Source organism: Pseudomonas sp. TR47 (assembly GCF_044143025.1).
Lineage (GTDB): Bacteria > Pseudomonadota > Gammaproteobacteria > Pseudomonadales > Pseudomonadaceae > Aquipseudomonas > Aquipseudomonas putida_E.
On the sequence record NZ_JBHFCS010000008.1, the window covers coordinates 115344 to 173014 of the forward strand.

At 63.4% G+C, this 57671-nt stretch carries 45 protein-coding genes and 4 tRNA genes (2 of these 49 cut by a window edge); 14 read left to right on the plus strand and 35 right to left on the minus strand.

Features of this window, described 5'->3' with window-relative positions; all coding sequences use genetic code 11:
- The 3 genes in view from ACEWE8_RS11295 to ACEWE8_RS11305 are tightly spaced (each overlapping or abutting the next) and all read left to right on the plus strand, a layout consistent with a single transcriptional unit that may run on beyond the window.
- Positions 1 to 752 carry the 3' portion of an exonuclease SbcCD subunit D C-terminal domain-containing protein gene (locus ACEWE8_RS11295; RefSeq protein WP_046786696.1) on the plus strand. It extends 487 nt beyond the left edge of the window, so 752 of the gene's 1239 nt are visible here — the last part of the coding sequence; the start codon falls outside the window, past its left edge; it ends in the stop codon at positions 750 to 752.
- Positions 749 to 4393 carry an AAA family ATPase gene (locus tag ACEWE8_RS11300; RefSeq protein WP_046786508.1) on the plus strand — a complete coding sequence of 1215 codons (3645 nt, stop codon included), beginning with the start codon at positions 749 to 751 and terminating at the stop codon, positions 4391 to 4393. The genes ACEWE8_RS11295 and ACEWE8_RS11300 overlap by 4 nt, the downstream gene beginning before the upstream one ends.
- The gene (locus ACEWE8_RS11305; RefSeq protein ID WP_046786697.1) at positions 4390 to 4986 is read left to right on the plus strand and encodes a glutathione S-transferase; all 597 of its coding nucleotides are present in this window, start codon (positions 4390 to 4392) and stop codon (positions 4984 to 4986) included. Before ACEWE8_RS11300 ends, ACEWE8_RS11305 begins: the two co-directional genes overlap by 4 nt.
- Before the next feature lie 8 nt (positions 4987 to 4994).
- Here the strand turns inward: ACEWE8_RS11305 and ACEWE8_RS11310 are convergent, their stop codons facing one another.
- The 10 genes from ACEWE8_RS11310 to ACEWE8_RS11355 form a co-directional block, all read right to left on the minus strand.
- Positions 4995 to 6125: a lactonase family protein gene (locus ACEWE8_RS11310; protein ID WP_189339962.1), complete on the minus strand. Its 1131-nt coding sequence runs from the start codon at positions 6123 to 6125 to the stop codon at positions 4995 to 4997.
- Entirely contained in the window at positions 6091 to 6381 is a 291-nt protein-coding gene (locus ACEWE8_RS11315; protein WP_080952127.1) for a DUF5629 family protein, read from the minus strand. The genes ACEWE8_RS11310 and ACEWE8_RS11315 overlap by 35 nt, the downstream gene beginning before the upstream one ends.
- Before the next feature lie 118 nt (positions 6382 to 6499).
- Positions 6500 to 8896, minus strand: coding sequence for an RND family transporter (locus ACEWE8_RS11320; RefSeq protein ID WP_196997728.1), 2397 nt, complete (start codon positions 8894 to 8896; stop codon positions 6500 to 6502).
- The gene (locus tag ACEWE8_RS11325; protein WP_046786510.1) at positions 8893 to 9933 is read right to left on the minus strand and encodes a YCF48-related protein; all 1041 of its coding nucleotides are present in this window, start codon (positions 9931 to 9933) and stop codon (positions 8893 to 8895) included. Before ACEWE8_RS11325 ends, ACEWE8_RS11320 begins: the two co-directional genes overlap by 4 nt.
- Positions 9934 to 10182: 249 nt before the next feature.
- Positions 10183 to 12840 (minus strand): aminopeptidase N, encoded by a 2658-nt coding sequence (gene pepN / locus ACEWE8_RS11330; RefSeq protein WP_046786511.1) that lies wholly within the window; start codon positions 12838 to 12840, stop codon positions 10183 to 10185.
- Between the two features lie 13 nt (positions 12841 to 12853).
- Positions 12854 to 13684 carry a DUF2797 domain-containing protein gene (locus ACEWE8_RS11335; RefSeq protein ID WP_046786512.1) on the minus strand — a complete coding sequence of 277 codons (831 nt, stop codon included), beginning with the start codon at positions 13682 to 13684 and terminating at the stop codon, positions 12854 to 12856.
- On the minus strand, positions 13681 to 13941 hold the full coding sequence (locus ACEWE8_RS11340; protein WP_046786513.1) for a YeaC family protein: 261 nt from the start codon (positions 13939 to 13941) through the stop codon (positions 13681 to 13683). The genes ACEWE8_RS11335 and ACEWE8_RS11340 overlap by 4 nt, the downstream gene beginning before the upstream one ends.
- A gap of 13 nt (positions 13942 to 13954) precedes the next feature.
- Entirely contained in the window at positions 13955 to 14833 is an 879-nt protein-coding gene (locus tag ACEWE8_RS11345) for a rhomboid family intramembrane serine protease (protein ID WP_046786514.1), read from the minus strand.
- On the minus strand, positions 14830 to 15801 hold the full coding sequence (locus ACEWE8_RS11350) for a metallophosphoesterase (RefSeq protein ID WP_046786515.1): 972 nt from the start codon (positions 15799 to 15801) through the stop codon (positions 14830 to 14832). The genes ACEWE8_RS11345 and ACEWE8_RS11350 overlap by 4 nt, the downstream gene beginning before the upstream one ends.
- Entirely contained in the window at positions 15801 to 16691 is an 891-nt protein-coding gene (locus ACEWE8_RS11355) for an NAD(+) kinase (RefSeq protein WP_012313480.1), read from the minus strand. The genes ACEWE8_RS11350 and ACEWE8_RS11355 overlap by 1 nt, the downstream gene beginning before the upstream one ends.
- Between ACEWE8_RS11355 and ACEWE8_RS11360 the strand changes: the two genes are divergently transcribed.
- Together ACEWE8_RS11360 and ACEWE8_RS11365 are read left to right on the plus strand one after the other, a co-directional pair.
- On the plus strand, positions 16690 to 17718 hold the full coding sequence (locus tag ACEWE8_RS11360) for a DUF1853 family protein (RefSeq protein ID WP_046786516.1): 1029 nt from the start codon (positions 16690 to 16692) through the stop codon (positions 17716 to 17718). The two genes, ACEWE8_RS11355 and ACEWE8_RS11360, sit on opposite strands and share 2 nt — an antisense overlap.
- A 138-nt stretch (positions 17719 to 17856) precedes the next feature.
- Positions 17857 to 18402, plus strand: coding sequence for a cytochrome b (locus ACEWE8_RS11365; protein WP_046786517.1), 546 nt, complete (start codon positions 17857 to 17859; stop codon positions 18400 to 18402).
- Here the strand turns inward: ACEWE8_RS11365 and ACEWE8_RS11370 are convergent.
- Positions 18393 to 19292, minus strand: coding sequence for a 1-aminocyclopropane-1-carboxylate deaminase/D-cysteine desulfhydrase (locus ACEWE8_RS11370; protein ID WP_046786518.1), 900 nt, complete (start codon positions 19290 to 19292; stop codon positions 18393 to 18395). The two genes, ACEWE8_RS11365 and ACEWE8_RS11370, sit on opposite strands and share 10 nt — an antisense overlap.
- Before the next feature lie 71 nt (positions 19293 to 19363).
- Positions 19364 to 21400 carry an NADPH-dependent 2,4-dienoyl-CoA reductase gene (locus tag ACEWE8_RS11375; protein ID WP_046786519.1) on the minus strand — a complete coding sequence of 679 codons (2037 nt, stop codon included), beginning with the start codon at positions 21398 to 21400 and terminating at the stop codon, positions 19364 to 19366.
- Between the two features lie 248 nt (positions 21401 to 21648).
- Here ACEWE8_RS11375 and ACEWE8_RS11380 point away from each other — a divergent pair, with 248 nt between their 5' ends.
- The 4 genes from ACEWE8_RS11380 to ACEWE8_RS11395 all read left to right on the plus strand — a co-directional run bounded on the left by ACEWE8_RS11380 (position 21649) and on the right by ACEWE8_RS11395 (position 26630).
- The gene (locus ACEWE8_RS11380; protein WP_046786520.1) at positions 21649 to 23103 is read left to right on the plus strand and encodes a TrkH family potassium uptake protein; all 1455 of its coding nucleotides are present in this window, start codon (positions 21649 to 21651) and stop codon (positions 23101 to 23103) included.
- Between the two features lie 105 nt (positions 23104 to 23208).
- Positions 23209 to 24159 (plus strand): TAXI family TRAP transporter solute-binding subunit, encoded by a 951-nt coding sequence (locus tag ACEWE8_RS11385; protein ID WP_046786521.1) that lies wholly within the window; start codon positions 23209 to 23211, stop codon positions 24157 to 24159.
- 30 nt (positions 24160 to 24189) lie between these two features.
- Complete coding sequence (locus ACEWE8_RS11390) at positions 24190 to 26217, plus strand: TRAP transporter permease (protein ID WP_177010566.1); 2028 nt, start codon at positions 24190 to 24192, stop codon at positions 26215 to 26217.
- Positions 26214 to 26630: a DUF1850 domain-containing protein gene (locus tag ACEWE8_RS11395; RefSeq protein WP_046786522.1), complete on the plus strand. Its 417-nt coding sequence runs from the start codon at positions 26214 to 26216 to the stop codon at positions 26628 to 26630. The genes ACEWE8_RS11390 and ACEWE8_RS11395 overlap by 4 nt, the downstream gene beginning before the upstream one ends.
- A 29-nt stretch (positions 26631 to 26659) precedes the next feature.
- Here ACEWE8_RS11395 and ACEWE8_RS11400 read toward each other — a convergent pair whose 3' ends face one another.
- Entirely contained in the window at positions 26660 to 28633 is a 1974-nt protein-coding gene (locus tag ACEWE8_RS11400) for a choline BCCT transporter BetT (RefSeq protein ID WP_115275644.1), read from the minus strand.
- Positions 28634 to 28932: 299 nt separating this feature from the next.
- Here ACEWE8_RS11400 and ACEWE8_RS11405 point away from each other — a divergent pair, with 299 nt between their 5' ends.
- The 3 genes from ACEWE8_RS11405 to ACEWE8_RS11415 all read left to right on the plus strand — a co-directional run bounded on the left by ACEWE8_RS11405 (position 28933) and on the right by ACEWE8_RS11415 (position 32561).
- The gene (locus tag ACEWE8_RS11405) at positions 28933 to 30249 is read left to right on the plus strand and encodes a chloride channel protein (RefSeq protein WP_046786524.1); all 1317 of its coding nucleotides are present in this window, start codon (positions 28933 to 28935) and stop codon (positions 30247 to 30249) included.
- Between the two features lie 103 nt (positions 30250 to 30352).
- Positions 30353 to 31471: a nitrilase-related carbon-nitrogen hydrolase gene (locus ACEWE8_RS11410; RefSeq protein ID WP_046786699.1), complete on the plus strand. Its 1119-nt coding sequence runs from the start codon at positions 30353 to 30355 to the stop codon at positions 31469 to 31471.
- Between the two features lie 4 nt (positions 31472 to 31475).
- Entirely contained in the window at positions 31476 to 32561 is a 1086-nt protein-coding gene (locus ACEWE8_RS11415; protein ID WP_046786525.1) for an AraC family transcriptional regulator, read from the plus strand.
- Between the two features lie 220 nt (positions 32562 to 32781).
- On the opposite strand, the gene ACEWE8_RS11420 is transcribed toward ACEWE8_RS11415, so the two are convergent.
- The 21 genes from ACEWE8_RS11420 to leuC form a co-directional block, all read right to left on the minus strand.
- On the minus strand, positions 32782 to 33639 hold the full coding sequence (locus tag ACEWE8_RS11420; RefSeq protein ID WP_046786526.1) for a DUF2242 domain-containing protein: 858 nt from the start codon (positions 33637 to 33639) through the stop codon (positions 32782 to 32784).
- Between the two features lie 188 nt (positions 33640 to 33827).
- Positions 33828 to 33904 (minus strand) — tRNA-Asp (locus tag ACEWE8_RS11425).
- A gap of 139 nt (positions 33905 to 34043) precedes the next feature.
- Positions 34044 to 34120 (minus strand) — tRNA-Asp (locus tag ACEWE8_RS11430).
- A 101-nt stretch (positions 34121 to 34221) separates the two neighbouring features.
- Positions 34222 to 34298: transfer RNA gene (locus ACEWE8_RS11435), tRNA-Asp, on the minus strand.
- 80 nt (positions 34299 to 34378) lie between these two features.
- Positions 34379 to 34454 (minus strand) — tRNA-Val (locus ACEWE8_RS11440).
- Between the two features lie 220 nt (positions 34455 to 34674).
- Positions 34675 to 35448: an SDR family oxidoreductase gene (locus tag ACEWE8_RS11445; RefSeq protein WP_046786527.1), complete on the minus strand. Its 774-nt coding sequence runs from the start codon at positions 35446 to 35448 to the stop codon at positions 34675 to 34677.
- Positions 35445 to 36656: an O-succinylhomoserine sulfhydrylase gene (locus tag ACEWE8_RS11450; RefSeq protein ID WP_039603172.1), complete on the minus strand. Its 1212-nt coding sequence runs from the start codon at positions 36654 to 36656 to the stop codon at positions 35445 to 35447. Before ACEWE8_RS11450 ends, ACEWE8_RS11445 begins: the two co-directional genes overlap by 4 nt.
- Before the next feature lie 16 nt (positions 36657 to 36672).
- Positions 36673 to 38178, minus strand: coding sequence for an amidophosphoribosyltransferase (purF, locus tag ACEWE8_RS11455; protein ID WP_046786528.1), 1506 nt, complete (start codon positions 38176 to 38178; stop codon positions 36673 to 36675).
- 42 nt (positions 38179 to 38220) lie between these two features.
- On the minus strand, positions 38221 to 38778 hold the full coding sequence (locus ACEWE8_RS11460; protein ID WP_012313468.1) for a CvpA family protein: 558 nt from the start codon (positions 38776 to 38778) through the stop codon (positions 38221 to 38223).
- A 117-nt stretch (positions 38779 to 38895) separates the two neighbouring features.
- Positions 38896 to 39555, minus strand: a complete 660-nt coding sequence (locus ACEWE8_RS11465) for an SPOR domain-containing protein (RefSeq protein ID WP_046786529.1) — start codon at positions 39553 to 39555, stop codon at positions 38896 to 38898.
- Between the two features lie 4 nt (positions 39556 to 39559).
- A complete protein-coding gene (folC, locus tag ACEWE8_RS11470; RefSeq protein WP_046786530.1) occupies positions 39560 to 40846 on the minus strand; it encodes a bifunctional tetrahydrofolate synthase/dihydrofolate synthase in 1287 nt (428 codons plus the stop codon).
- Positions 40846 to 41739 (minus strand): acetyl-CoA carboxylase, carboxyltransferase subunit beta, encoded by an 894-nt coding sequence (gene accD, locus ACEWE8_RS11475; RefSeq protein ID WP_012313465.1) that lies wholly within the window; start codon positions 41737 to 41739, stop codon positions 40846 to 40848. The genes folC and accD overlap by 1 nt, the downstream gene beginning before the upstream one ends.
- A gap of 223 nt (positions 41740 to 41962) precedes the next feature.
- Positions 41963 to 42583, minus strand: coding sequence for a phosphoribosylanthranilate isomerase (locus ACEWE8_RS11480; protein ID WP_012313464.1), 621 nt, complete (start codon positions 42581 to 42583; stop codon positions 41963 to 41965).
- Positions 42584 to 42643: 60 nt separating this feature from the next.
- Positions 42644 to 43498 (minus strand): tRNA pseudouridine(38-40) synthase TruA, encoded by an 855-nt coding sequence (gene truA / locus ACEWE8_RS11485; RefSeq protein ID WP_046786531.1) that lies wholly within the window; start codon positions 43496 to 43498, stop codon positions 42644 to 42646.
- 98 nt (positions 43499 to 43596) lie between these two features.
- Positions 43597 to 46263, minus strand: coding sequence for a FimV/HubP family polar landmark protein (locus ACEWE8_RS11490; protein WP_046786532.1), 2667 nt, complete (start codon positions 46261 to 46263; stop codon positions 43597 to 43599).
- A 70-nt stretch (positions 46264 to 46333) separates the two neighbouring features.
- Positions 46334 to 47338 (minus strand): aspartate-semialdehyde dehydrogenase, encoded by a 1005-nt coding sequence (locus tag ACEWE8_RS11495; RefSeq protein WP_046786533.1) that lies wholly within the window; start codon positions 47336 to 47338, stop codon positions 46334 to 46336.
- Positions 47339 to 47479: 141 nt separating this feature from the next.
- Positions 47480 to 48592, minus strand: coding sequence for an aspartate-semialdehyde dehydrogenase (gene asd / locus ACEWE8_RS11500; protein ID WP_046786534.1), 1113 nt, complete (start codon positions 48590 to 48592; stop codon positions 47480 to 47482).
- 63 nt (positions 48593 to 48655) lie between these two features.
- Complete coding sequence (gene leuB / locus ACEWE8_RS11505; RefSeq protein WP_046786535.1) at positions 48656 to 49738, minus strand: 3-isopropylmalate dehydrogenase; 1083 nt, start codon at positions 49736 to 49738, stop codon at positions 48656 to 48658.
- Between the two features lie 54 nt (positions 49739 to 49792).
- Entirely contained in the window at positions 49793 to 50557 is a 765-nt protein-coding gene (locus tag ACEWE8_RS11510) for a class I SAM-dependent methyltransferase (protein ID WP_046786536.1), read from the minus strand.
- 138 nt (positions 50558 to 50695) lie between these two features.
- Positions 50696 to 51340, minus strand: a complete 645-nt coding sequence (leuD, locus tag ACEWE8_RS11515; RefSeq protein ID WP_046786537.1) for a 3-isopropylmalate dehydratase small subunit — start codon at positions 51338 to 51340, stop codon at positions 50696 to 50698.
- Positions 51337 to 52770: a 3-isopropylmalate dehydratase large subunit gene (leuC, locus tag ACEWE8_RS11520; RefSeq protein WP_046786538.1), complete on the minus strand. Its 1434-nt coding sequence runs from the start codon at positions 52768 to 52770 to the stop codon at positions 51337 to 51339. The genes leuD and leuC overlap by 4 nt, the downstream gene beginning before the upstream one ends.
- 130 nt (positions 52771 to 52900) lie before the next feature.
- Here leuC and ACEWE8_RS11525 point away from each other — a divergent pair, with 130 nt between their 5' ends.
- Both ACEWE8_RS11525 and ACEWE8_RS11530 read left to right on the plus strand, forming a co-directional pair.
- Positions 52901 to 53779, plus strand: a complete 879-nt coding sequence (locus ACEWE8_RS11525; RefSeq protein WP_046786539.1) for a LysR family transcriptional regulator — start codon at positions 52901 to 52903, stop codon at positions 53777 to 53779.
- Positions 53780 to 53839: 60 nt separating this feature from the next.
- Positions 53840 to 57136, plus strand: coding sequence for a PAS domain S-box protein (locus ACEWE8_RS11530; protein ID WP_115275631.1), 3297 nt, complete (start codon positions 53840 to 53842; stop codon positions 57134 to 57136).
- Between the two features lie 119 nt (positions 57137 to 57255).
- Here the strand turns inward: ACEWE8_RS11530 and ACEWE8_RS11535 are convergent, their stop codons facing one another.
- Positions 57256 to 57671 carry the 3' portion of an Hsp20 family protein gene (locus ACEWE8_RS11535; protein WP_012313453.1) on the minus strand. 28 nt of this gene lie beyond the right edge of the window, so 416 of the gene's 444 nt are visible here — the last part of the coding sequence; its start codon lies beyond the right edge, outside the window — the gene reads right to left on this strand; it ends in the stop codon at positions 57256 to 57258.

A 57671-nucleotide genomic window follows, 5' to 3' on the forward strand; every position in this document is an offset into this window, starting at 1 on the left:
ACCAGGTGCACCAGCAACTGATCGCGGCCGCGCAGAAAAAACGCAAGAAGGACCAGGCGCTGGTCGCCATCAGCCACGCGCACATGGCCGGCGGTGCTGTGTCTGAAGACTCCGAGCGCAGCCTGATCATCGGTAACGCCGAGGCCCTTCCGGCCAAACTGTTCGACAAGGCCATCAGCTACGTTGCCCTGGGCCACCTGCACAAGCCGCAGAAGGTCAACCGCGAAACCCGCATCCGCTACAGCGGCTCGCCGATCCCATTGTCGTTCGCTGAAATCAATTACCCGCACCAGGTGCTGGAAGTCGAGCTCGAGGGCACTGAACTGGTCAGCGTCGAAGCGCGCCCGGTGCCGCGCGCCGTGGCCCTGCAGCGCATCGGCCCTGCGCCGTTGGGCGAGCTGCTGGAGCAACTGGCCGAGCTGCCGGTGATCGACCTGCTCGAAGACCCCAACCGCCAGCCCTGGCTCGAAGTGCGTGTGCTCTTGGACGAGCCGCAGCCCGACCTGCGCCAGCAAATCGAAAGCGCATTGGAAGGCAAAGCGGTGCGGCTGATCCGCATCGGCGCCGAATATGCTGGCCGTGGTAACGACGAAGAAAGCGATCTTGAGTTCGTCGAACTGTCGCAGATGACCCCGCAGGACCTGTTCAGCCGCGCCTGGGAACAGGCCTATGGCAACCCCGTCGACGAACAGGCCCTGGCCGACTTCGCCCTGTTGCTGCAGGACGTTCAGCTGGAAGAGGAACAGCCATGAAGATTCTCGCCATCCGCCTGAAGAACCTGGCATCCCTGGCCGGCCCGGTCGACATCGACTTCACCGCCGAACCCCTGGCCAGTGCCGGGCTGTTCGCCATCACCGGGCCGACCGGTGCCGGCAAGAGCACCCTGCTCGACGCCCTGTGCCTGGCCCTGTTCGGCACCGTGCCGCGGCTTAACGCCATCGGCCGCGAAGCCAAGGTGCCGGACGCCGATGGCGACATCCCCACATCCGACCCGCGCAACCTGCTGCGCCGCGGTACCGGCAGCGGCTTTGCCGAGGTCGATTTCATCGGCATCGACGGCCACCGCTACCGCGCACGCTGGGAGGCCAACCGCGCCCGCGACAAAGCCAACGGCAAGCTGCAGCTCAGCCGCCAGAGCCTCTACGACCTTGACAGCGAGCAGGTGCTGGGCAGCGGCAAGAACGAATACAAGCAGCTGATCGAAGCCCGCCTGGGCCTGAACTTCGAGCAGTTCACCCGCGCGGTGATGCTGGCCCAAAGCGAGTTCAGTGCCTTCCTCAAGGCCGACGACAGAGAACGCAGCGAGCTGCTGGAAAAGCTTACCAACACCGCCATCTACACCCGCCTCGGCCAGCGCGCCTTCACCAAGGCGCGGGAAACCGGCGAAGCGCACAACGCACTGAAAGACCGTGCCAGCCACCTGCTACCGATGGTCGCAGAGGCCCGCGCCGAACTCGACGAGCGCCTGGAGCAGGCGCAGCAACAATTCAAGAACCACCAGGCGCGGCAGCGCCAATTGGAGCAACAGCGCAACTGGCTCAACGAACAGCGCCAACTGCAAGCCCAGCACAGCGAAGCCAGCGCGGCCTTGCAGGCTGCCGAGCAAGGCTGGCAAGCCCTGGCCGAGCAACGCCTCGACCTGCAACGCCTGGAGCGTCTGGCACCGCAGCGCCACCAGTTCCACCGCCAGCAAGTACTGACCGCGCAACTGGCGCCCTTGGCTGCGCAGATCGCAGCGCAACACCAGCAGCAAGGCGAGCTGCAGACACGCACCGGCGAACTGCAACAGGCGCTGCTGGCGGCCCGCCAGTCGCTCGCCGACAGCCAGGCCCAGCACAGCGAAAACACCCCGCGCCTGCGCCAGGCGTTCGCCGGCCAGGACAGCCTGGCACGGCTGGACAATGAGCTGACAACGCAACGCACGGCCAGCCAGCAGGCCGACCAGCACGTCGCCGAAGGGCAGCAGCAACTGCAGCAGCTGGAAGAAAACCAGCAGCGCAGCCTGCAACAGCTGGCACAGATCGATGAGGCACTGGCCGGTAGCCAACACCTCGCCGGGTTGGCAAACGCCTGGCAGGCCTACCTGCCCCAACTCAAGCAAGTGATGCTGATCGGCGGGCGACTGAGCAAGGGCCGCGAAGAGCTGCCGGGCCTGCAGGCTCAGGCCAGCCAGGCCAACGTGCAGTTGCAGGCGCAGCGCGACCATTACGAACTGCTGTTCCGCGAAGCCAAGGCCGAACCACAGGCGCTGGCCGAGCAGATCGACCTGCTCGGCGGCATGCTCCAGGACAATCGCAAACAGCAGCGTGCCGTCGAAACACTGTCGCGCCTGCATGGCCGCGAGCTGGAGTTGCGCCAGCAACTTGAGGCCATACGTGAGCGCCAGCAGCAGGCCATGCAACAACGCCAGCAACTGATCGGCGAAGGGACTGCAGCCAAGGCCGAGCTTGAGGCCGCCGAGCAGGCGCTCACCCTCACCCGCCAACTGCTGGAGCGCCAGCGCCTGGCGCGTAACACCAGCGTCGAAGAGCTGCGTGGCCAGTTGCGCGACGGCGAGCCCTGCCCGGTGTGTGGCAGCGCCGAACACCCATTCCACCAGCCTGAAGCGCTGCTGCAAAGCCTGGGCCGGCATGACCAGGCCGAAGAGGACGCGGCGCAGAAGCAGGTCGAATCCCTCAATGGCAAGCTGGTGGAACTGCGCACCCAGCTTGGCGTGGTCAACGCCCAGCTCAAGGACTACCAGCAGCAACAGGTACAACTGAGCGAGCAATTGCAGCCATTGGTTGCGCAGGTGCAGGCTCACAGCCTGTGGCCTGCCCTCGCCCCCCAGGACGACAAAGCCCGCACGGCCTGGCTGGCCAACCAGCTGCAGCGCCTGGACGATGAAATTGCCAAGGACGAGAAACGCCAGAGCGCCCTGCTCGCCTTGCAAAAAGAGGCTGCCCGCCTCAACCAGCAATTGCAGGCGGCGCATGAAGCGCAACAGCAGGCCCAGCGCCACCTGGACCACCAACACCAGGCTCTGGCCAGCGACGAACAGCAGTTGCAGCAAGGCCTGGATGACCTGGCCAGTGTGCTGCCGGATGATGTCCTGAAGGCCCTAAGCGACGACCCAGCCAATGCCTTCCTCGGCCTCGATCAGCAGATCGCCCAGCGTTTGCAACAGCTGGAGCAGCGCAAAGACGAGCAGGAAGAGCAACAAGCCCGCCAGGTACAGCTGGACAAGCTGCGCGACCAGCAGCAGACACGCCTGCAGGCGCAGCAGCAGTTGCAGCAGACACTGGCCAGCCTTGTCGAGCAGCGCCAGCAGGCGCAGGCCAACCTCGCCGAACTGCTAGGCGAACATGCCAGTGCAGAAGCCTGGCAACAGCACCTGGAGGCACAACTGGAGCAGGCCCGTGCGGCCGATGCCGACACCGCGCAGCGCCTGCAGGACCTGCGGACCCAGGGCGTGAAACTGGCCGCCGAGCTTGATGCCAACGCCCAACGGCAGCAGGCACTGGAGCAGGAGTGTCAGCAGTTGCAGGGCGCGATCGCCCAGTGGCGCAGCGAGCACCCCGAGCTGGATGACAGCGGCCTCGATCGCCTGCTGGCCATCGACGATGCGCAACTTGGGGCCCTGCGCCAGCAGTTGCAGCACGCTGAGAAAGCCATCGAACAAGCTCGCGTGCTGCTGCAGGAGCGTGAACAGCGGCTTGAGCAGCATAACGCCCAGACACAGGGCGAGCTGCCCGCTGACGACCTGGAGCAGACCCTGGCCGAGCTCCAGCAGCACCTCAACGTTCAGGAACAACAGTGCGCCGAACTGCGCGCGCAACAGGCCGATGACCAACGCCGCCAGCAGGCGCACCAGGCCCTGGCCGCCGAAATCGAACAGGCCCGCGAGCAGTGGCAGCGCTGGGCACGCCTGAATGCGCTGATCGGCTCGGCCTCCGGCGATGTGTTCCGCAAGATCGCCCAGGGCTACAACCTTGACCTGCTGCTGCACCATGCCAACGCCCAGTTGCGCCAACTGGCGCGGCGCTACCGCCTGAAACGTGGCGGCAGCGCCCTGGGGCTGCTGGTGCTGGACACCGAGATGGGCGACGAACTGCGCTCGGTGCACTCCTTGTCTGGCGGTGAAACCTTCCTGGTCTCGCTGGCGCTGGCCCTGGGCCTGGCGTCAATGGCGTCGAGCACCCTGCGTATCGAGTCGCTGTTCATCGACGAGGGGTTCGGCAGCCTCGACCCCGAGTCGCTGCAGTTGGCCATGGACGCCCTCGACGGCCTTCAGGCACAGGGCCGCAAGGTGGCGGTGATCTCCCATGTGCAAGAGATGCACGAACGCATTCCGGTGCAGATCCAGGTGCGGCGCCAGGGCAACGGCCTGAGTGATGTCGAGGTATGCGGGTGATCCTTTACTCGTTTCGCCGTTGCCCATGGGCCATGCGTGCGCGCCTGGCACTGCGCTATGCCGGGTGCGAGGTACACATCCGCGAAGTGGCGATGAAGAACAAGCCGGCCGAATTGCTGGCTTTGTCACCCAAGGGCACGGTGCCGGTGCTCGACACCGGCGAAGGCGTGCTGGAGGAAAGCCTGGACATCATGCGCTGGGCGCTCGAGCGCAATGACCCGCAGGACTGGCGGCTGCAGGCTGACCCTGCAGCCGCACAACAGGCTGACCGACTTATTGCCCGCAACGACAGCGAATTCAAGGCGCAGGTCAACCTGTACAAATATGCCGAGCGATACCCCGAGCACACACGCGAACATTACCGTCAGCAGGCCGAGGCCTGGCTGGCGGCGCTTGAACACCTGCTAGAGGGCCGGCCCTACCTGCTGGCCCACCATCCAAGCCTGGTCGACGCCGCACTGCTGCCCCTGATGCGCCAGTTTGCCGGGGTCGAACCGCAGTGGTTCGCCGAGGCGGACTATCCGCGTGTGCGCAGCTGGCTGGAGGGATGGTTGGCGTCTGAGCTATTCAACGCAGTGATGGCGCGCCCCTGAATCGATAGTCACTCGATGAACTTCAAATCCGAAGGTGCGTCCTGCGCCAGGGTCTGCACCGTCTCACCCAGCTTGCCCGTACGCGGATCACGGCGCATGACCACGATCTGGTTGCTCTTCTGGTTGGCCACCAGCAGGAAGTTGTCACTCGGGTCCAGGGCAAACTCCCGCGGGTGGTCGCCCTCCACAGAACGACGCTGCAGGAAGGCCAGTTGCCCATCATCCTCGCCCACACTGAATGCAACGATCTCATTGGCCGTGCCGCGGTTGCTCACATACAGAAAGCGCCCGTCCGCCGAGAGGTGCAGGCCGCCTGCCGCCTTGGCCGCCGCGTCCTGCTGCTCGGTCAGCGGCAGGCGCTGGCGTTCGCGCAGGGCAGCGTCCTCGACATCGAACATGACCACTTCGGCGCTCATTTCGAGCGTCAGATAGGCATGCCGCCCCTTGGCATCGAACAACAGATGACGCGGGCCACTGCCAGCTGGCAGTTCGACCGATGCGGGGATGGCCGGGCTTAGCGGGCGGTCGGTGCTGGCGCCGTCGTAGCGGTAGATGAATACCCTGTCGGCCCCCAGGTCACTGGCATACAGGTGACTACCGTCCGGCGACAGCACCACTGAATGCACATGGGCACCGGCCTGGCGCTCGGGGTTCACCCCACTGGGCTCGTGTCCGGCCTGCTGCACCACATCCTTGAGTTTGCCGTCTTTGGCCACCGGTATCACCACCAGGCTGCCGCCCGGGTCTGGAGCAACGGCGTAGTTGGCGACGAACAGGTAACGCTGGTCGCGGCTGAGGCTGGCATGCGTCGGTTCGTCGCCACGGGTGGCAACCTGGTTCAGCGGCTTGATCTCACCCTTGCTGCTCACGCTGAAACTGCTGGCGTGGCCCTTTGGCGCCTCGTTGACCGCGAACAGTTGCCGCTGATCCGCCGAAAGCACCAGCCAGGAAGGGCTGACGCTCTTGACCACCTGCTGCGGCGCAGGGCCGATGAGGCCAGTCTTGCTGTCGAACTGGTAACGGTAGATACCTTGGCTCGCACCATCGGTATAACTGCCCACCAGCAGCGTGACGGCCTGGGCATTCAAAGTCAGGCTCATGAGGCTAGTGGCCAGCAGGCTGGTCCAGGTCGGGTTCATCGTCGTCTTCATCCGGGGCGCGAAAGGCACTCATACAGACTAGACGATGCTCGCCCTGGGCATCGTGCAGTTGCCACTCGTCACCGGCGCCGATGGCAGCGGCGACCTGTTCGGCAGTGAAGGCCCAACGCCGGTGTTGGCGGCCGTCCATGCATTCGACCGTCAGGCCTGTTTCATCGAGGTTGAAGTCGAAGGCGTGCAGGCCATCGATCAGTAGCATGTCGCAGGATGCGAGAGCGGTGGCGAGGGGAGACATGAAGGTACCAGCTGAAAAAGAGGCGACAGTATAGCCTTGGCGCCGCTTTGCAGCCCAGTCGCCGCAGTTCGTCGCCACGACAAACCGGCGATTGGGCCGCAAAGCGGCCCTCCACCATTCAATGGGCGAAGATCGAACCGCCCTGCTTGCCTGCCATCTTCTCGGGCTTGATCAGGAATCGCGCCAGCGCCGGCAGCAGCCACAGCGCACCGAACATGTTCCACAGCAGCATGAAGGTCAACATCAGGCCCATGTCGGCCTGGAACTTGATGGCCGAGAAGATCCAGGTGCACACGCCGATGGCCAGGCACAGGCCGGTGAACAGTACCGCCTTGCCGGTCGAACGCAGGGTCTGGTAATAGGCTTCCTGCAGCGGTAGGCCGGCACGCAGGAAACTTTCCAGGCGGCTGTAGATGTAGATGCCATAATCGACACCGATACCCACGCCCAACGCCACCACCGGCAAGGTGGCGACCTTCACCCCGATCCCCATGAAGGCCATCAGCGCATTGCCCAGTACCGAGGTCAGCACCAGCGGCAGCACGATGCACAGGGTGGCAGCAAAGGAGCGGAAGGTGATCAGGCACATCACCGCCACGCAGATGTACACCAGGATCAGGATGGTCAGCTCGGCCGACTTGATCACCTCGTTGGTCGCAGCCTCGATCCCGGCGTTGCCCGCCGCCAGCAGGAACTGCAAGCCGTCCTTGTCATGGCTTTCGGCAAACGCCTTGGCAGCGCTGGTGACACGTTCCAGGGTTTCGGCCTTGTGGTCGTTGAGGAACACCAGTACCGGCGCCAGCGAGCAGTCGGCGTTGTACAGGCCGTCGGCACGGGCGATGGAGTTGTTGAGGATGTCCGGGTTGCGCGACAGGGTTTCCCATTTCAGGCTGCCCTCGTTCATGCCCTTGATCACCTGCTTGGACACCGTCACCAGGGAAATCGCCGACTGCACGCCGGGGGTGTTCTCCATGGTCCACATCAGCTCGTCGATCGGTGCCATGGTCGAGTGGATCGAGCAGCTCTCCGCCGGCGTCTTGACCATCACCACCAGCACATCGGAGCTGGTCGAGTAGTTGCTGATGATGAAGTTGTTGTCCTGGTTGTAGCGCGAGTCCGGGCGCAGCTCCGGCGCGCCCTGGTCGAGGTCGCCGATCTTCAGGTTCTGGCTGTACCACAGGCCACCAGCGAAGGCGACCAGGGCCAGGGCGATGGACACCGGTGCCACCTTGGCGCTGGCGAAGTTCGACAGCAGGCGCCAGAACGGATGCTCCCGGGTGGCGTCCTTCTTGCTGCGCTCGATGGCCTTTTTGCTGATGCCGATGTAGGAGATGGCTACCGGCAGCAGGATCAGGTTGGTGAAGACGATCACCGCCACGCCGATCGACGCACCGATGGCCAGCTCGCGGATCACGCCGATGTCGATGATCAGCAGGGTAATGAAGCCCACCGCATCGGCGAGAATCGCGATCATCCCGGGCAGGAACAGCTGACGGAAGGTGCGCCGGGCAGCGGTCAGGGCATTCTCGGCATCACTGGACTGCAGGGCGATGCCGTTGATCTTCTGCACCCCATGGGAAATGCCGATGGCAAAGATCAGGAACGGCACCAGCATCGAGTAAGGGTCCAGGCCAAAGCCCACCACATGCATCAGGCCCAATTGCCAGACCACTGCCACCAGGGTGGTGATCAGCACGGCGATGGTGCTGCGGATGCACCAGGTGAACCAGTAGAGCAGGACCCAGGTGATGACCAACGCCACCCCAAAGAACATCGCCACCATCACCAGGCCGTCGATCAGATCACCGACCTTTTTGGCGAAGCCGACGATGTGCACCTTCACATTGGGGTTCTGCGCCTGGAACTTGTCGCGAATTTTCTCCTCGAGCAGGTGCGAGAACTGCTGGTAGTCCAGCTTGACCTGCTTCCCGGGGTCCTGCGGATCGGGGTAGCTTTCCAGCAAGGGTACATCGACGATGCTGGACTTGAAGTTGTTGCCCACCAGGCGCCCGACCTGGCCGGACTTGAGCACGTTGTCGCGCAGTGAGTCGAGGCTGTCTTGCGAACCGTTGTAGGTATTGGGGATTACCTCGCCGCCGGAGAACCCCTCCTCGGTGACTTCACTCCAGCGCACGCTGGGGCTCCACAACGACTTGAGGCCCGCGCGGTCGACGCCGGGGATGTAGAACACCTCATCATGGATCTGGCGCAGGGTCTCCATGTAATTCTTGTCGAAAATGTCGCCGTTGACCGCCTCGACCGAAATGCGCACGGTGTTGCCGAGGTTGGCCAGGTCGTTGCGGTGCTCCATCATCTGCTCGATGAACGGATGCTCGAGCGGAATCATCTTCTCGAAACTGGTCGAGGGGCGAATCTGCGCGGCCTGCCAGAACAGGAAGATGCTCACCAGCACGCACAGGGCGATGACCACCGGGCGGTTGTTGAAGATCAGCCGTTCCAGCAGCGTGGGTTTGTCCTGGTGGTGGGGGTGCATGATGCTCTCTCGGCTGGTCATGGGCGAGGCTCCTCGGCTGCCTGGTCGGCACCTTCGCCGGTAGCCAGATGTAAACCGCCCTGCCCTACCAGCAGCAAGCCGCCATTGGCCAGGCCACTGACACCGGCCAGGGCAATGCGGTCGGCGCGGTTGTAGACAGTGAAGCTCTGCCCGTCATCAATGCTGCGCAGCACGCTGCCGCCATTGCCGACCAGTATCAGGCTGCCATCATCCAGAAGCGTAGCGCTTGCCAGGCCGAATTCGAGGTTGCCGCGCGCGGCCTTGAGTTCGATCGGCTGCCAGCTATCACCAAAGTCCGTAGAGCGGAACAGGTTGCCGCGCAGGCCGTAGGCCAGCAGTGTCTGCGGCTGGGCGGTGCCGATCACGCCGAACAGCGAGCCCTCGTAGGGGCCATCGACCTTGCTCCAGCTCTGGCCGCTGTCGCTGGAGCGAAACATGCTGCCCTGCTCGCCGACGATGAACAGGCCGGCATCCCTGATCTGGGCAATACCGTTGAGGTGCATCTGGTCGGGGTTGTCCAGGCGCTCGGCGACGTCCTGCCAGTGCTGGCCGCCGTCGCGGGTTTCCAGCAGTGCGCCGTAAGCGCCCACGGCAAAACCGTGCTGGGCATCGAGGAAAGTGACATCGAGCAACGGGGCTTCACGGGCAAGGTCTTCGAACTGCTTGCTCCAGGTTGCACCGCCATCGTTGCTGGCGAGGATCTGCGCATCGTGCCCGACTGCCCAGCCACGCTTGTCGTCGACGAAGAACACTGCGGTGAGCAATTGCCGGGTAGGCACCCGGGCCTGGGTCCAGGTCTTGCCCTGGTCATCGGAGAACAGAATGTGGCCGCGATCGCCCACTACCACCAGGCGCTTGCCAGCATGAGCGGCATCGATCAGCAGGCTCTGGCTGGCCTTTGCCGATTCGGTGGAATACTCCTGGGCAGCGGCGGCTTGCGTGCTGCCCGCCCACATCCCCAGTGCCAGCGCCAGCATTGCGCCGGCCGCCAACGGCCAGGCACCGCGCCTGGCCTGCGTCATTACCCGCTCCCTCATGACCGTCCCCTGTTTGTTGTTCTTGGTGGGTCTGTGCCTTGCAGGTACTGCGAAAACCTTGTGGTAGAGGCCTGCAATAGCTTCGGGCCATCGTAGCGGGGATGTTTGCGGGAATACAACGAGCGGGACGTTATGTTTTGTTAACCAGAAACGAGGGGCTGTTGCACAGCCCAATCGCCGGCAAGCCGACTCCCACAGGTACTGCACCGCCCTGAAGGCTTGTGCATTACCTGTGGGAGATCCCAGACTTTATGCCAGGCTTTTGCTCACCACTTCATACACATCGCTGGACAGCGCCCCGGAAGCGAGAATCCGCTCCAGTTCGCCCTTCATCAGCGCCTGGCGCGCGTCGTCATACTTGCGCCAGCGGGTCAGCGGTGCCAGTTGACGCGAAGCGATCTGCGGGTTCAGCGCATTCAGCTCGATCACAAGGTCCGCCAGGAAGCGATAGCCCGAGCCATCGGCCGCATGGAAGTTGACCAGGTTCTGTCCGGCAAACGCACCGACCAGCGCGCGCACCTTGTTCGGGTTTTTCAGGGTGAACGCCGGGTGCTGCATCAGCGCCTTGACCCGCGCCAGCCCGCCCGGCAAGGCACTGGCTGCCTGCACACTGAACCACTGATCCATGACCAGCGGGTTGTCCTTGAAGTGCTCGGCGAAGGTTTCCAGGGCCTTGGCACGCTCGGCCTCGAACGGCGAATTGACCAGCACGGCCAGCGCCGTCAGCCGTTCAGTCATGTTGTCGCAGTTGTCGAACTGCTCAAGGGTCGCTGCCAGCACCTGCGGTTTACCGCTGAGCATCAGGTACGACAAGGCGATGTTCTGCAGGCTGCGACGGGCGAAGTGCTCGGCGGCGGCGACGTAGGCGGTGTTGCGCGAAACTTCGCGGTGCGCCTGGTAGCGCGCCCACAGGCCATCGAACAACTGCTCGGCGATCTGCCGGCGGGCGAATTCGCGGGCCGCATGGATGGCGTCGACATCGGCCACCTGGCTGATCTCGGTCAGGTAGGCTTCGCCCGGCAGCGACAGCATCTCGGCAACCATCGCGGCGTCCAGCGACTCGTTGGCCAGAACAGTGCCCAGGGCAGTGATCAGGCGCTGATCGAGTTTCAGTGCTTCACCACGCTGATGCTGGCCGATCAACTCCTGCAGTACCTGTACCGACAGTTGCTGACCCGCTTCCCAGCGGTTGAAGCCATCGCTGTCGTGCTGCATCAGGAACATCAGCTGGTCACGGTCGTACGGGAAGCTCAGCTTCACCGGCGCACTGAAGCCGCGCAGCAGCGATGGCAGCGGCTTGGCCTGGATACCTTCGAAAGTGAACGTCTGCTCGGCCTCGGTCACCGACAGTACGCGGCCAGTACCAACAGCGGCGGCCTCACCGGCCAGGCGCAGTGGCAGGTCGTTGCCCTCGGCATCCAGCAGGCCCAGCTCCACCGGGATCACGAACGGCAGTTTCTCGGCCTTGTCCGGCGTCTGCGGGCAGCTCTGGCGGAAGGTCAGGCTGTAGGTTTGTGCTGTGGCCTCGTAGACCTCGCTGACATCCAGGCGCGGCGTGCCGGCCTGGCTGTACCAGCGCTTGAACTGGGTGAGGTCGACGCCGTTGGCGTCTTCCATGGCCTTGATGAAGTCATCGGTGGTCACCGCCTGGCCATCATGGCGTTCGAAGTACAGGTCGCTGCCCTTGCGGAAACCCTCGGCGCCCAGCAGGGTACGGACCATGCGCACCACTTCGGCGCCCTTCTCGTACACGGTCAGGGTGTAGAAGTTGGAAATCTCGATGAAACTGTCCGGGCGCACCGGGTGGGCCATGGGCCCTGCATCTTCGGCAAACTGGTGGGTTCGCAGGTAGGCGACGTCCTCGATGCGCTTGACCGTGCGCGAGTTCATGTCGGCGCTGAATTCGGCGTCGCGGAACACCGTGAAACCTTCCTTGAGCGACAGCTGGAACCAGTCGCGGCAGGTCACGCGGTTGCCCGACCAGTTGTGGAAATACTCGTGGGCGACCACGCCTTCGACACGCTGGTGGGCAGCATCGGTGGCGGTTTCGGCGCGGGCCAGCACGCAGCTGGAGTTGAAGATGTTCAGGCCCTTGTTTTCCATGGCGCCCATGTTGAAGTCGTTGACCGCGACGATCATGAAGATGTCCAGGTCGTACTCACGGCCATAGACCTCCTCGTCCCAGCGCATGGACTTCTTCAGGCTGACCATGGCGTGGTCGCACTTGTCGATGTTCTCGGGCTCGACATAGATGCGCAGGGTCACGTCGCGGCCGGACTGGCGCACGAACGTGTCCTCGACGCACCACAGGTCACCGGCCACCAGCGCGAACAGGTAGGCCGGCTTCATGAACGGGTCTTCCCAGGTCGCCCAATGGCGGCCATCTTCAGCCGGCCCGCTGCCGATCGGGTTGCCGTTGGACAGCAGCACCGGGTAGCGATGCTGCTCGGCGATCACCGTGGTGGTGAAGGTGCTCATCACGTCCGGGCGGTCGAGGTAGTAGGTGATCTTGCGGAAACCCTCGGCCTCGCACTGGGTGCAGAACATCTTGCCGGACTTGTACAGGCCTTCCAGCGCAGTGTTGCTCTCGGGGTGGATCTTCACGCTGGTGTCGAGGGTGAAACGCTCGGCTTTGGGGTGCAGCGTGAGGCTGTCGGCTTCGAGCTGGTAGTCGCTCGCCTGCAGTTGCTGATCGTCCAGCGAGGCGCGCAGCAGCTCGAGCTGCTGGCCGTCGAGCACCAGTGGCGGCAGGCCGGCACCGCGTGCCGGGTTGCGGCGCATGACCAGTTGCGCATGGACCAGCGTGTGGTCCTCGAACAGCTCGAAGGTCAGGTGCGTCTCGTCGATCAGGTACTCGGGCGCCTGGTAGTCCTTGAGGTAGATCACTTGCGGTTGTTCGGTACGCATGTGCAGGTCCTTTTTACTGGAGCACGGCCAACTGGTAGGCCGTGTACTTGCGAATATTGATCACGCCGGTGTCGAAGATCAGGTACTGCCCCTTGATGCCCAGCAGCGTGCCTTCCACCACCGGGTCCTTGTCGAGGTTGAAGCTGACGATCTTTTTCGGGTAGGCCTGGACCGGGTATTTCATCTGCACCACTTCGGCATCGGGCAGCGGCTGGATCGCCTGCAGGCCGAAGCGCGCCTGCAGATCGCGCAGGCCATCGGCGCAGGCATCGAAGATCTGCTCGCGAATGGCCACCAGGTCGAGCACCTCGGCGTCGCCCTTGAGCAGCGCGCGCCAATTGGTGCGGTCCGGCACCTGGCTGCGCAATACGTCTTCGACCAGGCCCGATTGCTGGCGGGTCGCCACGCGCATGATCGGCAACGCCTGGCTCGCACCCTGGTCAAGCCAGCGGGTGGGCAACTGCGTAGCGCGGGTGATGCCAACCTTGACCCCGGACGAGTTGGCCAGGTAGACCACGTGGTCGGTCATGCAGAACTGCTCGCCCCAGGACGGCTCGCGGCAGGTGCCGGCGTCGTAGTGGCAGCGTTCCGGCGCCATGATGCACATGTCGCACTGGGCCAGCTTGGTCATGCACGGGTAGCAGTAACCCTGGCTGAAGCTGGTCTTGGTGCGTTTGCCGCAATGGCTGCAGTGAATGGCGCCGAGGTATTGCAGGCGCAAGGTCTGGCCGATCAGCGGGTTGACCGGCACCTGCGTGTCATCCAGGCGAAAACTGTACTGCACCACGGGTGCTTCCAGGCTTACCGCCATCTTGCTCAAAGAGCCACGAGCGAGTTCGATCAATGTACCGAGTCCGACTTGAACAGAATGTTAGGGATCGGCGCTGACTTCGATGCGCACTCCTGGGGCCCCATGTAGCCGGTACGCTGGTCTTCTGGCAGGTTTTTCATCTCCCAGGCGATCACCGCCTGCAGCGACAGCTCCTTCTGCTCTGCGGTGAGCTTGCGGCCATCGGACCATTTGCCGATTTCCACGGCCGTTTTCAGGCTTTCGTAGATCTGCGGCGTGATGTTTTCGATCATTTGCGCGAACGTGGACATAGCGTCTCCTAAATCAAGCGGGCAGTTTACGCCGCGCCAGCGCACCACCCAAGAGGCCCGTCAGGCATCCGATGAGCAGCCCGCCGACGTGCGCGGCGTTGGCGATCTGGCCAAAACCGAGTTGGCCGACCACACCGGTCAGGCAGATGACCAGCCAGATGAGCATCATCACCAGCACGCCCTTGGGCAGGCTGAAGTGTGGGTTGGGCGCCAGCCACTGGTACAGCCAGACATGGCCGAGCAAGCCGTACAGCACCCCGGACAGGCCGCCGAACAGGCTCGGGCCACTGGTGTAGTGCTGGGCCAGGTTGGACACCAGGCTGAACAGCAAGGTCAGGCCAGCCAGCAACCAAGGGCCCTGGCGCAGTTCGATGCGCTTGCCCAGTTCCCAGTACCACATGCCGTTCATGGCCAGGTGCAGTACGCCGAAGTGCAGCAGCATCGGCGACACCAGGCGCCACCATTGGCCTTCGGCAAGGCCCTGGGCCAGCGGCGTGAAGTGCAGGTATTCACCCTGGACGCGGTAGTCCAGGAAGGTGAACCAGCTGATGGTGACGAGGTTGTCGCCCAGGCCGGTAAGGCCAGCGACGATCAGGCACAGCAAGAGAACGGCGGCGGTGACCTTGCAGGCTTTTGCCTGCTCGGCCAGTGTCGGCCCTTTCGCCGGCAAGTCGCCTTGCGCAGGGGCCTGCGCAAGCTCGACATCAGCGTTGCCGTCTGGGTAGCGCTGGTACAGCTCAAGGACATCCGCAGCCATGGTTTCCGGTGCCCAGAGCACCTGGGCTTCGCCTTCTTCGCTGACCCGGTGCGGCACCTGCAGGCGTTGCAGCAGGTGCACGAAGCCGCTGAGGTCGACCGACAGCGGCAGGCGCATCACTTCGACGATATTCATTGATTGGCCTGCGGTCGATCGACGTCGACCCAGACGAACTTGTGCGGGTCGATCCGGGTTTCATCATCCAGCCGATAGGCCGCCAGCTTGCCGTACAGCACCGCACTGTAGTCCAGGCAGGCCAGGTTGGGGCGGATCGGCGCCGGGCGGCCGCTGCGCCAGTAATGGCCGACGAACAGCAGCGGCTCCTCTTCGGCATAGCGTAGCAAGGCATTTTTCTCGGTGTGGCTGAGCGGCGTGCGGGCCACCTCATCGGGCAGCGCGTCAGGCTGGAAGACGATGTCGCCATAGGTCTTCGGGTCTTCTTCCCAGAACTTGGTACGGAAGAAGGCGCGGGTCAGGCCATCGCCGCCGGTCAGCGTCAGGCCGTCCGGCAGGCGCATGTCGGTGCCGCGCAACAGGCGGTTGCAGACTGTGGAAGCGAAGCTGCCGGGCACCGCCGAGGCCTGGATGAAGTGCTCGTCGATGCGCCCGTCGGGGTATTGCTGGCGCAGCGGGTCGATCAGCCGCGGGTCCCAGCAGGCATGCACCAGGCGGAACCGCCCGGCGTCGACGAACAGCGGCATGTCGTAGAACCACTGCAGAAAATCGTGCCAGTCACCGGGGTGGTGGGCGAACTGGGTCAGGGTCTCGTCGATCAGGCGGGCATGGCGCGGCGTGTGCTCGCGCACGTAGGCCTTGCCGCTGCCGGGCAGCGCCGGGGTTACCCAGCCCAGGGCGTTGTATTCGTGGTTGCCCATGATACAGAAGGCCTGGCCGGCCTCGACCATGTCGTGGACGATGTGCAGCGCCTCGCGGATACGCGGGCCGCGGTCGACGATGTCGCCGAGGAACAGCGCCTGACGCCGCGGGTGGCACCAAACACCACCGACACGCTTGTAGCCGAGGGTGTCGAGCAGGCGTTCGAGGGTCAGCGCACAGCCATGCACGTCACCGATGATGTCGAAACTTCGCGCCGGATCGAACATCAGTCGTCCCTGCCCCCCAGGCGGCTGCCCCAACCGAGCTTGGTGCGGCAAACCTCGTAATAATTGTGGCCCAGCGGGTGGATCAGGCGCAGTTTCTGCGGCTTCTTGCTCACGGTGATGGTATCACCGGGGGCGCAGGTGAAGTGGTTCTGGCCGTCACAGGATACCTGCGGGTAGATCTGCAGGTCCTTGGACACCACGATCTTCAGCTCGCTGTTGCCGTCGACCACGATCGGGCGGCCCGACAGGGTGTGCGGGTACATGGGCACGATGACGATGGCGTCGAGCTTGGGGTGCATGATCGGGCCGCCGGCCGACAGCGCGTAGGCGGTCGAGCCGGTGGGGGTGGCGACGATCAGGCCGTCGGCCTTCTGGCTGCAGACGAACTGGCCGTCGATGTAGATCTCGAACTCGATCATCCGCGTCGACTTGCCCGGGTGCAGGACCACATCGTTGAGCGCATCGCCCTGGCCGATGGCCTCGTGGTGGCGGCGCACCTCGGCCTGCAGCAGGAAGCGGTTTTCCACCAGGTAGTGGCCGTCAAGCACTGCGGCGACCTTTTCTTCCAGCTCGTCCGGGCGAATATCGGTGAGGAAGCCCAGGTTGCCGCGGTTGATCCCCAGGACAGGGATGTTGTGCCGTGCCAGAGCACGCGCGGCGCCGAGCAGGCTGCCGTCACCGCCGACGACGATGACCAGGTCGCATACTTCGCCCAGCAGCTTGCGCGTGGAGGTCTGCAGGCCGTGGCCAGGCAGCACTTCGGCAATGGTGTCCTCGAGGATCACGTGCAGGTGGCGCTCGAGGAGGAATTTTTTCAGTCGGCGAATGGTGTCGAGCACCTGCGAGCTGCCAAGGCGGCCGATGATACCGATATTGCGAAATTGCTCCATGGGGCTCCTGCAAGGCTCTGCGGCGGGTGACTATGCCGCGATTATGGGCGAAACGACCGGGCAGCGGCAAACCGGCTATGCTCGCAGCATGATGCCTTTCGCCGATCTCCACGACCTGCCTCGCCAATTGCGCCGCGCCGCCGTGCGCGACCTGGCCTGGACGCTGCTGTCGCCACCGCTGCTGAGCACACCGCCCTGCCCCCAGCGCCATCCGCTGGCAGGCAGCACCTGGGCGGCGGATCCCCAGCGGCTGAAAGACTGGTTACAGGCGCTGGACGCCGACGATCAGCCCCTGCGTGAGTGGCTGGCAAACAGCACCAGCCGGCGCCTGGGCCTGTACTACGAAGGCCTGTGGCAGTTCGCCCTGGCCCAGGCGCCCGGTGTCGAGCTGCTGGCGGCCAACCTGGCGATCCGCACCGGTGGGCGCACGCTGGGCGAGTTGGACATTGTGCTGCGCGACGCCGACGGTACTCACCATCTGGAGCTGGCCATAAAGCTTTACCTGGGGCCAACGGACGGCCAAGGCCATGACCCGGCGCAGTGGCTAGGGCCGGGTTGCCATGACCGGCTGGGTACCAAACTGGCGCACCTGGCCGGGCACCAATTGCCCATGTCGGGTGGCACGCAGAGCCGTGAGGCGCTGGCCGGGCTTGGTATTGGCCAGGTACAGGCACACCTGTGGCTGGCGGGGTATCTGTTCTATCCGTGGCCTGGGCACGCCGAATCGCCCGCGGGGGCCAACCCGCTGCACCTGCGCGGGCGGTGGTTGCGGCGGCGGGATTGGGCAATGGCCGAGGTGGGACGCTGGCAGCCCCTGCCCCGCCATGCCTGGCTGGCACCGGCAAGGTTCGAGGCAGATCAAGGCTGGACCGCGCGGCAGTTCGCTCAATGGCTTGAGGGACTTGACCCGCAAGCACCGGCGCAGATGCTGGTCAGGCTTGAGCCAGGCCCGGAAGGCGAATGGCTTGAGGTGGACCGCCTGTTTCTGGTGGCCGACAGCTGGCCGCACTTGCACCTTAGCGGGTAAACCACCCCGGCATTGAGAGCAGCAGGCCGCAAACACAATTTCACCGACCCAGCGCAATGATTTAATCCCAGCAGCGATTACAGTTACCTCTGAGCGCCGCCAAGAGCGCCACTTCCGACCTGATGACGAGGACCACCCATGGTTTCATCCAGCCCCGCGCCCCACTACGCACGCCTGTCCATCGCCCTGCATTGGCTGATGCTGGTGCTGCTGGCCGCTGTCTACGCCTGCATCGAGTTGCGTGGCCTGTTCCCCAAGGACAGCGCCGAGCGCAACCTGATGAAGGACCTGCATTTCATGCTCGGCCTGACGGTGTTCGTACTGGTCTGGCTGCGCCTGGCCGTGCGCCTGATCCGCCCTGCGCCGCCCATTGTGCCCAAGCCTCCCGCCTGGCAGACCGGGCTTGCCCACCTGATGCACCTGGCACTGTACCTGTTGATGATCGGCTTGCCGCTGGCCGGCTGGCTGATCCTCAGTGCCGCCGACAAACCGGTGCCCTTCTATGGCCTGGAGTTGCCGCACCTGATCGCGGCGGATCCGGACCTGGCCAAGTTCATCAAGGGCTGGCATGAACGCGTGGGCAGCTGGGGGTACTGGCTGATCGGCCTGCACGCGCTGGCCGGGCTTTATCACCACTACGTAGTGCGCGACAACACGCTGCTGCGCATGCTGCCCTACAAGTAGCCGCGTCGGCCCTGCAGGCCACCGGTGTGCAAAAAGATCAGGCGAGTGCCAGGCTTGAACAGCCCGGCCTCGACCTGCCCACGCAGGGCCATCAGTGCCTTGCCGGTGTAAAGCGCCTCTAAAGGGACACCCGTGCTGGCCTCAGCCTGTTCGATGAAAGCCTGCAGCTCATCATCGAGCCTGGCAAAACCCTCTCGGCAGGCCTCGTGCAACTGGTACCCGGCCGTACCGGCCAGCGCCGTTATGGTCTCGGGTACACCATGGTCCAGGGGCACTGCCAGGGCGCCATGCACCCTGTGCGCGCCGGCCTCGGCCAGCACCAGGCCAGCCAGCGTGGTCCCGGTGCCAGCGGCCAGCCACCAGGCGTCATAGTCCGGCCAACCCAATGTGCCCAACTGGGCCTTGGCCTGCTCGACGATCAATGCACACCCCTGGGCACCTGCCTGCCCGCCACCGCCTTCGGGAATGCAGTGCCAGCCGGGATACAGCGCTTGCCACGGTGCCCAGAAGCCGGGGTCATGACGGGCACGGTAGCCTGCGTAACCAAGCCAGTGCAATTGCATCCCCAGCGCCTGCAGATCACGCACCGTGGGGGTGTCCTGGGCATGGCCGCGCAACAGACCAGCGGTGGCGAAGCCGAAGCGCTTGCCGGCGGCGGCCAGGGCATGGAGGTGGTTGGAGTGATTGCCGCCGAGGCTGATCAGCCCGGCGGCGCCCGAGGCGTGGGCGTGCAGCAGGTGGTGGCGCAGCTTGAACCATTTGTTGCCGCTGATCAGAGGGTCGATCAGGTCCAGGCGCAGGATGGCGGCTTCAACGTTGGCACTTTTCAGCCAGGCAAGTTCGAGGGGCTGTAATGGCGCCTGGGGAAGGTCATGGAAGCGGGTAGACATGTGTGAGCGCCAGATGCGAGGCCGTCAGTCTACCAGTGAAAACCTGGGGCCGCTTTGCGGCCCCGGCCATCTCAAAGCTCTGCAGCCAGACGCGAGCCCTGGTTGATCGCCCGTTTGGCATCCAGCTCGGCCGCCACATCCGCGCCGCCGATCAGGTGTACCGACTGCCCCGCAGCCAGCAGCCCTTCGTGCAGCTCCCGCAGCGGCTCCTGCCCGGCGCAGATCACCACGTTGTCCACCGCCAGTACCTGCGGCTCACCTTCAGCTACGCGGATGTGCAGGCCCGCATCGTCGATCCTCAGGTACTCGACGCTGTTGAGCATCTGTACCTGCTTGTTTTTCAGGCCCGTGCGGTGGATCCAGCCGGTGGTCTTGCCCAGGCCATCGCCCACCTTGGCCTTCTTGCGCTGCAGCAGGTACACCTGCCGTGCCGGTGCATGCGGCTCGGGCTTGATGCCCGCCACGCCGCCTCGCGCCTGCAGCTCGCGGTCGATGCCCCACTCCTTCCAGAACGCCTCCCGGTCCTGGCTGCTGGCCACGCCCTGATGCACCAGGTATTCGCTGACGTCAAAACCGATGCCGCCAGCACCGATCACCGCAACCGACTCACCCACTGGCTTGCGCTGGAGCAGTACGTCCAGGTAGCTGAGCACTTTGGCATGCTCGACGCCTGGAATGGCCGGCGTACGCGGCGCGATGCCGGTGGCCAGGATGATCTCGTCGAAAGCGCCTTCCAGCAGGGCCGGCACATCGACCCGGGTGTTCAACCGCAGGTCGACACCCGTGCTTTTCAGCTTGTTGCCGAAATAGCGCAGGGTCTCGAAGAACTCCTCCTTGCCCGGCACCCGCTTGGCCACGTTGAACTGCCCGCCAATTTCGCTGGCTGCATCGAACAGCGTCACCTCGTGGCCGCGCTCTGCGGCCACGGTGGCAGCCGCCAGGCCGGCCGGGCCGGCACCCACCACGGCAATGCGCTTGACCGTGTGCACCGGCAGGTAATTGAGTTCGGTTTCGTGGCAGGCCCGCGGGTTGACCAGGCAACTGGTCAGCTTGCCGCCGAACGTATGATCCAGGCACGCCTGGTTACAGCCGATGCAGGTATTGATTTCATCGCCGCGCCCCTGCGCCGCCTTGTTGACGAACTCCGGGTCGGCCAGGAACGGCCTGGCCATAGAGACCATGTCGGCATCGCCCTCGGCCAGTACGGCTTCAGCCACTTCGGGGGTATTGATGCGGTTGGTGGTGATCAACGGAATGGTCACCGCCCCGCGCAGCTTGGCGGTAACTTTGCTGAACGCGGCACGCGGCACCTTGGTGGCGATGGTCGGGATGCGCGCCTCGTGCCAGCCGATCCCCGTGTTGATGAGGGTCGCGCCAGCCCGTTCGACGGCTTTGGCCAGCAACTCGATCTCGTCCCAGGTGCTGCCGCCCTCGACCAGGTCGAGCATCGACAGGCGGAAGATGATGATGAAATTCGGCCCCACGGCCTCGCGCACCCGGCTGACGATCTCGACCGCCAGGCGCATGCGGTTTTCATAGCTGCCGCCCCAGCGGTCAGTACGGTGGTTGGTGTGGGCGGCAAGGAACTGGTTGATGAAGTAGCCTTCCGACCCCATGATTTCGACGCCGTCGTAACCGGCGCGCTGTGCCAGCACGGCACAATTGACGAAATCGGCGATCTGCTTCTCGATCCCGGCCTCGTCCAGCTCTTTAGGCTTGAACGGGTTGATCGGCGCCTGGATCGCACTGGGCGCCACCTGCCGGGGGCTGTAGGCATAGCGCCCGGCATGCAGGATCTGCAGGCAGATCTTGCCGCCAGCGGCATGCACGGCCTCGGTGACGATGCGGTGCTTGTCAGCGTCCTCCTCGGTGCTCAACTTGGCTGCGCCGGAATACACGCCACCTTCATCGTTGGGCGCGATACCGCCAGTGACCATCAGCCCAACGCCGCCACGGGCACGCTCTGCAAAATACGCAGCCATGCGTTCGAAGCCGCCGGGACGCTCCTCAAGGCCGGTGTGCATCGAGCCCATCAGGGTGCGGTTGGCCAAGGTGGTGAAGCCCAGGTCGAGCGGGGCCAGCAAGTGCGGATAGCGGTCGGCAGCCATGGAACGGTTCCCCATGTGGCGTGATCACGGAATGCGGGTGCCTCGGCGGGCCCCGTCGTTTATCTGCCAACGACATTAAACAGCCGTTTGAATGCGCTCAATGATCGAAACTGACAACTTACTGATCATCCTGCACAGGCGAACTGCAGTAGCGGCGGTGAGACACACCCGCACTTTTACGCCTTTTTTACTCGACATTATGCAATGGCAGTCGATACTGCCGGTCATTGCCCCTGTGAGCCTGCTCGATGCCTCTGCCTGCTTTGCGCTTCATCGCCTTCATCATCGGCGTATTCCTGATTACCCTGGCGGTCAGCATGGTCATCCCCATGGCCACGCTGCTGCTGTATGGCCTTAGCGACGACCTCGGTGCCTTCCTCTGGTCCAGCCTCATAGCCCTGTGCGCAGGCCTTGTGCTGGTGGCTCGTGGCATACCCGATGCGCCGCAGCTAAGGGCCCGAGACATGTACTTCCTGACCACAGCCAGCTGGGTCATCGTCTGCGCGTTCGCAGCCCTGCCCATGGTGTTCATCCGGCATATCAGCTACACAGATGCATTCTTTGAAACCATGTCGGGCATCACCACCACGGGCTCGACGGTACTTACCGGCCTGGACAGTGCATCGCCCGGCCTGCTGATCTGGCGATCGCTGCTGCACTGGCTGGGAGGCATAGGCTTCATCGGCATGGCCGTCGCGATCTTGCCGTTGCTGCGCGTGGGCGGCATGCGCCTGTTCCAGACCGAGTCCTCGGACTGGTCGGACAAAGTGACGCCCCGTTCACACGTCGCGGCAAAAATGATCCTGGCGATCTACCTTGGGCTGACAGCACTCGGTACATTGGCCCTGTGGGCCGCCGGCATGACCCCTTTCGACGCCATCAATCATTCGATGTCGCTGATCTCCACGGGTGGCTTTTCGACGTCCGATGCATCGCTTGGCCACTGGACTCAGCCCGCTGTGCATTGGGTGGCGGTAGTGATCATGATCCTGGGAAGCCTGCCCTTCGCCCTGTATGTAGCGACCTTGCGTGGCCACCGCCGCATCCTGTTCAAGGACCATCAGGTGCGTGGCTTTCTCGGCTTTCTCCTGCTTGTCTGGGTCACGGTAGGGACCTGGCTCTGCTGGCACAGCGACTTTTCGTGGTGGGATGCTTTTCGCATCGTGGCGGTCAATGTGACGTCGATCGTTACGACCACCGGCATTGCGGTAGGGGACTACACGCTCTGGGGCAGCTTCGCCATGCTGTTGTTCTTCTACCTGACTTTTGTCGGTGGATGTTCGGGCTCCACAGCCGGCGGACTGAAAATATTCCGCTTTCAAGTCGCCGCGTCACTGCTGGTCAGCAGTTTGAAACAGCTGATTCACCCGCGGGCGATGATCTCGAAGAAGTACAATGGTCACCCCATTGATGAAGAAATCGTGCGCTCATTGCTGACGTTCTCCTTCTTCTTTTCCGTCACCATTGCCGTGATCGCCCTGGCGCTGACCCTGATAGGGCTTGACTGGACCACTGCCCTGAGTGGCGCGGCGACAGCTGTGTGCAACGTCGGGCCAGGGCTGGGCAGCGTGATCGGGCCGGCCGGCAACTTCAGCTCACTACCGGACGCTGCGAAGTGGCTACTGACCATCGGCATGCTGTTAGGCCGCCTCGAGATTCTCACCGTGCTGGTGCTCGTCGCGCCTGCCTTCTGGAGGTTCTGATTGCAGGGCAGCACGTGGGGGCAGCAATAAATCCGGGCAGGATCCGTTTATTCGTTCTAGGTTTACTGACGCAGGGAACTAGAACAATAAGCGGAGAATATCCCCATGAACCGAGCCCTTCGCCTGGCATTGGCCAGCACCGTACTGGCAGCTTGCGCAACAGCCCAGGCCGCGCCAACCTTCATCAACATCCTCACAGGTGGCACCAGCGGCGTCTACTATCCCATCGGCGTTGGGATATCACAGATCTACAGCCATGGCATCGAGGGCAGCAAGACTTCAGTGCAAGCCACCAAGGCATCGGTGGAAAACCTCAATCTGCTGCAAGCCGGCCGTGGCGAACTGGCGTTCGCGCTGGGAGATTCGGTGGCGGATGCCTGGAACGGAGATGCCGAAGCCGGCTTCAAGGCGCCCCTGAAGAAACTGCGCGCCATCGCCGGCACCTACCCCAACTACATCCAGATCGTCGCCAGCAAGGAGTCAGGCATCACCTCGCTGGAAGACCTCAAAGGCAAACGTATCTCGGTCGGTGCGCCGAAGTCCGGCACCGAGCTCAACGCCCGCGCCATCTTCAAGGCCGCAGGGCTCAGCTATGAGGACCTGGGCAAGGTCGAATACCTGCCGTATGCCGAATCTGTAGAGCTGATCAAGAACCGTCAGCTGGACGCCACACTGCAATCTTCCGGGCTCGGTCAGGCGGCAATCCGTGACCTGGCCGCTACCCTGCCGGTAGTGTTCGTACCCGTGCCAGCCGCCATCGTGAGCAAAATCGGCAACAGCGCCTATCAACCCGCGACCATTCCCGCCAAGACATACGATGGCCAGGATGCTGACGTGCCAACCGCAGCCATCACCAACATCCTGGTCACACGCGCCGATATCAGCGATGACATGGCCTACGACATGACCCGGCTGATCTTCGAAAACCTGCCGCGCCTGGTCACCGCCCACTCGGCAGCAAACGATATCCAGGCACAGAATGCTGCGAGAAACCTGCCCATTCCACTGCATCCAGGCGCAGAACGGTACTTCAAGGAGAAAAACCTGCTCCCCTGACTATTGACTCGACCCATGGGGGAGCGGCACATGAGTGATACCGGGCAAGGTCTGCAAGCCAGTACTGACCGTTGGCCTGCCACGCTTTTTGCCGTGGCCCTGGCATTTTCGACCTTTCAGATCGCAACGGCGGCTTTTCCGCTGATTTCCAGTCAGGTACTGCGGGCAGTACACGTGGGGTTCTTGCTGCTGGTCGTGTACCTGAGCTACGCGTTCACCGGTCACCGCAGGCCGTGGCAACCGCTTGGCTGGCTGCTGGGCCTGGCGGGCATGGCCACCGCTGCCTACCAGTGGCACTTCGAAGGGGAGCTGATTCAACGCTCCGGGGAACTGACCACAAGTGACCTGGTGTTCGGCCTGCTGCTGATCGGCCTGGTGTTCGAGGCAGCGCGCCGGGTGATGGGCATCGCACTGCCCATCATTTGCGCTCTTTTTCTGGCCTACGGGCTGCTCGGCCAGCACCTGCCCGGTGACCTTGCGCATCGCGGCTACGGCCTCGATCAGATCGTCAACCAACTGGCCTTCGGAACCGAGGGGCTGTATGGCACGCCCACCTATGTTTCGGCGACCTATATCTACCTGTTCATCCTGTTCGGCGCGTTCCTTGAACAGGCCGGCATGATCCGGCTGTTCACTGACTTTGCCATGGGCCTGTTCGGCCATCGCAGCGGGGGGCCGGCCAAAGTCTCGGTATTCTCCTCGGCGCTGATGGGGACCATCACCGGCTCTGGGGTGGCGAACGTGGTCACCACCGGGCAGTTCACCATCCCGCTGATGAAGCGCTTCGGCTACAAGCCGGCATTTGCCGGTGGCGTGGAGGCGACCGCAAGCATGGGCAGCCAGTTGATGCCACCGGTCATGGGCGCGGTGGCGTTCATCATGGCCGAGACCATCAACGTACCCTATGCCGAAGTGGCGAAGGCCGCGCTCATTCCGGCCTTGCTGTATTTCGGCTCGGTCTACTGGATGGTGCACCTGGAAGCCCGGCGCAGCCAGCTGCATGGGCTACCCCGCGAGCAATGCCCGAGTGCCTGGGATGCAGTGCGCCAACGCTGGTTCCTGCTGATCCCTCTGATAGTGCTGGTCGGCCTGTTGTTCTCCGGCCGCACACCGCTGTATTCGGGAATGGTCGGCCTGGCACTGACTGCCATCGTCATTCTTGGTTCGGCAATCATCCTGCGGGCGCAACAGACATGGCTGCGGGCGGCCTTTTGGGTTGCGCTGGGGGTCATCTGTTCAGGATTCTTCCGTATGGGCATCGGTGTCATCCTGCTGGTGATTGCCTCGCTCGCCATCGCCTGCGCGTTCATACAGGGTGGCCGTGCCACACTTCGTGCCTGCGTCATGGCCCTGGCCGAAGGTGCGCGCCACGCGGTACCGGTCGGTATTGCATGCGCCTTGGTCGGGGTGATCATCGGTGTCACCTCGCTCACCGGCCTGGCCACGACCTTCGCCGGCTACATTCTCGACCTGGGCCGCGAAAACCTGTTCCTGTCACTGCTTCTGACCATGTTGACCTGCCTGGTACTGGGCATGGGTATCCCGACCATTCCCAATTACATCATCACCAGTTCCATCGCTGCTCCGGCCCTGCTGGAGCTTGGCGTGCCGCTGATCGTTTCGCACATGTTCGTGTTTTATTTCGGCATCCTTGCCGACCTGACGCCGCCGGTGGCATTAGCCTGCTTTGCCGCCGCCCCCATCGCCAAGGAGAAAGGGCTGTTGATCAGCTTCTGGGCTGTGCGCATTGCATTGGCCGGTTTCGTCGTACCGTTCATGGCGGTGTATGACCCGGCGTTGATGATGCAAGGCGACAGCCTCGGCGCAACGCTGTACATGCTGATCAAGGCCATGTTTGCAGTGGCACTCTGGGGATGCGCATCCACCGGCCACTGGCGCATGCCCATGCCATGGTGGGAACGGCTGTTGGCATTCATGGCTGGCGTAGCACTGATTCTTGCCTTGCCCATCAGCGACGAGGTCGGCTTCGCCCTGGGCATTGCCGTCATGGGCTGGCACTACTGGCGCAGCCGGCCATTGCCGCGGCAACCTGCATGACCAGCCTGTGCATCGGGCTTGCCGGTGTGGTCTGGGCAAGCCTGCCGTTGCAGGAGGTTACCCTGGCCTGGCAGCACAGTGTGGAGAAGGTCCGCTGGGAGGAGGATTATCAGGTGACACCCGCAGGCCTCGTGCTGCAGGAGGCTCGGGTGCGAGGCAGCGGTGCCGGCATGGAGATCCCGGACGACGCGCGCCTGCGTGATGGGGCATGGCACTACCATCGTCATCTGCCCCCCCTGCAACCTCTGCATGCCGGACGCACGCCGGAGGCCGGCGACTATCAATTGTGCGTGAAGGGCCGTTGCCAGCCCCTTTCCCACTGGCTGGGACCACCGACCCACACCATTGCTGCCGTGGATTTCTGGGCATGCGAACCGGGTGATGCCGCAGATCAGCGCAAAGCACTGCCCTGAACGCGCTGACAGGGCAGTGCAATTGCTGATCAGCTGACGACGTGCAGGTAGTGCAGGTGGCGCTCGTACTGATCGAGAATGTCGCCGATCACATCGTCCCGGCTCCATCCCATGATGTCGTAATCCTGGCCCCCTTCGCGCAGATGGACTTCAGCACGGAAGTATTTGCGGGTATCGGAACCCTCGTCGGTATCCTGCATGACGAAACTGGGCGTGTTGAATGCGCGCGGGCGTACCTCATACAGGAAGCGCCCTTCTCCAGCATGGGAGAGCTCAAGCATCACGCGCCCATCTTCGCGCTCGTTCACCGCAACTTCATAGCCCTGCTTGCGCAATTCCAGGGCGACTTCTTCACAGGCAGGCTTCACCACTTCGGCTATGAAGCGGGACACATGGGCCCGCCGCGGCATCATGGCGATATTGCGCAGTCGCCGCTGCCACCCGCCGTGGGGCTGGCGCGTATGCCGGGGGCCGGGCAATGCCTGGTTGCGCAGCCCGCGGCGGGTGGCATCGAGGCTGAGTGCCCTGAACAGGCCCCAGATCGCGATCAGCAAAATGGCAGCGAAGGGCAAGGCACTGGCAATGGTCGCGGTCTGCAGCGCCTTGAGGCCGTTGGCCAGCAGCAGCGCAATGGCGACCGCGCCTATGCTGACCGACCAGAAGATGCGTTGCCACAAAGGCGAATGGCCTTGCCCGGACGAGGCCAGCATATCGACCACAAGCGCGCCGGAGTCCGCCGAGGTGACGAAGAACACCACCACCATGAGCACCGCTATCAACGAAATGACACTGGAGAACGGGAAGTGCTCAAGAAAGGCGAACAGGGCCAGGGAACTGTCCTGATCGACCACAGCGGCCAGGTCCTTGACACCCTCGTTGAGGATCATGTGTATCGCTGAGTCACCGAACACCGTCATCCAGAGCAAGGTGAAGCCTGCGGGTACGAACAGTACACCGCAGACGAACTCACGAATGGTCCGCCCTCGGGAAATGCGTGCGATGAACAGGCCTACAAAGGGCGACCAGGACAGCCACCAGCCCCAGTACAGCAGGGTCCAGCCACCGATCCAGTCAGTGGGTTCATAGGCGTAGAGGTTGAAGGTCTTGTTGACGATGTCGGAAAGGTAGGCACCGGTATTCTGCACGTAGGCCTGCAGCAGAAACACGGTGGGCCCCAGCAACAGCACGAACAGCATCAGGATTACAGCCAGGCTCAGGTTGAGCTCGGAAAGGATGCGAATACCCTTGTCCAGCCCGCTGGCCACCGACAGCGTCGCCAACGCGCAGGTGGCGGTGATGAGAATGACCTGGACCGTGGCGTTTACCGGCAGACCGAACACATGGTGGAAACCGCTGTTGATCTGCAGTACCCCATAACCCAGCGAGGTCGCCACACCGAACACCGTGCCGAGGATGGCGAAGACATCCACGGCGTGCCCGATAGGCCCGTATATCCGTTCACCGATCAGCGGATAGAGCGCCGAGCGCAAAGTCAGTGGCAAGCCATTGCGGAAACTGAAATAGGCCAGAATGAGCGCGACGATGGCATAGATCGCCCAGGCATGCAGGCCCCAATGGAAGAATGTGATCTTCATGGCTTCGCGAGCCGCGGCGACTGTGCCAGGGTCGCCCACAGGCGGTGTGGTGAAATGCATCACCGGCTCGGCCACGCCAAAGAACATCAGGCCGATGCCCATGCCTGCCGAAAACAGCATGGCGAACCAGCTGCTCTTTCGGTAATCAGGCTCGCTGTGATCAGGCCCCAGCTTGATGTCGCCGTAGCGGCTGACGGCCAGAAACACCACGCTGATCAACACCAGCGCTACGGTGAGAATGTAGAACCAGCTGGCGTTGGTGATGATCCATTGCTGGACTTGTTCGAACAGGGCCTGGGCATGCTCCTGGAATGCCGTGGCGTACAAGACCAGCAGAAAAATGAGTATCGCGCTGGTGTAAAAGACGGGTGGATTGAGCGTGCTCCTGGGTTTGTCGGCTGCTGTCATTACGGCAGTTCTCCTTGTAAAACGATGAGCACAGGGTGCCCCGGCACCACGACATCTGCCCAGATTAGCAGCCAGGAAGATCTCCGTTTGCCGAGCCTGTGCACTTGAACAGCCATGAACCGTAACGCCCGAGGAAAAAAATCTCAAATCGCTGCGCATGTCGAGCCCGCCTGGCAGGACGGTACCGGGCGAAGGCGCCGGGCGTACTCCCGCCCTGCCTGAGTACCACCTCTGTCGGGTTTGCCACCCCGGTAATACACGTCATACTCGTGGCTTTACCCTCTGACACTGCGTAGACGATGCCCGACCGTACCCGCCTCCCCTCCCTCCCTCTCGGCCGTTCACGCTGGCGAGAATGGCGCCAGCGTCTGGCGTTCTGGATCGGGGCGCTGCTGGTGGGGCTTGTCGCACTGGCGTTCGCCTGGCTGGCCGAAGCTGCATTCGCTTCGTTCGAACGCCTGCTGGAATGGATGCCCTGGGCACCCCTTCTCATCACTCCCCTAGGGTTCGCGCTTCTGGCGTATTTGACACAGCGCTGGTTTGAAAACGCCAAGGGCAGCGGCATACCTCAAGTCATCGCTGCCCTGGAAATGCCATCCCGGCGCCTGCGTGCCCGATTGCTTTCGATTCCCGTTGCCGCCGCGCGCATGAGCCTGACGTTGGGCGCCCTGCTGGTAGGGGGCTCGGTCGGGCGAGAGGGGCCGACGGTTCACATCGGCGCTGCCGTGCTCTACACCTTTGGCCGGCGATTGGGCCTGCACGGGCGCCGCGCGATTGCCGGCCTGATCCTCGCAGGCGGCGCAGCCGGCATAGCCGCCGCGTTCAACACCCCGCTGGCCGGTGTCGTCTTTGCCATTGAAGAGCTGAGCCGCACGTTTGAGCAACGCTTCAGCGGCCTGGTGCTGACGGCGGTGCTGATTGGCGGCGTGGTCACGCTGGGGCTGATGGGGCACAACGCCTACTTTGGCGAAATAAGCGGGCGGATGCCCGTAGGCTGGGGCTGGAGTGTGGTGCCTGCATGCGCGCTGTTGGGGGGAGTGCTGGGTGGGTGTTACGCCAGGCTGGTGCTGCCTACCGATAAGGGCGTACTTGGCCGCCTGTGTACACTACGCGGGCGCTACCCGGTGCGGTTCGCGGCGATCTGCGGGCTGGTGCTGGCAGTGCTCGGGCTGGTTTCTGGCAACCATGTGTTCGGCACTGGCTACGAAGAGACCCGTGCCTTGCTCGAAGGCCGACCGATCACCGATGCCAGCTTCCTTCTCTGGAAGTTTCTGGCCAATGTCGTCTCTTACCTCTCCGGCATACCGGGCGGCCTGTTTTCGCCTTCGCTGAGCATCGGCGCGGCATTCCAGCCGCTGTTGAGCCTGATCCCCAATGTTGACCCACAGGCGTGTGCATTGCTGGGAATGGGCGCCTACCTGGCAGGCGTAACGCGTTCACCGTTGACTGCATCGGTCATCGTTCTGGAACTCACGCATAGTCCGGACCTGGCCATCCCGATGCTGGCAGTGACATTGATGGCTGCCGGCATCTCCGGTTGCATTTCGCCGGTTTCCCTCTACCACGCCCTGGCAAAGCAGATCATCGACAAAGTTGCACCTGCCAGATCCAGTTGAAATCAACGGCTGCGCGAGGCACGCTCAAGACGACTGTGACACAATGCTCAGCGACTTCTTGGTTCACCGCCTCGTCATTGCGAGTATCAACGAAATCAAAGGCATGCGAAAACTATTGGCAAGCGCCTTGGCGCTGGTAATGATCGCCGCCCTGTGCGGCTATGGCTTCTGGACCCAACAGCGCCCGGAAGGCCACTACCTCTCCGACCTGCGCATCGAACTGGCGTTGAACCACGGCGTGCCCGGCGAGCAGGGCAACCTGCTGGGCGTCGAGCCCCTGCTTTACCCAAGCGACTATCAAAACCTGCAACGCCTGCACCGCAAGCTCTCGGCCTACCTGCAACAAGCCCGTGCCCAGGGCCTGATAAGCCCGCGCACGGTGGTGGTGCTGCCGGAGCACATTGGCACCTGGCTGTGGGCCCGCGGCGAAAAGAACGAGCTGTACCAGGTCACCCGCAGCCGCGAGGCAGAGCAATGGCTGGAGTTGAGCAACCCGCTGCGCTATGGCCTGGCGATAGTGCGGGCCAGCGGCGATGACCGCCGGGCCGACGCGCACTTGCGCATGAAGGCTCAGCAGATGGCCCGCGACTACCAGCAGCTGTTCGGCAGCCTGGCCAAGGAGTTTGGCGTGACCTTGGTGGCCGGCTCGATCGTGCTGCCTGACCCCTATGTGGAAAAAGGCGTGCTGCATACCGGCGGCGGCCCGTTGTTCAACAGCAGCCTGGTGTTCGCCAGCGATGGTTCACCGCTGGGCCAGCCACAACGCCAGCAATTCCCGGACAGCCAGGTACGGCGTTACATCCATGATGGCCGCAAGCAACCCCTACAAGTGGTGCAAACCCCGGCCGGGCGTCTTGGCGTGCTGATCGGCAGCGATAGCTGGTACCCGGAAAACCACCAGCAGTTGGAGAACCAACAGGTACAACTGATCGCCAACCCGGTTTTCCTGAGCGGCAAAGACAGCTGGCAAGCGCCATGGCGTGGCAACCGGCACCAGGATGCGGCGGCCGAGCTTGCCCTGCAGCGCGGTGAAGTGAGCGAGAAGACCGCCTGGCAACGCCTGACCGAGGCTGCCGGCCAAGGGGTCAGCAGCATGAGTGTATTCATGCGGGGGCAGTTCTGGGACCAGGGCAGCGACGGTCAAGGCTTCGCCCATCAGAGCGGCGAATTGCTTACAGGCCCTCCCAGCCAGGGCGCACGCCTGCTGAACGTGTGGCTGTAGGGGTATGTCCCGCCCCCGCGTTCGCCTGGGCGACCTCTCGGTAGGTTTCGTCCAGCCACTTGCTGAGGCCATCCAGGGCCTCGGTCACGATCCTCAGCCGCTGCTGCGCCGTTACGGGCTGGATGAAACACGCTTGGCCGAAGCCGGCGCACGGCTGTCTATCCCCCGTTACATGCACCTGGGGCATGCTGCGATCGCGCTGTGCGGGGAGCCTGCCCTGGGCCTGCACATGGGACGCCTGAGCCGGCTGGCCCAGGCCGGCCTTGCGGGCGTCACAGCCGCGCAGGCGCCTACGTTGGGCGAAGCCGCCCGTACACTGCTGCGTTTCGAGCCGCTGTATGCCGCCAACTACCGTGGGCATTCGAGTTTTCAGGAAGACGCCCAAGGGGCATGGCTGCGCTTTTATTCAATCAGCCCCTACAACGCCTATAACCGTTTCGTGGTTGACTCGCTGCTGACTGGCTGGCTGGCCCAGCTTGCAGCCCTGACCGACACGCCCATACAGGCCGAGCGCCTGGAGATCGAATTCGAAGCACCCGGCTACGCCGCCCAGTACCAGCCATTGTGCAGCACCGCCGTGCAGTTTGGCGCCAGTGGCAACCGACTGCGCCTGGGCCGGGCCACGCTGGAGCTGGCCAACCCCCAGCATTGTCCGAGCACCTGGCAGCACCTGCTGCAACTGTGTGAAACGCACATGCTGCAGCGCACCCGGGTGCGCAGCCTGGGGGAGCGCATCACCCATTTGCTCGGCCCCCTGCTCAACGGTGGCCGTGAGCCCGGCCTGGAAGAAGTGGCACTGCGCCTGCAACTGCCCGCCTGGACCTTGCGGCGCAAACTGGCAGAGGAAGGCACGCGCTTTCGCGACTTGCTCAACGACACCCGGCGCGACCTTGCCGAGGCCTATATCCGCGATACGGAATTGACCTTCGGCGAGATTGCCTACCTGTTGGGTTTTGCATCGGCCGAGGCCTTCCAGCGCGCATTCAAGCGCTGGACGGGCCTCACACCGGGGGGGTTCCGCCGCAGTCAGCGGCAGGTCGGTCAAAGCTCGGTGGCGTCGTCGGCCGGTTCCGGGGTGTCCAGCTCGTAGGCTTGGTACTCGAGCAGCTCTTCCTGATATTCATCCATTACCCTGCGCCCTCTTCACTCTTTTATCTTCGTTGGTCATGCCTTCAAACCTAGGCAGGCTGGATGAAGAAATGATGACAAGCCTATGAGTGGTAAACGTAGCAGGTGTTCAGAAAGTTATCGTCTGGTGATCTGTAACAGCGAATGATTGGCCGTGTCGACGCCTGTTCAGGGAAGACCATTCAGAGTGAGGGTGCTTCAGCCTCGGCAGGCTGTGCATCCTGCTGCACCTGAATCGGCGCAGGCGCCGCCGGCGGTGCGACAGGTTGCGAACCCTGGCTGTCATCAACCACCGGCGCTGCTGGGGCCTCGCTCGCCGGGGCCACCGCCTCAGAGGCTGGTGCTGGTTCTGCTGGCGCCGGTGTTGCTGGCGCAGGAGCAGGTGCCGCCTCTGCCAAAGGAGCGCCCACAGGTGCTGGCGAAACTTGCTCAGGCAACCCCAAGGCAGGCGCTGTGTTCTCGGCCTTGGGCACAGGCGCTTCAACCTTGGCCTTGCTGACCTTCTTCGGCTTGGGCTTGGGCAAGTAGCTTTCGACCAGAGCAAAGTAACGCTCGTAGAACTGCGGCGCGGTCACGGTCTCGCTGGCGACCTTGACCATCGAATCGTCACTGGAGCCGATCGGCATCGAAACAGAACCCAGCACACCCACGCCGAGGCTGGCGGACGTATTGGACTTCTTGAGGGCGTAGCGGTCCTGCAACGCGTTGGCGAACATGGTCGAACGCTGTTCGTCACTGCTGTCGGGCGCGCAGGTCACGCTGAAGCTGATCTGCAGGTGGTTCTCGCTGTTCTGCTGGAAGCTTTTGTTACCGGCAATCTGGTTGGCGCCGCTGCTGGTGATGATGTAACCCTGGCTCAGCAGCGCACGCCGGGCAGCCTCGCACGAGCCGGCTTCACTGACCGGGAAACTGCGCGAGAAGGTGCCCGAGTCATCGAAGTTCTCATGCTCATAGATAGCGGTTTTTTTCGAGGAGCAACCGGTCACGCCCGCCAGCACCAGGGCCAGCCCGAGCGCACCAAAGACGGATGATCTGGTCATTGCGAATTCCGGGTAAGTCGAGAGGTGCCTATTGTGCATCACAGCACCCTTGCACTGAAACCGTTCGACGGTGAAGAGTCTGTCAGCATCGTGTAAATGTTGACTTTGCAGGCGCGTAAACGAAAAAAGCGACCCTAAGGTCGCTTTCTCGTTTTGCTTCGAAGCGTTCAAGGGCTTCGAGGCGAAGATGGCGCAGCGGACGGGACTCGAACCCGCGACCCCCGGCGTGACAGGCCGGTATTCTAACCGACTGAACTACCGCTGCGTATCGCTCGGGCTTTCGCCCGGTTGAAACTGTGATCTACCCTTGCGGCAAACAAAGCCTCAGGGCGGACACAAAAAAAGCGACACGAAGATCGCTCTTTTTGCTGCTTCGAAGCGTTCAAGGGGCTTCGAAACGAAGATGGCGCAGCGGACGGGACTCGAACCCGCGACCCCCGGCGTGACAGGCCGGTATTCTAACCGACTGAACTACCGCTGCGTATCGTTCAGGCTTGCGCCTGATTGAAACTGGGATCAGCCTGAGGCAATGTTGCCTTTTGGCTTCAGACCGGTGCAAAGCACCCATCTGTTACTGAAGAATGGCGCAGCGGACGGGACTCGAACCCGCGACCCCCGGCGTGACAGGCCGGTATTCTAACCGACTGAACTACCGCTGCGCATAGTGGCTTATCAGGCCTTGTTCCTCTCTGGCCATCTGCCTCTTTCGAAGCATCGTGCACCAGGAACGCTCAGGAAGTGGTGGGTGATGACGGGATCGAACCGCCGACCCTCTGCTTGTAAGGCAGATGCTCTCCCGGCTGAGCTAATCACCCTTGCGATGTTGCTTGTTGCGTTTGCTTCGCTGAGGCCGCGAAATTTACGCAGGTGCCGATGCTAAGTCAATAGCCCCGTTGAATTTTTTTTGAAAAGGGTGGGAGAGCAGTTGCAAGCTTCAAGCTGCAAGCCGCAAGAAAAAGCCAGGTGGCGCTGGCCCGATTTCCAAGCCCGGCAAATGACGAAGGGACCTCACGGCCCCCTCTTGCAGCTTGCAGCTCAGCTATAGATCATCTTGCGCGTCATGCCGCCATCGACCACGAACTCCTGGCCAGTGACGAAAGCTGCCTGGCGCGACAACAGCCAAGCAACCATGGCCGCCACGTCTTCCACCGTCCCTACCCTGCCCGTCGGATGCTGGGCATGGTCGGCATCGCTCAACGGCTCGGCACGGCGTTGCGCAGGGTCGCGCGTATCGATCCAGCCCGGGCTCACGGCATTGACGCGGATCTCCGGGCCCAGGCTCATGGCCAGGGCATGGGTCAACGCCACCAGGCCGCCCTTGCTTGCTGCATAGGCCTCGGTATCCGGCTCGGACTGCCGGGCACGGGTCGAGGCCAGATTGACGATCGCACCATTGTGCGCTCGCAAGTAAGGCGCACAGTGCTTGGCCAACAGCATCGGGCCGCTGAGGTTGACCGCCAGCACACGGTTCCATTGCGCCAGGCTCAGGCTCTCCAGGGTCTGGTTATGCGGGTTGGCGATGGCCGCGTTGCACACCAGCGCGTCCAGCCGCCCGAACTGCCCCAACACCTCGGAAACCCCGGCACTGACCTGGGCTTCGTCGGCTACATCCATGGTGATGAACCAGGCGTTTTCACCCAGGGCCTTGGCAACCTTGGCGCCGCGAGGGCGGTCCAGGTCGCTCAGCACCACCTGCCAACCCTCGCAGATCAACCAGGCAGCAATGCCCAGGCCGATGCCGCGTGCGGCACCGGTTACCAGGGCTACCCGGCCGTTATGGCCCGGCCCGCCGCCCTTCCAGTCGATCACAGCGCTGCCAGCCCACGCGCAAGGTCGGCTTGCAGGTCAGCCACGTCTTCCAGGCCGACGGCAACGCGGATCAGGCTGTCGCGAATACCCGCAGCCTCACGCTCCTGCGGCGTCAGGCGGCCGTGGGAGGTGGTGGCCGGGTGCGCGATAGTGGTCTTGCTGTCACCCAGGTTGGTGGTGATCGAGATCACCCGCGTGGCATCGATGAAGCGCCAGGCGCCTTCCTTGCCACCCTTGACCTCGAAACTCACCACCGCACCAAAGCCGCTCATCTGGCGCTTGGCCAGTTCGTGCTGCGGATGGCTTGGCAAGCCGGCGTAATGCACCTTCTCGATACCCTCCTGCTGCTCCAGCCACTCGGCCAGTTGCTGAGCGCTCTGGCAGTGCGCACGCATGCGCAGCTTGAGGGTTTCCAGGCCTTTGGTGAAGATCCAGGCGTTGAACGGGCTGAGGGTCGGGCCGGCGGTGCGCAAAAAGCCCACCACTTCTTTCATCTGCTCGCTGCGCCCGGCCACAACACCGCCCATGCAACGGCCCTGGCCGTCGATGAACTTGGTAGCGGAATGGAACACGATGTCCGCGCCAAGCTTGAGCGGCTGCTGCAGCGCCGGGGTGCTGAAGCAGTTGTCCACCACCAGCATGGCACCACGGGCATGGGCAATCTCGGCCAGCGCGGCAATGTCCACCAGTTCGGCCAGCGGGTTGGAAGGCGACTCGAGGATCAGCAGCTTGGTATTGGCCTTGATGGCCTTGTCCCAACCCGCCAGATCGACCAGCGGCACGTAATCCACTTGTACGCCGAAACGCTTGAAGTACTTCTCGAACAGGCTGATCGTCGAGCCGAACACGCTCTGCGACACCAGCACATGGTCGCCGGCGCTGCACAACGACATCACCACGGCGAGGATCGCCGCCATGCCGGTAGAGGTGGCCACGGCCTGCTCGGCACCTTCCATTGCCGCCAGGCGCTCCTCGAAGGCACGCACGGTCGGGTTGGTGTAGCGCGAGTAGACGTTGCCCGGGGTTTCACCGGCAAAGCGCGCGGCCGCATCGGCGGCCGTGCGGAAGACATAGCTGGAGGTCAGGAACAGCGCTTCGCTGTGCTCCGCCTCCGGTGTACGGTTCTGACCGGCACGCACCGCCAGGGTGTCGAAGCCGACACCCTCGAGGTCACTGTCCAGTCGCCCGGCATCCCATTGATCCGTCATGCCGTCGCTCTCCAAATCAGTTGTTGTAGAGGTCGATGATCGCGCTGACCGCCTGGTTCTTCACCTTGGCCAGGTCATTGCGAGCCTGCTCGATGCGGTCGAGGTAGGCCTCGTCGATGTCGCCGGTGACGTACTCACCGTTGAACACCGCGCAATCGAAGTGCTCGATCTTGATCTTGCCGCCACCGACCGATTCGATCAGGTCCGGCAGGTCCTGGTAGACCAGCCAGTCGGCGCCGATCAACTCGGCCACCTGATCGGTGGTGCGGTTGTGGGCGATCAGTTCGTGAGCGCTCGGCATGTCGATGCCGTAGACGTTGGGGTAACGCACTGCAGGGGCCGCGGAACAGAAGTAGACGTTTTTCGCGCCGGCTTCGCGAGCCATCTGGATGATCTGCTTGCAGGTGGTGCCGCGTACGATCGAGTCGTCGACCAGCATCACGTTCTTGCCGCGGAATTCCAGCTCGATGGCGTTGAGCTTCTGGCGCACCGATTTCTTGCGTGCAGCCTGGCCGGGCATGATGAAGGTACGGCCAATGTAGCGGTTTTTCACGAAGCCTTCGCGGAACTTGACGCCCAGGTGGTTGGCCAGCTCCAGGGCGGCGGTGCGGCTGGTGTCAGGGATCGGGATGACCACATCGATGTCGTGGTCCGGGCGCTCGCGCTGGATCTTCTCGGCCAGCTTCTCGCCCATGCGCAAGCGCGCCTTGTATACCGAAACGCCATCCATGATCGAGTCCGGACGGGCCAGGTAGACGTGCTCGAAGATGCACGGTTGCAGTTTCGGGCTTTGAGCGCACTGTTTGGTGTACAGCTGGCCTTCTTCGGTGATGTACACCGCTTCGCCCGGCGCCAGGTCGCGGATCAGGGTGAAGCCGAGCACGTCCAGGGCAACGCTTTCCGAGGCGATCATGTATTCAACGCCTTCGTCGGTATGACGCTGGCCGAACACCACCGGGCGAATGCCGTTGGGGTCACGGAAGCCGACAATGCCATAGCCGGTGACCATCGCCACCACGGCGTAACCGCCGACGCAGCGGCTGTGCACGTGGGAAACGGCGGCGAACACGTCTTCTTCGGTGGGCTGCAGCTTGCCACGCACCGCCAGTTCATGGGCGAACACGTTCAGCAGCACTTCCGAGTCGGAGTTGGTGTTGACGTGGCGCAGGTCGGACTCGTAGATCTCCTTGGCCAACTGCTCGACGTTGGTCAGGTTGCCGTTGTGCGCCAGGGTGATGCCGTACGGCGAGTTGACATAGAACGGCTGGGCTTCGGCCGAGGTCGAACTGCCCGCAGTCGGGTAACGGACGTGGCCGATACCCATATGGCCTACCAGGCGCTGCATGTGGCGCTGCTGGAAGACATCGCGCACCAGGCCATTATCCTTGCGCAGGAACAACCGGCCGTCGTGGCTGGTCACGATACCTGCAGCGTCCTGGCCGCGGTGCTGGAGGACCGTAAGCGCGTCATACAGCGCCTGATTGACGTTCGACTTACCGACGATACCGACGATGCCACACATGCGACGCAACCCCTACTTTGATGAAACTTGAGTGAATAGCGCTCAAGGCTTTGCAGGCCCGAGCAACTGTTCCTTGAACGGGAGATCAGCCGGAGTGCTGATCACCCCACTGGACATCCACTGGCTGGTGAAACCCAGGATCAGGTTCTTCGACCAGTCAGCGACCAATAGAAATTGTGGTATCAGGCGAGATTCCTGCCACCAGGTATCCTGTTGCACCGGCCCCAGGCTGAGCAGGCCGATGGCGACCACCACCAGCAAGGCTCCGCGCGCCGCGCCGAAGGCCATGCCGAGAAAACGATCGGTACCGGACAGCCCGGTCACGCGGATCAGCTCACCGACCAGGAAATTGACCATCGCGCCCACCAGCAGGGTGGCGACGAAAAGAATGGCGCAGCCAGCGATGATGCGCATCGATGGGGTCTGGATGTAGCTTTCAAGATACACCGAGAGCGACCCACCGAACATCCAGGCGACTGCACCGGCAATGATCCAGATGAGCAGGGACAAGGCTTCCTTGACGAAGCCGCGCTTGAGACTGATCAGTGTGGAAACGGCGATGATCGCGATGATCGCCCAATCAACCCAGGTAAATGCCACGGTGCTGCCTGCAGACGTTTGAGGCGGCGCATTTTACCAGAGCAAAGGGCCGGGAGTAAGCGGAATGTCAGGCCGATTGGCCAGCCCGCAGATGGGCTGCAGGGCAGCCCCCTGGAATCAACCGCGTTCTGGCTGGAAACGGATCACAAAGCCCTTCAGCTTCTGCTGCCGATTGATTGCATCACGCAGGCGCTCAGCCTCGGCACGCTCGATCAGCGGCCCCACATACACCCGATTCATGCCACCGGCCGAACGAATGTAGGCATTGTAACCCTGGCTGCGCAGGGTTTTCTGCAGGTTCTCGGCTCCGGCGCGATTGGACAGGCTGGCCAGCTGGATCGACCAGCTCACCGGCAAGCCGTTGACGTCGATTTTCGACGGTGCGGTAGCGCTTGCTGCTGGCGCAGGCGTAGCGGCCGGCTGCACCTGGGCCTTGGACGCCGGGGCAGGCGCCTGAGGCTTGGGCTGAATTTGAGCCTGGGTTTGCGGCGACGGCGTGATCGGCTGGCTCGGCGTGGCCACCGGGGCCGAGGACTCATTGACCACCACAGGTGCCTGCTGCGGCTCTTGCGGCAGCGGTTGCGGCTCGGGCACTGCAACCGGCTCTACCTTGACTTCAGGCAAGCTCGGCATCGCTGGAGCCTGCGGGGCCTCGACGCGCACCTGGCGCATTTCGTCCTCGCGGGTGAACAGCATCGGCAAGAAAATCACCGCCAGCGCCACCAGCACCAACGCACCCACCATGCGCTGTTTCATCCCTTTATCCAGCACTGCCATCTACTCACCCCTCCAGGGCCTGCTGCCCCAGCCATTCCAGGGCCTCGGCAACACAGAAAAACGAACCGAACAGCAGGATCTGGTCATCCGCCGTCGCCTGAGCGCATTGCCCATCAAGAGCGGCGCCGACGCTGGCATAAGACTTCACCGACGCGCCGAGGTTCGTCAAGGCGCCGACGAGTTCGGCGGCCGGACGGCTGCGCGGTGACTGCAAAGGCGCCACCGCCCAGTCGTCGACCAGGCCCTGCAACGGCGCCAGGACGCCTGCCAGGTCCTTGTCCGCCAGCAGGCCGAAGACTGCCAGGCGCCGGCCCTTGAGCGGTCGCGCTGACAGGCGACGCGCCAGGTATTCTGCTGCATGGGGGTTATGCCCCACATCCAGCAACAGCTCCACGCGCTTGCCTTGCCAACTGAACGTGCGACGGTCCAGCCGCCCGGTGATACGGGTATCGAGCAGCGCCTGACGAATTTGCCCGGCATCCCAAGGCAGCCCCATCAGCAGGTAAGCCTGCAGGGCCAGGGTGGCGTTCTCCATCGGCAGGTCGAGCAGCGGCAGGCCTGACAGCTCCACCACCGCGCCGTCTGCTGCTGTCCCGCGCCAGTGCCAGGTACTATCGGCACTGGTCAGATCGAAGTCACGCCCCCGCAGGAACAACGGCGCCGCCAGTTCACGCGCCTTGTCCAACAATGGCCGAGGGGGATCCAGGTCACCGCACAATGCCGGCTTGCCCGGGCGGAAGATGCCAGCCTTCTCGAAGGCTACCAACTCGCGGGTATCGCCCAGGTAATCGACATGGTCGACGCCGATACTGGTCACCAGGGCCAGGTCGGCATCGACGACGTTCACGGTATCCAGACGACCACCCAGGCCTACTTCAAGCACCACGGCATCCAGCCCGGACTGGTAGAACAGCCAGAATGCCGCCAGGGTGCCCATCTCGAAATAGGTAAGGGAAATCTCGCCTCGCGCCGCCTCGACGGCCGCAAAGGCTTCGCACAGGCGCTCATCACTGGCCTCCTGGCCATCGATCAGCACCCGTTCGTTGTAACGCAACAGGTGTGGCGAGCTGTACACGCCAACCTTGAGCCCCTGGGCACGCAGCATCGACGCCACGAAGGCACAGGTCGAGCCTTTGCCGTTGGTGCCGGTGACGGTCACCACACGGGGCGCCAGCTTGCCCAGGGCCAATCGTGCAAGCACCTTTTGCGAACGCTCCAGCCCCATGTCGATGGCCGAGGGGTGCAACTGCTCGAGGTAGGCGAGCCATTCGCCCAGGGTTCTGTCTTTCATCAGGCGACCGCAGCGGCCTCGCGTGCCTGCTCGGGAGTTTCCTGGCCGGTCATCTGCGCCAGCAGACGCGCCAGGCGTGGACGCAGCTCGCCACGGGAGATGATCAGGTCGATGGCGCCGTGCTCCAGCAGGAACTCGCTGCGCTGGAAGCCCTCAGGCAGCTTTTCGCGCACGGTCTGCTCGATCACGCGCGGGCCGGCAAAGCCGATCAGCGCCTTCGGCTCACCGACGATGACATCGCCGAGCATCGCCAGACTGGCGGAAACACCGCCGTAGACCGGATCGGTCAATACGGAGATGAACGGAATGCCCTCTTCGCGCAGGCGGGCCAGCACGGCCGAGGTCTTGGCCATCTGCATCAGCGAGATCAGCGCTTCCTGCATGCGCGCACCACCGGAGGCCGAGAAGCAGATCATCGGGCAGCGGTTTTCCAGGGCATGGTTGGCGGCGCGGACAAAACGCTCACCGACGACGGCGCCCATGGAACCACCCATAAAGGAAAATTCGAAGGCACTGACCACGATCGGCATGCCCATCAGGGTACCGCTCATGGAGATCAGGGCGTCCTTCTCGCCGGTCTGCTTCTGGGCACCGACCAGGCGGTCCTTGTACTTTTTGCCATCGCGGAATTTCAGGCGGTCGACCGGCTCCAGCTCGGCACCCAGCTCGGCACGGCCTTCAGCATCGAGGAAGATGTCGATGCGCTGGCGTGCGCCAATACGCATGTGGTGGTTGCACTTGGGGCAGACATCCAGGGTCTTTTCCAGCTCCGGACGATACAGCACGGCCTCACAGGCTGGGCACTTGTGCCACAGGCCTTCTGGCACCGAGCTCTTCTTCACCTCGGAACGCATGATCGAAGGGATCAGTTTGTCGACTAACCAGTTGCTCATGCTTTATTTCTCCAGTATTGGCGGGCGGGGACCAGTCTGGCCGGCCATGCCCTGCCCTTTGAGCTCAAATTCTTCTGTCAAACGATGACGAGCCGGCCACAGGGGCTGCCTGCGTACCGCACCGTCTTCAACGTATTCTTTGGCCAACCGGCATGCCGGCAGCCGCCCCGCAGGGCTGCGATAGCTATGGACGATGGCGCGCAGCCAGCCGTCACATCTGGCATCACGCCTGTTTCACCGCGCGCATGAACGCTTCGATCTTCGCCGCGTCCTTTATGCCCTTGGCCTGCTCCACACCACCACTGACATCCACCGCATACGGCCGCACCTGGGCGATGGCCTGGCCGACATTGCCGGCCGACAAGCCTCCGGCGAGAATGATCGGCTTGCTCAGCCGTGAAGGCACCAGCGACCAGTCGAACGCTTCGCCAGTACCACCGGGTACGCCGGCAACATAGGTGTCGAGCAGGATGCCACGCGCACCGGCATAGTGCCGGCAGGCAGCCTCCAGGTCATCACCCGGGCGCACTCGCAGCGCTTTGATCCAGGGGCGGTGGTAGCCTTCGCAGTCAGCCGGGGTTTCGTCGCCGTGGAACTGTAGCAGGTCCAGCGGCACAGCCTCGAGGATCTCGTTGAGTTCGCAGCGCGAGGCGTTGACGAACAGGCCGACCGTAGTCACGAAGGGTGGCAACTCGGCCATGATCGCCCGCGCCTGGCGCACGTCGACGGCGCGCGGGCTTTTGGCATAGAAAACGAAGCCGATGGCATCGGCCCCCGCCTCGGCTGCCGCCAGCGCGTCTTCTATGCGGGTAATCCCGCAGATCTTGCTGCGAACATTGCTCATGGACTGCAAACCCTGAGAAAACACTGAAAGGCCCGATGGTAGCAAAAGCGTTTTCGCCCGTCAGTCGGCCAACGCCTCGTAGCCGGTCAGAAAGTGTGGGCCAATGTAACGCTGTGGCAGCTGGAATTCCTCCGGGTACTCTACCTGCACCAGGTACAGGCCGTACGGATGGGCCGTCACACCGCCTTCGCGCCGGTTGCGCCCTTCCAGCACTTCACGGGCCCAGCCCGCAGGGCGCTCACCTGCACCAATGGTCATCAGCACGCCGGCAATGTTGCGCACCATATGGTGCAGGAAAGCGGTGGCCCGCACATCCAGCACGATCATCTGCCCGTGACGGGTGACCCGCAGGTGATGGATATGCTTGATCGGCGACTTGGCCTGGCACTGGCTGGCGCGAAAGGCACTGAAATCATGGGTACCCAGCAGGAACTGCGCAGCATCGGCCATGCGTTCTACATCAAGCGGCCGGTGATTCCAGGTCACTTCCTCGGCCAAGTGTGCCGGGCGGATCGGGTCGTTGTAGATGACATAACGGTAGCGCCGGGCGGTGGCCTTGAAGCGCGCATGGAAATCCGCAGGCATCGGCCGCGACCAGACCACACTGATGTCATGGGGCAGGTTGAAGTTGCTGCCCAGGGTCCAGGCGCGTTCGTCGCGATTGGCGCGGGTATCGAAATGCACGATCTGCCCACACCCATGCACACCGGCGTCGGTACGCCCGGCGCAGACCACCGTGATGGGCTCGTTGGCCACTTTCGACAGGGCTTGCTCCAGTGCCTGCTGGACACTGGGCACACCGCTGGCCTGGCGTTGCCAGCCGCGGTAGCGCGAACCCTTGTATTCCACGCCCAGGGCAATGCGGGTGAAGCCTTCGGCGGCCGATTCGGTGGCAGCGGTGTCGATGATGTCCAAGAGCGTGAAACCTGTGGGGTAATACGAAGTGCCGGGGATTATAACGACAACGGCAGCCTTGTTGGGCTGCCGTTGGTTTTACGCTGCAGGTGAGGCCTTCAGACCAGCCGGGACAGCATGTCTTCGGCTTCCTGACGTTGGGTGTCGTCGCCATCCTTGACCACTTCATCGAGGATGTCGCGCGCACCCTGATGGTCGCCCATGTCGATATAGGCACGTGCCAGATCGAGCTTGGTGGCCACTTCGTCGCTGCCGGAGAAGAAATCGAAGTCCAGGTCGTCCAAAGGTTCCGGCTCCTGGGCAGCATCGGCAGCGGTGAAGTGCGGCGCCAGCGACGGCGACTCGAGATTCTGCGAGAGCTTGTCCAGTTCGGCGTTGACGTCGCTCAGCTCCGAAGCAAAGCTCTTGGCAGCCGGTGACTGGTCATCCAGCGACAGCGACAGGTCGAAGTCTTCCGGCAGCTCCAGCTCGGAAATCGGGTCGAACTCAGGGATGGAATCGAAAGCCGCCAGTTCGGCAGCAACGTCGACCGGCTCTTCCTCGACCGGTTCGGCAACGCTCGGCTCACCCATGTCCAGGTCGAAGTCCGCCAGATCATCGACGCTCTGCGGTTCGGCCTGAGCCTGCGCCAGCAAGGCTTCGAAGTCGGCATCGGCATCTGCTTCCTGCACGGCAGGATCAGCGGCGGCGAGCGGCTCGTCATTTACCTGCAGATCCGTCAAGGCCGCTTCATCGAGCATCGGCGGTTCAAGGTCGCTCAGGGGCAGATCGTCACCCAGGTCAAGGTCGAAGGCACTGTCCAGACCATTGTCATCAAGGGCAGGCGCTTGAGCATCGGCCTCGGCTTGCGGCTCAGGTTCAGGTTCAGGTTCAGGTTCAGGCTCGGCATCGACCTCTGCAGGCGGCTGCGGCTCATCCTGCAACAGATCCTGCACATACTGCTCATCCAGTTCGGCAGCCAGCGCCGCAGCCCCCAGCCCCGCTGCGGCGATGCCGAGCATGGCCGGGTAATGCTCCTTGAGCTGACTGACCTGCGCGATATTTTCTTCGCTGCCCGGCAGCTTGCGCTCCTGCTCCACGAATGCGCTGTGGTCACCCTGGCGCGCATAAACCTCCATCAGCTTCAACCGCAGGCCATCATGCTCCGGTTGCGCAGCGACGGCCGTCTCCAACAGGTCGGCCGCATGGTTCAGACGGCCGCTGGCCAGGCTCTGCTCGACCTCAGCCAACAGCTCGGCATTCGGGTCCTGTGCCGGTGATGGCGCGGCAACGGGGGCTGGGGCTACGGGTTTTTCCGCCGCAACGGCTGCAGCAGCCGAAGCCGCTACCACCGCCGGCGACAGGGTTACGCCAGGCGCCGACACTTCCAGCTCATCGAAGCTGCTCGAAGGCAGGTCGAGGTCGGGGTTACGCTCGCCCTCCTCGGCCAGTGCCCGCGCCATACGCAGGTGCTTTTCGGCCTCCTGCTGGGCTTTGCGTCGGCGCGCGAGCAGCAACAGCAGCAACAGCAGCACGAGGAATGCGGAACCTGCGATCAGGCCCAGCACCAACGGATTCCCCAGCATCTCATCCAGCGCGCCCGGCTGCTGGGCGGCTGGGGCATCCTCGCCAGCCGGGGCAGAGCCAGGCGCGGTGTCGACGGCAGCCGGCGCCGGTGCCACGACGGGCTCGGCGGGCGGTACCTGGGCGTTGCCTGCAGGCTGCGCCGGGGCCGATTCACCAGGCAAGGCGGCGGCCGATGCCGGCTCCCCGGCAGCACCCTGTGCCTCCAGGCGTGCCAGCTGGTCGTTCTTGAGCTGAATCAGGCGCTGCAGCTTGTCCAGCTGGCTCTGCAGGTCGCTCATCCGGCTCTTGAGTTCTTCATTGTCACGACGGCTGGTGTCCAGGCTCTCCTGGGCCACGGCCAGCTTGTCGTTGAGCGCCTTGGCATCGCCAGCGCCAGGCTGGTTGCCTGGGCTGACCAGGCGCAGGTTGTCGCCCTGGGCGATACGTTCCGGCGCCGCATCGGCAGCGCCGCGACGGGTGGCGTCCAACTGCCTGGCGCGGGGGCCGAGGCGCCGGCCCTCACGCCAGGCGGCGTACTGTTCGGCCACTTCGCGATTGGCCTCGGCCTGGGGGATGCTCTGGACCTGCTGACGATCGGGCAGGCGCAACACCTGGCCAACCTTCAACTGGTTGATATTGTTGCCGATAAAGGCATCCGGGTTCAGCGCCTGAATGGCGATCATGGTCTGCTGCACCGAGCCACCACTTTGGGTATTGCGCGCAGCAATCTGCCAAAGGGTATCGCGGCGTTTGGTGGTGTAGCTGCCGGCGCTGCTGGTTGCCGGGGTGACATTGGCCGCAGCAGGCTGCTCGCCCTGGGCCTTGGCCTGGTCGAGCAGCACACTGTAGTCACGCAGCAGGCGGCCCTGGGGCCACATCACCTGGACCAGAAATTTGACCACCGAGCCCGGCAGCGGCTGGCTGGAGGTTACCCGCAGCACGCTCTTGCCATTGGGGTTGATCACCGGGGTAAAGCTCAGGTCCTCAAGGTAGCCCGGATACTCCACCCCGGCCTTGCTGAACTCTTCCGGCGGCGCCAGGCTTGGTGCCACTTCGGCAGCGGTGAGGTCGCGCACATCGAGCAATTCGATCTCGGCGTCCAGCGGCTGGTTCTGCGCCGACTTGAGCGTCAGCTCACCCAACCCCAGGGCATTCGCCATGCCAGATGACAGCGCCGACGCTGCCGCCATGGCCAGAACCAGTTTGCGAATTCGAAGCATGACCTCATCCCTTGTATGAATCGTCCCGAAACCGCATGCGGTGCGGGACAAAAGTGCTCGCCAGTATCTTTTACGCTATGTGTTTAATCAACAATTGCGCCACCTGCACGGCGTTGAGCGCAGCGCCCTTGCGCAGGTTGTCGGTGGTCAGCCACAGGTTGAGCTGCTGGTCTTCGTCAACACCATGGCGTACACGACCAACATAGACCACGTCTTGCCCTACTGCGTCCCCTACCGGGGTCGGATAATCATCCCGCTCGACCAGCTCGACACTGTCGGCACCCTCCAGCGCGGCATTGACCGCAACAAGATCCACCGGATTACGGCTCTGTACCGCCACACTGAAGCTATCGCCAAAAAACACCGGGACTTGAACGCAGGTCACGGAAATCTTCAGTTCCGGCTGCCCCAACAGCACCGGCAGCTCATCAACCAGGCGGCGTTCGAGCGCGGTGTGGCCCTGTTCGTCTGCCGCACCGACCTGGGCCAGCAGGTTGAACGCCACCTGGCGATCGAAGAAACGCGGCTCCAGCGGGCGGGCGTTGAGCAATTCGGCGGTCTGCCGGGCCAGTTCGTTGACAGCCTCCCGGCCCTGGGCAGACACCGCGAGTGCGGCCATGACCTGCACACGCTCGATCTCCAACAGCCCCTTCAGTGGCGCCAGCGCGACGGCCAAGGCCACGGCTGCGGCACTGGGGCTGGCGATGCACGCCGGCAGCGCCAGGCTGGCGATGCGCTCGGCGTTGGCCTCAGGCACGACCGCCAGGGCGTCATCCAGGCCGCCAGACAGGTCAATGACCGTGCAGCCGGCCTTACGGGCCTTGCTGGCAAAGCTACGGCTGACGGCCGGGCTGGCGGCGAAGAAGGCCAGTTTGACCTGGGTGAAATCGAAACTGTCGACCTCACGCACTTTGACCTTCTTGCCGGCGAACATCACGCTGCTGCCCGCCGACTCCATGCTGGCCAGCAGGTGCAGCGTGCCGACCGGAAAGTGCAATTCTTCGAGAATCTGTACCAAGGTTTCACCGACGCTACCGGTGGCGCCGACGACGGCGATGTCCAGGGGTTGGGTCATGGAGAGGATCCTTTTGCTGTAACGGCGGGGGGGCGGCACTTTACTCGGATTGTACCGTTTTGTCTGTGCTGGCCCTGTGGGGCGCACCATAAAAAAACCCGCGCTGTCACCAGCGCGGGTTTTCTGTTCAACGCAGAACGATCAACGCTCGAGCAGAATCCGCAGCATGCGGCGCAGCGGCTCGGCAGCACCCCACAGCAGCTGATCGCCGACGGTGAACGCGCCCAGATACTGCGAGCCCATGTTCAGCTTGCGCAAACGGCCCACCGGAATGTTCAGGGTACCGGTGACGTTGGTCGGGGTCAGCTCCTGCATGCTGATCTCGCGCTGGTTCGGCACCAGCTTCACCCACGGGTTGTGCTGGCTGATCATGCCTTCGATATCGGCCAGCGGCACGTCCTTGTTCAGCTTGATGGTCAGTGCCTGGCTGTGGCAGCGCATGGCGCCGATGCGCACGCAGATGCCATCGACCGGGATCGGGCTCTTGAAGCGGCCGAGGATCTTGTTGGTTTCGGCCTGGGCCTTCCACTCTTCACGGCTCTGGCCGTTCGGCAGCTCCTTGTCGATCCATGGGATCAGGCTGCCCGCCAGGGGCACGCCGAAGTTCTCGGCCGGGTAGGCCTCGCTGCGCATGGCCTCGGCCACCTTGCGGTCGATGTCGAGGATGGCGCTGGCCGGGTTGGCCAGGTCATCGGCAACTGCCGCGTGGGTAGCACCCATCTGCTTGATCAGCTCACGCATGTTCTGCGCACCGGCACCGGACGCCGCCTGGTAGGTCATGGCGCTCATCCACTCGACCAGGCCCGCTTCGAACAGGCCGCCAAGGCCCATCAGCATCAGGCTGACGGTGCAGTTGCCGCCGATGTAGTTCTTGGTGCCGGCATCGAGCTGCTGGTCGATCACCTTGCGGTTGACCGGGTCGAGCACGATCACCGCATCGTCCTGCATGCGCAGCGACGAGGCAGCATCGATCCAGTACCCCTGCCAGCCGGCTTCACGCAGCTTGGGGAAGACCTCGTTGGTGTAGTCGCCGCCCTGACAGGTCAGGATCACGTCGAGGGTCTTGAGTTCTTCAATCGAATAAGCGTCCTTGAGCGGAGCAATATCCTTGCCCACGTTCGGGCCCTGGCCACCGACATTGGAGGTAGTGAAGAACACCGGCTCGATAAGGTCGAAATCCTGCTCCTCCAGCATCCGCTGCATGAGCACGGAACCGACCATGCCGCGCCAACCGATCAGACCTACACGTTTCATCGCAACTACACCTTTGCTAAAAGTGGGCCGCCACCGACCAAAAACGGTGGCGGGCCAGAGAGATTACAGATTCCGCAGCGCTGCGACTACTGCGTCGCCCATTTCCTGCGTACCTACCTTGCTGCAACCGGCCGACCAGATGTCACCGGTACGCAGGCCCTGGTCCAGGACCTGGCTTACCGCCTGCTCGATGGCCTCGGCTGCGGCCTGCTGGTTGAAGCTGTAACGCAGCATCATCGACACCGACAGAATGGTCGCCAGCGGGTTGGCAATGCCTTGGCCGGCGATGTCCGGCGCCGAGCCGTGGCAAGGCTCGTACATGCCCTTGTTGTTGGCATCGAGCGACGCCGAAGGCAGCATGCCGATCGAACCGGTCAGCATGGAAGCTTCATCCGACAGGATGTCACCGAACATGTTGTCGGTCACCATCACGTCGAACTGCTTGGGCGCGCGCACCAGTTGCATGGCGGCGTTGTCTACATACATGTGGCTCAGTTCTACGTCCGGGTAGTCCTTGGCCACGTCCTCGACCACTTCACGCCACAGTTGGCTGGAGGCCAGGACGTTGGCCTTGTCCACCGAGCACAGCTTCTTGCCACGCACGCGGGCCATGTCGAAGCCGACGCGGGCGATACGGCGCACTTCGCTCTCGCTGTACGGGAGGGTGTCGTAGGCCTGACGCTCGCCGCCTTCGAGTTCACGCTGGCCACGCGGGGCACCAAAGTAGATGCCGCCGGTCAGCTCACGGACGATGAGGATGTCCAGGCCCGAGACGATTTCCGGCTTGAGCGACGAGGCATCGGCCAGTTGCGGGTAGAGGATGGCCGGGCGCAGGTTGGCGAACAGGCCCAGCTGCGAGCGGATTTTCAGCAGGCCGCGCTCAGGGCGGATGTCCCGCTCGATCTTGTCCCACTTCGGCCCGCCCACAGCGCCCAACAGAACGGCATCGGCCTGGCGCGCACGTTCCAGGGTCTCGTCGGCCAGCGGCACGCCGTGCTTGTCGATGGCAGCACCGCCGATCACGTCGTGCTCGAGGCTCAAGCCGAGCTGGAACTTGTCGCTGGCCAGCGCCAGCACCTTGACCGCCTCGGCCATGATTTCCGGACCAATGCCATCACCTGGGAGAATCAGAATCTGCTTGCTCATGCTTTCCTCTATCCATTCAAGCGGTGCGGCCAGCCCGGCCGCACCGTAAAAAACTCAGCGCTCTGCCCACAACACGATCACGTCGGTGCTGAACGAGCCGTCTGCCTCAATCTGGTAATACTGCCGCACTTCCTCGCCCATGGCTTGCTGCAACTGGCGTATGGCCACGCGCAGCGGCTCGGGCGTGCGCATGCGCTCGACCCACGAGGCCCACTCCAGGCGCAGGCGCTGACGGGTGTGGCTGCGGGCATGCAGGCCAGCTTCGCTGACCTGGCGCTGCCACTGGGCGGCAGAATAATCGCGTACGTGGCTGGTGTCGCGCAGCACTTCAACCGTTTGCAAATAGGTATCGAGCAACGGGCTGCCCGGCGACATCACGTCAATGAAGGCTGCCACCCCGCCCGGCTTCAACACCCGACGCACTTCGCGCAACGCCACACCCAGGTCGCTCCAGTGGTGCGCCGAGTAGCGGCTGAAGACGTAATCGAACGAGGCATCGGCGAACGGCAGACATTCTGCGGCACCATGCTCGGTGGTGATATTGCCCAGGCCGCGCTCGGCGGCGGCGCTGGCAACCACGTCAAGCATCGACTGCGACAGGTCGTAGGCGACCACCTCTGCCACCAGAGGCGCTACGTGGAAGCTGACATGACCGGCACCACAACCCAGGTCCAGCACGCGAGCCGCACCCTGCCCCGCCAGCTCGGCTTGCAGCAGGGCGAACTCACTGCCCTGGGCGTGCACGGCGCTGCTGAGGTAGGCACTGGCCTGTTCGCCGAACTGGCGTTGGACCACATCGGTGTGGGTGGTGCTGGTCATGGGCGCATTCCTTTTGATTTTGGGTTGTCTCTACGGCCGCTATCGCCGGCAAGCCGGCTCCCACCGCGACTGCACAGTGCGGGGTCGATGTGGAAGCCGGCTTGCCGGCGATGAGGCCAGCAAACCCGATTACATCATTCAGGCATCACGGAACAGCCAAGGCTGTGCGGTGCGGTGTTTGCCTTCAAACGCCTTGATCGCCTCGCCGTCCTGCAAGGTCAGGCCGATATCGTCCAGGCCATTGAGCAGGCAGTGCTTGCGGAACGCGTCGATCTCAAAGTGCAGCACCTTGCCATCCGGACGGGTCACCGCCTGTGCCTGCAGGTCGATGGTCAACTGGTAGCCAGGGTTGGCTTCGACCTGCTTGAACAGCTCGTCGACTTCCTCATCGCTCAGAATGATCGGCAACAAGCCGTTCTTGAAGCTGTTGTTGAAGAAGATGTCGGCGAAGCTCGGCGCGATCACGCTGCGGAAGCCGTATTCGTCCAGCGCCCAAGGGGCGTGCTCACGGCTCGAACCGCAGCCGAAGTTCTCGCGCGCCAGCAACACACTGGCACCCTGGTAGCGCTCGTGGTTGAGCACGAACTCTTTGTTCAGCGGGCGCTTGCTGTTGTCCTGGTAAGGCTGGCCGACGTCCAGGTAACGCCACTCGTCGAACAGGTTGGGGCCGAAGCCGGTACGCTTGATCGACTTGAGGAACTGCTTGGGAATGATCTGATCGGTGTCGACGTTGGCACGGTCCAACGGCGCGACGAGGCCGGTGTGCTGGGTAAAGGCTTTCATGCTGCGCTCCCTTGGATCAACTCGCGAACATCGATGAAGTGGCCAGTCACCGCCGCAGCGGCAGCCATGGCCGGGCTGACCAGATGGGTACGGCCACCGGCGCCCTGACGGCCTTCGAAGTTGCGGTTGGACGTGGACGCGCAATGCTCGCCGCTTTCCAGGCGGTCCGGGTTCATCGCCAGGCACATCGAGCAGCCTGGCTCACGCCATTCGAAACCAGCCTCGAGGAAGATCTTGTCCAGGCCTTCACGCTCGGCCTGGGCCTTGACCAGGCCCGAACCCGGCACGACGATGGCCTGCTTGACGGTGGCAGCGACCTTGCGGCCTTTGGCGATTTCGGCTGCGGCGCGCAGGTCTTCGATCCGCGAGTTAGTGCAGGAGCCAATGAACACGCGGTCCAGTTGGATATCGGTGATCGCCTGGTTGGCGCTCAGGCCCATGTACTTGAGGGCGCGCTCGATCGAGCCACGCTTGACCAGATCGGCTTCGGCGGCAGGGTCCGGCACACGCTGGTCGACGGCCAGGACCATCTCGGGCGACGTGCCCCAGCTGACCTGCGGCTTGATTTGCGCTGCATCGAGCTCGACCACGGTGTCGAATACCGCATCGTCATCGGATACCAGGTCTTTCCACGCCTCGACCGCACGCTCCCACTGCTCGCCTTTGGGCGCATAAGGGCGGCCTTCGACGTAGGCAATGGTGGTGGCATCGGTCGCAACCAGGCCAACCCGTGCACCGGCCTCGATCGACATGTTGCAAATGGTCATGCGGCCTTCCATGGACAGGGCGCGGATGGCGCTGCCAGCAAATTCCATGGCGTGGCCGTTGCCACCGGCGGTACCGATCTTGCCGATCACGGCAAGCACGATGTCCTTGGCCGTCACGCCGGCAGGCAATGTGCCCTCGACGCGCACCAGCATGTTCTTCATCTTTTTGGCGACCAGGCACTGGGTGGCGAGCACATGCTCGACCTCGGAGGTGCCGATACCATGGGCCAAGGCTCCGAAGGCGCCGTGGGTGGAAGTGTGCGAGTCGCCACAGACCACGGTCATGCCGGGCAAGGTGGCGCCCTGCTCGGGGCTGATGACATGGACGATGCCCTGGCGCACGTCATTCATCTTGAATTCGACGATGCCGTATTCGTCACAGTTCTCATCGAGGGTCTGCACCTGCAGGCGCGACACCTGGTCGACGATGGCCTCGATCCCGCCCTTGCGTTCCGGGGTGGTCGGCACGTTGTGGTCCGGGGTGGCGATGTTGGCATCGATGCGCCACGGCTTGCGGTTGGCCAGGCGCAGGCCTTCAAAGGCCTGGGGCGAGGTCACTTCGTGAATGATATGGCGGTCGATGTAGATCAAGGACGAGCCGTCATCACGGCGCTTGACCTCATGGGCTTCCCAGAGTTTGTCGTAGAGCGTTTTGCCAGCCATCAGACTGTTCCTCATCAGCGTCTTTCTATGCCAAAGACCCCTTGGCTTGTACGGACGATGCTATGGCGATAGATTGAATAACTCAAATTCATAATTTTCATGCTTTACATAACCATCAGGAATCCGAACCATGGACCTGGCCAACCTCAGCGCCTTCATTGCCATTGCCGAGACCGGCAGCTTTTCCGGTGCCGGCGAACGCCTGCACCTGACCCAACCGGCCATCAGCAAGCGCATTGCCGGGCTGGAGCAACAGCTGGACGTGCGCCTGTTCGATCGCCTGGGTCGCGAGGTGACCCTGACCGAAGCCGGCCGCGCCCTGCTGCCGCGTGCCTATCAGATCCTCAACGTCCTCGATGATACCCGACGTGCGCTGACCAACCTGACCGGGCAGGTGAGTGGTCGCCTGACCCTCGCCACCAGCCATCACATTGGCCTGCACCGCCTGCCCCCGCTGCTGCGGGCATTCACTCGCCAGTACCCGGCCGTTGCGCTGGATATCCAGTTCCTCGATTCAGAGGCGGCCTATGACGAGGTTCTGCATGGCCGCGCCGAGATAGCGGTCATCACCTTGGCACCCGAGCCCCATCACCTGATCAAGGCCATGCCCGTCTGGGACGACGCGCTGGATTTCGTCGCCGCCCCCGAGCACCCGCTGGCCAGCAATACCCAGGTCAGCCTGGCTGACGTTGCCCGCCATCCGGCGGTATTCCCCGGCGGCAATACCTTCACCCACCACATCGTCCAGCGCCTGTTCGAAAGCCAGGGCCTGGCCCCGAACATCGCCATGAGCACCAACTACCTGGAAACCATCAAGATGATGGTCTCGATCGGCCTGGCCTGGAGCGTGCTACCGCGCACCATGCTCGACGAGCAGGTTGCACCCATCGCTTTGCCCGGCATACAGCTGTCACGCCAGCTAGGCTACATACTGCATACCGAGCGAACGCTATCGAACGCCGCCCGGGCCTTCATGGCCCTGCTCGACAGTCACGCAGGGGCCGCCTGACCGTTCGTCAGCCCTGCACTTCCAACCAGGGACGCGTCAAACGCCAAAGGTCTGGTATCCATGCCCAAATCAGCAAACCGCTTTCCGCGCCTGCCGCGCATCCCTGCGGCCGACCCCCAGGAGTCGGAACTGGCCTGGCAGAACGCTCCGCAATTGCTGGCTGCGCTCAATGGTGCCCGCCTGGGCGCCTGGCTGTGGGACATCGACAGTGGCCGGGTCAGCTGGTCGCGCGGCACCCAGGCACTGTTCGGTTTCGATCCGCAGCGCCCCTTGCCCAACGACATCGACTACCTGGACCTGTTGCCGGAAGAAGATCGCGCCCGCACACGCCAACTGTTCCAGGCAGTGGTCAACGGTGAACCGGCCGAGAAAGCCATGCGCCATCGCATCCGCTGGCCGGATGGCAGCCTGCACTGGCTGGAAATCAACGGCAGCCTGACCCATGATCGCCAGGGCCGGCCTCAGATGATCGGGGTAATCCGCGAGATAACCCGCCAGCGCGAGCGGGAAACCGCCCTGATCAACTCGGAGAAACGCTTTGCCACCCTGTTCCACCTGAGCCCCAACGCAATTCTGCTCACCCGCCACCACGACGGCATGATTTTTGAAGTCAACCAGCATTTCGAAGACATGTTCGGCTGGCCCGGTGACCAAGTGATCGGCAAGACCACCCTGGAGCTGGGCCTCTGGGCAACCCCGGAGCAGCGCCACCTGGTACTGGATGCGACCCGTGCCAGCGGCGGCCCGGCCATCTTGGAAGTGCAGTTGCGCGCCAGCAGCGGCAAGATCCACGACGGCATCCTGTGCGCCCAGGGCATCGAACTGGAAGGGGTGACGTTCCTGCTCAGCACCTTCGTCGACACGTCCGAACGCAAACGCGCCGAGCAAGCGCTCAAGGATAGCCAGGAACGCCTTGACCTGGCCCTGGACTCGGCGCAACTGGGCACCTGGGACTGGCACATACCCAGCGGCATGCTCTATGGCTCGGCCCGTGCCGCACAATTGCACGGGCTGGACCCGATACCCTTTCACGAATCGTTCGACGCATTTTTCGAAGGCGTGCCCCAGGACGAACGCGATGGCATGCGCCAGGCTTACCGCAGCCTGCGCGAAGGCCCAGAAGGCAACTACCAGATAACCTACCGGGTGCAACTGGAAAACGGCGCTTCACGCTACATCGAAAGCCGCGCTCGCCTGTACCGCGACGAGCACGGCAACCCGTTGCGCATGGCTGGCACCCTTCTGGACATCACCGAGCAGGTCGAGCGCGAACTGCGCCTTAGCGCCTCGGAAGAGAAGTTCGCCAGCCTTTTCCAGGTCAGCCCCGACCCGATCTGCGTAACCCGCCAGGACACTGGCCAGTTCATCGAGATCAACCCGGCCTTCACCCAGACCTTTGGCTGGAGCGCCGAACAGGTGATCGGCCGCACCGCCGAACAGATCGGCCTGTGGGCCGAGTCGATCGAACGCGCCCACCGCATCGAACGGGTTATCCGCGAACAGGCCCTGAGCAATGTCGCCGTGGTGGTCAACCACCGCAACGGCTCACCACTGACCTGTGTCATTTCCAGCCGGCTGGTCAGCGTCGACAACCAGCCTTGCAGCGTCACGACCCTGCGCGATATAACCCAGCAGCAACGGGCCGAAGCGGCGCTCAAGTCCAGTGAAGAGAAGTTCGCCAAGGCATTTCACTCCAGCCCGGACGCCATCACCATCACCGAGCGCCACAGCGGTCGCTATGTGGAAGTCAACGATGGCTTCTGCCGGCTGACCGGCTACAGCACCGCCGAAGTGATCGGCCGCAGCGTCTACGAGCTGGGTATCTGGGCCGACGACAAGCAGCGCAACGCGTTGCTGGTGGAGCTGAAGGAGCGTGGCCGGGTACACCACCGGGAGATGCTCGGGCGCAACAAGCGTGGCGACATTCTCACTGTAGAAGTATCGGTTGAGCCGATCAGCCTCAACGAGGCCGATTGCCTGTTACTCACCGCACGCGATGTCAGCCAGTTGAAGAATGCCCAGGCACAGATCCGCCACCTGGCCTACCACGACCCGCTGACCAACCTGCCCAACCGCGCCTTGCTGATGGACCGCCTGAGCCAACAGATCGCCCTGCTGCGCCGGCACAACCTGCGCGGCGCCCTGCTGTTCCTCGACCTGGACCATTTCAAGCACATCAACGACTCCCTCGGCCACCCGGTGGGCGACACGGTGCTGAAGATCATCACCGCCCGCCTGGAAGCCAGTGTGCGCCTGGAAGACACGGTGGCACGCCTGGGTGGTGATGAATTCGTGGTACTGCTCAGTGGCCTGGAAGGCAGCCGCGAAGCGGTGGAGAACAAGGTTCGGGAGCTGGCCGATACCCTGCGCGAACTGCTGGCCGAACCCATGTCGCTGGACGGCCAGCGTCTGCAGGTAACCCCAAGCATTGGCGTGGCACTGATCCCCGACCACGGCACCACCCCCGCCGACCTGCTCAAACGCGCCGACATCGCCCTGTACCGCGCCAAGGACTCAGGGCGCAACACCACCCAGCTGTTCCATACCACCATGCAGAAGGCCGCCAGCGAGCGCTTGCGCATGGAAAGCGACCTGCGCCTGGCCCTGGCACGGGGCGAGCTGGCCTTGCACTTTCAGCCCCAGGTGGATGCCCGCGACAACCGCATTGTCGGGGCCGAGGTACTGTTGCGCTGGCATCACCCGCAATTGGGCCAGCAACCGCCGGCTCAGTTCATCCAGGTGCTGGAGGAAAGCGGCCTGATCCTGGAAGTTGGCAGCTGGATACTCGACGAAGCCTGCGACGCTTGTTCGCGCATGCTCGCAGACGGGTTGATCGATGCCGATGATTTCAGCCTGTGCGTGAACATCAGCCCCCGGCAGTTCCGCCAGAACGACTTCGTCCAACGGGTGCTGCGCAGCCTGGACGACTACCGTCTGCCGCGGCACATGCTCAAGCTGGAAATCACCGAGGGCATCGTGATCCAGAACCTGGAAGACACCATCAGCAAGATGCGCGAGCTCAAACGCTATGGGGTGAGCTTCGCCATGGATGATTTCGGTACGGGCTATTCCTCGCTGACCTACCTCAAGCGCTTGCCGGTGGACGCGCTGAAGATCGACCAGACCTTCGTGCGCGACGCCCCGCAAGACTCCAACGACGCCGAGATTGTCCGCGCCATCGTCGCCATGGCGCGCAGCCTTGACCTGGCGGTGATCGCCGAAGGCGTGGAGCTGACAGAACAACTGGAATTTCTGGAGCGGCTGGGGTGCCACCTGTACCAGGGTTACCTGCACAGCCGGCCGCTGCCGCTACCGGAGTTCCGGCAGATGCTGCTGGAGGCCCCCGCCGATTTCTGAGCAAGGAAAAAGGGATTTGGGGCCGCCAGGCGGCCCAATGCAGGAAAGCCGGCTCCCACAGGGTAGGAGCCGGCTTGCCGGCGATGGGCTGCGTAGCAGCCCTGATAACGCCGCCAGCCTCAGTTGAGTGCTGGTTTGTCACCATTGATCGGGATGCGCTTGGCCTTGGCTTCTTCCGGCACAATGCGCAGCAAGTCAATGCTGAGCAGCCCATTGGCGAGGCCTGCCGATTTGACCTCGATATGGTCCGCCAGGCGGAACGACAGCTTGAACGCGCGCTGGGCGATGCCCTGGTGCAGGTAGGTCACTTCTGCGGCGCCGTTTTCGCGTTTGCCGCCGATCACGGTCAGGACGCCTTTCTCGACCTGAAGGTCGAGGTCCTGCTCCTGGAAACCGGCTGCGGCAACGACGATGCGATAGTGGTCATCGCCATGCTTTTCAACGTTGTAGGGTGGGTAGCTGCTACCCGCCTCGTTACGTGCCGCAGACTCGAACAGGTCGTTGAAACGGTCGAAGCCAACGGAATGGCGGAACA

What these genes read in the sequence shown, in the direction of transcription:
- ACEWE8_RS11365 (WP_046786517.1), top strand. Translation starts at nt 17,857, where the DNA reads ATGGTTTCATCCAGCCCCGCGCCCCACTACGCACGCCTGTCCATCGCC.
- ACEWE8_RS11375 (WP_046786519.1), bottom strand. Translation starts at nt 21,400, where the DNA reads ATGGCTGCCGACCGCTATCCGCACTTGCTGGCCCCGCTCGACCTGGGC.
- ACEWE8_RS11525 (WP_046786539.1), top strand. Translation starts at nt 52,901, where the DNA reads ATGGACCTGGCCAACCTCAGCGCCTTCATTGCCATTGCCGAGACCGGC.
- ACEWE8_RS11420 (WP_046786526.1), bottom strand. Translation starts at nt 33,639, where the DNA reads ATGACCAGATCATCCGTCTTTGGTGCGCTCGGGCTGGCCCTGGTGCTG.
- accD (WP_012313465.1), bottom strand. Translation starts at nt 41,739, where the DNA reads ATGAGCAACTGGTTAGTCGACAAACTGATCCCTTCGATCATGCGTTCC.
- ACEWE8_RS11415 (WP_046786525.1), top strand. Translation starts at nt 31,476, where the DNA reads ATGTCCCGCCCCCGCGTTCGCCTGGGCGACCTCTCGGTAGGTTTCGTC.
- ACEWE8_RS11325 (WP_046786510.1), bottom strand. Translation starts at nt 9,933, where the DNA reads ATGAGGGAGCGGGTAATGACGCAGGCCAGGCGCGGTGCCTGGCCGTTG.
- asd (WP_046786534.1), bottom strand. Translation starts at nt 48,592, where the DNA reads ATGAAACGTGTAGGTCTGATCGGTTGGCGCGGCATGGTCGGTTCCGTG.
- folC (WP_046786530.1), bottom strand. Translation starts at nt 40,846, where the DNA reads ATGAAAGACAGAACCCTGGGCGAATGGCTCGCCTACCTCGAGCAGTTG.
- ACEWE8_RS11315 (WP_080952127.1), bottom strand. Translation starts at nt 6,381, where the DNA reads ATGTCTCCCCTCGCCACCGCTCTCGCATCCTGCGACATGCTACTGATC.
- ACEWE8_RS11450 (WP_039603172.1), bottom strand. Translation starts at nt 36,656, where the DNA reads ATGACGGATCAATGGGATGCCGGGCGACTGGACAGTGACCTCGAGGGT.
- ACEWE8_RS11490 (WP_046786532.1), bottom strand. Translation starts at nt 46,263, where the DNA reads ATGCTTCGAATTCGCAAACTGGTTCTGGCCATGGCGGCAGCGTCGGCG.
- purF (WP_046786528.1), bottom strand. Translation starts at nt 38,178, where the DNA reads ATGTGTGGCATCGTCGGTATCGTCGGTAAGTCGAACGTCAATCAGGCG.
- ACEWE8_RS11350 (WP_046786515.1), bottom strand. Translation starts at nt 15,801, where the DNA reads ATGTTCGATCCGGCGCGAAGTTTCGACATCATCGGTGACGTGCATGGC.
- ACEWE8_RS11310 (WP_189339962.1), bottom strand. Translation starts at nt 6,125, where the DNA reads ATGAACCCGACCTGGACCAGCCTGCTGGCCACTAGCCTCATGAGCCTG.
- ACEWE8_RS11370 (WP_046786518.1), bottom strand. Translation starts at nt 19,292, where the DNA reads ATGTCTACCCGCTTCCATGACCTTCCCCAGGCGCCATTACAGCCCCTC.
- ACEWE8_RS11320 (WP_196997728.1), bottom strand. Translation starts at nt 8,896, where the DNA reads ATGACCAGCCGAGAGAGCATCATGCACCCCCACCACCAGGACAAACCC.
- leuB (WP_046786535.1), bottom strand. Translation starts at nt 49,738, where the DNA reads ATGAGCAAGCAGATTCTGATTCTCCCAGGTGATGGCATTGGTCCGGAA.
- ACEWE8_RS11510 (WP_046786536.1), bottom strand. Translation starts at nt 50,557, where the DNA reads ATGACCAGCACCACCCACACCGATGTGGTCCAACGCCAGTTCGGCGAA.
- pepN (WP_046786511.1), bottom strand. Translation starts at nt 12,840, where the DNA reads ATGCGTACCGAACAACCGCAAGTGATCTACCTCAAGGACTACCAGGCG.
- ACEWE8_RS11355 (WP_012313480.1), bottom strand. Translation starts at nt 16,691, where the DNA reads ATGGAGCAATTTCGCAATATCGGTATCATCGGCCGCCTTGGCAGCTCG.
- ACEWE8_RS11385 (WP_046786521.1), top strand. Translation starts at nt 23,209, where the DNA reads ATGAACCGAGCCCTTCGCCTGGCATTGGCCAGCACCGTACTGGCAGCT.
- ACEWE8_RS11480 (WP_012313464.1), bottom strand. Translation starts at nt 42,583, where the DNA reads ATGAGCAATGTTCGCAGCAAGATCTGCGGGATTACCCGCATAGAAGAC.
- leuD (WP_046786537.1), bottom strand. Translation starts at nt 51,340, where the DNA reads ATGAAAGCCTTTACCCAGCACACCGGCCTCGTCGCGCCGTTGGACCGT.
- ACEWE8_RS11360 (WP_046786516.1), top strand. Translation starts at nt 16,690, where the DNA reads ATGGGGCTCCTGCAAGGCTCTGCGGCGGGTGACTATGCCGCGATTATG.
- ACEWE8_RS11400 (WP_115275644.1), bottom strand. Translation starts at nt 28,633, where the DNA reads ATGACAGCAGCCGACAAACCCAGGAGCACGCTCAATCCACCCGTCTTT.
- ACEWE8_RS11495 (WP_046786533.1), bottom strand. Translation starts at nt 47,338, where the DNA reads ATGACCCAACCCCTGGACATCGCCGTCGTCGGCGCCACCGGTAGCGTC.
- ACEWE8_RS11410 (WP_046786699.1), top strand. Translation starts at nt 30,353, where the DNA reads ATGCGAAAACTATTGGCAAGCGCCTTGGCGCTGGTAATGATCGCCGCC.
- ACEWE8_RS11405 (WP_046786524.1), top strand. Translation starts at nt 28,933, where the DNA reads ATGCCCGACCGTACCCGCCTCCCCTCCCTCCCTCTCGGCCGTTCACGC.
- ACEWE8_RS11345 (WP_046786514.1), bottom strand. Translation starts at nt 14,833, where the DNA reads ATGAATATCGTCGAAGTGATGCGCCTGCCGCTGTCGGTCGACCTCAGC.
- ACEWE8_RS11300 (WP_046786508.1), top strand. Translation starts at nt 749, where the DNA reads ATGAAGATTCTCGCCATCCGCCTGAAGAACCTGGCATCCCTGGCCGGC.
- ACEWE8_RS11380 (WP_046786520.1), top strand. Translation starts at nt 21,649, where the DNA reads ATGCCTCTGCCTGCTTTGCGCTTCATCGCCTTCATCATCGGCGTATTC.
- leuC (WP_046786538.1), bottom strand. Translation starts at nt 52,770, where the DNA reads ATGGCTGGCAAAACGCTCTACGACAAACTCTGGGAAGCCCATGAGGTC.
- ACEWE8_RS11395 (WP_046786522.1), top strand. Translation starts at nt 26,214, where the DNA reads ATGACCAGCCTGTGCATCGGGCTTGCCGGTGTGGTCTGGGCAAGCCTG.
- ACEWE8_RS11390 (WP_177010566.1), top strand. Translation starts at nt 24,190, where the DNA reads ATGAGTGATACCGGGCAAGGTCTGCAAGCCAGTACTGACCGTTGGCCT.
- ACEWE8_RS11465 (WP_046786529.1), bottom strand. Translation starts at nt 39,555, where the DNA reads ATGGCAGTGCTGGATAAAGGGATGAAACAGCGCATGGTGGGTGCGTTG.
- ACEWE8_RS11340 (WP_046786513.1), bottom strand. Translation starts at nt 13,941, where the DNA reads ATGTCCACGTTCGCGCAAATGATCGAAAACATCACGCCGCAGATCTAC.
- ACEWE8_RS11530 (WP_115275631.1), top strand. Translation starts at nt 53,840, where the DNA reads ATGCCCAAATCAGCAAACCGCTTTCCGCGCCTGCCGCGCATCCCTGCG.